This is a genomic window from Streptomyces sp. NPDC097617 (assembly GCF_044761485.1).
GTDB lineage: Bacteria > Actinomycetota > Actinomycetes > Streptomycetales > Streptomycetaceae > Streptomyces.
The window spans coordinates 333,987-390,185 of sequence record NZ_JBIWCL010000003.1 but is presented as its reverse complement, the minus strand read 5'-3'; the positions used below and the strand labels follow the sequence as shown (position 1 = coordinate 390,185).

At 71.7% G+C, this 56,199-nt stretch carries 54 protein-coding genes and 1 pseudogene (2 of these 55 running past the window's edge); 23 read left to right on the top strand and 32 right to left on the bottom strand.

Annotated elements, in window-relative coordinates; genetic code table 11:
• From ACIQZO_RS08195 to ACIQZO_RS08155, 9 genes and pseudogenes are all read right to left on the bottom strand, one after another.
• A protein-coding gene (locus ACIQZO_RS08195; RefSeq protein ID WP_403621844.1) for an ABC transporter permease crosses the window boundary here: on the bottom strand, window positions 1-450 show its 5' portion. The gene continues 813 nt to the left of window position 1, outside the view; only the first 450 of its 1,263 coding nucleotides appear in the window; its start codon is at window positions 448-450; its stop codon lies off the left edge, out of view.
• A complete protein-coding gene (locus ACIQZO_RS08190; RefSeq protein ID WP_403621841.1) occupies window positions 447-1,562 on the bottom strand; it encodes an ABC transporter permease in 1,116 nt (371 codons plus the stop codon). Before ACIQZO_RS08190 ends, ACIQZO_RS08195 begins: the two co-directional genes overlap by 4 nt.
• Window positions 1,559-3,217, bottom strand: coding sequence for an ABC transporter ATP-binding protein (locus ACIQZO_RS08185; protein ID WP_403622140.1), 1,659 nt, complete (start codon window positions 3,215-3,217; stop codon window positions 1,559-1,561). Before ACIQZO_RS08185 ends, ACIQZO_RS08190 begins: the two co-directional genes overlap by 4 nt.
• A 235-nt stretch (window positions 3,218-3,452) precedes the next feature.
• Window positions 3,453-4,511: a BMP family protein gene (locus ACIQZO_RS08180; protein ID WP_403621838.1), complete on the bottom strand. Its 1,059-nt coding sequence runs from the start codon at window positions 4,509-4,511 to the stop codon at window positions 3,453-3,455.
• 251 nt (window positions 4,512-4,762) lie between these two features.
• A complete protein-coding gene (locus ACIQZO_RS08175; protein ID WP_403622137.1) occupies window positions 4,763-6,007 on the bottom strand; it encodes an amidohydrolase in 1,245 nt (414 codons plus the stop codon).
• A 137-nt stretch (window positions 6,008-6,144) separates the two neighbouring features.
• Window positions 6,145-7,317: a hypothetical protein gene (locus tag ACIQZO_RS08170; protein ID WP_403621835.1), complete on the bottom strand. Its 1,173-nt coding sequence runs from the start codon at window positions 7,315-7,317 to the stop codon at window positions 6,145-6,147.
• Window positions 7,318-7,366: 49 nt separating this feature from the next.
• On the bottom strand, window positions 7,367-8,275 hold the full coding sequence (locus ACIQZO_RS08165; RefSeq protein ID WP_403622134.1) for an N-acetylneuraminate synthase family protein: 909 nt from the start codon (window positions 8,273-8,275) through the stop codon (window positions 7,367-7,369).
• A 429-nt stretch (window positions 8,276-8,704) separates the two neighbouring features.
• Window positions 8,705-9,070: pseudogene (locus ACIQZO_RS08160) on the bottom strand (cytidylyltransferase domain-containing protein); the annotation flags it as partial.
• A complete protein-coding gene (locus tag ACIQZO_RS08155) occupies window positions 9,067-10,452 on the bottom strand; it encodes a DUF6716 putative glycosyltransferase (protein ID WP_403621832.1) in 1,386 nt (461 codons plus the stop codon). The pseudogene ACIQZO_RS08160 and the gene ACIQZO_RS08155, both read right to left, overlap by 4 nt.
• 176 nt (window positions 10,453-10,628) lie before the next feature.
• On the opposite strand from ACIQZO_RS08155, the gene ACIQZO_RS08150 reads away from it, so the two are divergent.
• Both ACIQZO_RS08150 and ACIQZO_RS08145 read left to right on the top strand, forming a co-directional pair.
• Window positions 10,629-11,609 carry a glycosyltransferase family 2 protein gene (locus ACIQZO_RS08150; protein ID WP_403621829.1) on the top strand — a complete coding sequence of 327 codons (981 nt, stop codon included), beginning with the start codon at window positions 10,629-10,631 and terminating at the stop codon, window positions 11,607-11,609.
• Window positions 11,609-12,955, top strand: a complete 1,347-nt coding sequence (locus ACIQZO_RS08145) for a polysialyltransferase family glycosyltransferase (RefSeq protein WP_403621826.1) — start codon at window positions 11,609-11,611, stop codon at window positions 12,953-12,955. The genes ACIQZO_RS08150 and ACIQZO_RS08145 overlap by 1 nt, the downstream gene beginning before the upstream one ends.
• Here the strand turns inward: ACIQZO_RS08145 and leuE are convergent.
• Both leuE and ACIQZO_RS08135 read right to left on the bottom strand, forming a co-directional pair.
• Window positions 12,948-13,592 carry a leucine efflux protein LeuE gene (leuE, locus tag ACIQZO_RS08140; RefSeq protein ID WP_403621823.1) on the bottom strand — a complete coding sequence of 215 codons (645 nt, stop codon included), beginning with the start codon at window positions 13,590-13,592 and terminating at the stop codon, window positions 12,948-12,950. The genes ACIQZO_RS08145 and leuE overlap by 8 nt on opposite strands.
• A 43-nt stretch (window positions 13,593-13,635) precedes the next feature.
• Window positions 13,636-15,216, bottom strand: coding sequence for a methylmalonyl-CoA mutase (locus ACIQZO_RS08135; RefSeq protein ID WP_403621820.1), 1,581 nt, complete (start codon window positions 15,214-15,216; stop codon window positions 13,636-13,638).
• 202 nt (window positions 15,217-15,418) lie between these two features.
• Here ACIQZO_RS08135 and ACIQZO_RS08130 point away from each other — a divergent pair, with 202 nt between their 5' ends.
• Complete coding sequence (locus ACIQZO_RS08130) at window positions 15,419-16,288, top strand: peptidoglycan-binding protein (RefSeq protein ID WP_403621817.1); 870 nt, start codon at window positions 15,419-15,421, stop codon at window positions 16,286-16,288.
• A gap of 255 nt (window positions 16,289-16,543) precedes the next feature.
• On the opposite strand, the gene ACIQZO_RS08125 is transcribed toward ACIQZO_RS08130, so the two are convergent.
• Complete coding sequence (locus ACIQZO_RS08125) at window positions 16,544-17,572, bottom strand: hypothetical protein (RefSeq protein WP_403621815.1); 1,029 nt, start codon at window positions 17,570-17,572, stop codon at window positions 16,544-16,546.
• The gene (locus ACIQZO_RS08120; RefSeq protein WP_403622131.1) at window positions 17,572-18,315 is read right to left on the bottom strand and encodes an RNA polymerase sigma factor; all 744 of its coding nucleotides are present in this window, start codon (window positions 18,313-18,315) and stop codon (window positions 17,572-17,574) included. Before ACIQZO_RS08120 ends, ACIQZO_RS08125 begins: the two co-directional genes overlap by 1 nt.
• An 88-nt stretch (window positions 18,316-18,403) precedes the next feature.
• Here ACIQZO_RS08120 and ACIQZO_RS08115 point away from each other — a divergent pair, with 88 nt between their 5' ends.
• The 10 genes from ACIQZO_RS08115 (at window position 18,404) to ACIQZO_RS08070 (ending at window position 26,634) form a co-directional block, all read left to right on the top strand.
• The gene (locus ACIQZO_RS08115) at window positions 18,404-19,288 is read left to right on the top strand and encodes a 2-oxo-4-hydroxy-4-carboxy-5-ureidoimidazoline decarboxylase (protein ID WP_403621812.1); all 885 of its coding nucleotides are present in this window, start codon (window positions 18,404-18,406) and stop codon (window positions 19,286-19,288) included.
• A gap of 152 nt (window positions 19,289-19,440) precedes the next feature.
• Window positions 19,441-19,821, top strand: coding sequence for a succinate dehydrogenase, cytochrome b556 subunit (sdhC, locus tag ACIQZO_RS08110; protein WP_078892868.1), 381 nt, complete (start codon window positions 19,441-19,443; stop codon window positions 19,819-19,821).
• A 5-nt stretch (window positions 19,822-19,826) separates the two neighbouring features.
• Window positions 19,827-20,309 (top strand): succinate dehydrogenase hydrophobic membrane anchor subunit, encoded by a 483-nt coding sequence (locus ACIQZO_RS08105; RefSeq protein WP_403621809.1) that lies wholly within the window; start codon window positions 19,827-19,829, stop codon window positions 20,307-20,309.
• Between the two features lie 23 nt (window positions 20,310-20,332).
• A complete protein-coding gene (sdhA, locus tag ACIQZO_RS08100) occupies window positions 20,333-22,087 on the top strand; it encodes a succinate dehydrogenase flavoprotein subunit (protein WP_403621806.1) in 1,755 nt (584 codons plus the stop codon).
• A complete protein-coding gene (locus ACIQZO_RS08095) occupies window positions 22,087-22,854 on the top strand; it encodes a succinate dehydrogenase iron-sulfur subunit (protein ID WP_403621804.1) in 768 nt (255 codons plus the stop codon). The genes sdhA and ACIQZO_RS08095 overlap by 1 nt, the downstream gene beginning before the upstream one ends.
• Window positions 22,855-23,410: 556 nt before the next feature.
• On the top strand, window positions 23,411-23,971 hold the full coding sequence (locus ACIQZO_RS08090) for a hypothetical protein (protein ID WP_403621801.1): 561 nt from the start codon (window positions 23,411-23,413) through the stop codon (window positions 23,969-23,971).
• Between the two features lie 94 nt (window positions 23,972-24,065).
• Window positions 24,066-24,824: an alpha/beta fold hydrolase gene (locus ACIQZO_RS08085; RefSeq protein WP_403621798.1), complete on the top strand. Its 759-nt coding sequence runs from the start codon at window positions 24,066-24,068 to the stop codon at window positions 24,822-24,824.
• A gap of 188 nt (window positions 24,825-25,012) precedes the next feature.
• A complete protein-coding gene (locus tag ACIQZO_RS08080) occupies window positions 25,013-25,417 on the top strand; it encodes a hypothetical protein (RefSeq protein ID WP_189970421.1) in 405 nt (134 codons plus the stop codon).
• Between the two features lie 3 nt (window positions 25,418-25,420).
• A complete protein-coding gene (locus tag ACIQZO_RS08075) occupies window positions 25,421-25,888 on the top strand; it encodes a thiol-disulfide oxidoreductase DCC family protein (protein WP_403621795.1) in 468 nt (155 codons plus the stop codon).
• An 11-nt stretch (window positions 25,889-25,899) separates the two neighbouring features.
• Window positions 25,900-26,634, top strand: a complete 735-nt coding sequence (locus ACIQZO_RS08070; RefSeq protein ID WP_403621793.1) for a TetR family transcriptional regulator — start codon at window positions 25,900-25,902, stop codon at window positions 26,632-26,634.
• A gap of 6 nt (window positions 26,635-26,640) precedes the next feature.
• Here ACIQZO_RS08070 and ACIQZO_RS08065 read toward each other — a convergent pair whose 3' ends face one another.
• The 3 genes from ACIQZO_RS08065 to ACIQZO_RS08055 all read right to left on the bottom strand — a co-directional run bounded on the left by ACIQZO_RS08065 (window position 26,641) and on the right by ACIQZO_RS08055 (window position 29,902).
• On the bottom strand, window positions 26,641-28,197 hold the full coding sequence (locus ACIQZO_RS08065) for an ABC transporter substrate-binding protein (RefSeq protein WP_403621790.1): 1,557 nt from the start codon (window positions 28,195-28,197) through the stop codon (window positions 26,641-26,643).
• A 122-nt stretch (window positions 28,198-28,319) separates the two neighbouring features.
• On the bottom strand, window positions 28,320-29,630 hold the full coding sequence (locus tag ACIQZO_RS08060) for a metallophosphoesterase (protein WP_403621788.1): 1,311 nt from the start codon (window positions 29,628-29,630) through the stop codon (window positions 28,320-28,322).
• Complete coding sequence (locus ACIQZO_RS08055; protein WP_403621785.1) at window positions 29,627-29,902, bottom strand: SCO4848 family membrane protein; 276 nt, start codon at window positions 29,900-29,902, stop codon at window positions 29,627-29,629. The genes ACIQZO_RS08060 and ACIQZO_RS08055 overlap by 4 nt, the downstream gene beginning before the upstream one ends.
• 121 nt (window positions 29,903-30,023) lie before the next feature.
• Between ACIQZO_RS08055 and ACIQZO_RS08050 the strand changes: the two genes are divergently transcribed.
• The 4 genes from ACIQZO_RS08050 (at window position 30,024) to ACIQZO_RS08035 (ending at window position 33,087) form a co-directional block, all read left to right on the top strand.
• Window positions 30,024-31,262: a D-alanyl-D-alanine carboxypeptidase family protein gene (locus tag ACIQZO_RS08050; RefSeq protein WP_403621782.1), complete on the top strand. Its 1,239-nt coding sequence runs from the start codon at window positions 30,024-30,026 to the stop codon at window positions 31,260-31,262.
• A 218-nt stretch (window positions 31,263-31,480) separates the two neighbouring features.
• A complete protein-coding gene (locus ACIQZO_RS08045) occupies window positions 31,481-31,693 on the top strand; it encodes a hypothetical protein (protein ID WP_403621778.1) in 213 nt (70 codons plus the stop codon).
• Window positions 31,687-32,598 carry a hypothetical protein gene (locus ACIQZO_RS08040; protein WP_403621775.1) on the top strand — a complete coding sequence of 304 codons (912 nt, stop codon included), beginning with the start codon at window positions 31,687-31,689 and terminating at the stop codon, window positions 32,596-32,598. The genes ACIQZO_RS08045 and ACIQZO_RS08040 overlap by 7 nt, the downstream gene beginning before the upstream one ends.
• Window positions 32,599-32,658: 60 nt before the next feature.
• Window positions 32,659-33,087: a hypothetical protein gene (locus tag ACIQZO_RS08035; protein WP_403621772.1), complete on the top strand. Its 429-nt coding sequence runs from the start codon at window positions 32,659-32,661 to the stop codon at window positions 33,085-33,087.
• Between the two features lie 10 nt (window positions 33,088-33,097).
• Here ACIQZO_RS08035 and ACIQZO_RS08030 read toward each other — a convergent pair whose 3' ends face one another.
• From ACIQZO_RS08030 to glyA, 4 genes are all read right to left on the bottom strand, one after another.
• Window positions 33,098-34,063 (bottom strand): YihY/virulence factor BrkB family protein, encoded by a 966-nt coding sequence (locus tag ACIQZO_RS08030; RefSeq protein ID WP_403621769.1) that lies wholly within the window; start codon window positions 34,061-34,063, stop codon window positions 33,098-33,100.
• Between the two features lie 196 nt (window positions 34,064-34,259).
• Entirely contained in the window at window positions 34,260-34,874 is a 615-nt protein-coding gene (locus ACIQZO_RS08025) for a 2'-5' RNA ligase family protein (RefSeq protein ID WP_403621766.1), read from the bottom strand.
• Between the two features lie 97 nt (window positions 34,875-34,971).
• Complete coding sequence (trpS, locus tag ACIQZO_RS08020; protein WP_403621763.1) at window positions 34,972-35,985, bottom strand: tryptophan--tRNA ligase; 1,014 nt, start codon at window positions 35,983-35,985, stop codon at window positions 34,972-34,974.
• Window positions 35,986-36,081: 96 nt separating this feature from the next.
• A complete protein-coding gene (gene glyA, locus ACIQZO_RS08015; RefSeq protein WP_403621760.1) occupies window positions 36,082-37,365 on the bottom strand; it encodes a serine hydroxymethyltransferase in 1,284 nt (427 codons plus the stop codon).
• A gap of 256 nt (window positions 37,366-37,621) precedes the next feature.
• Between glyA and rocD the strand changes: the two genes are divergently transcribed.
• The gene (gene rocD / locus ACIQZO_RS08010; protein WP_403621757.1) at window positions 37,622-38,827 is read left to right on the top strand and encodes an ornithine--oxo-acid transaminase; all 1,206 of its coding nucleotides are present in this window, start codon (window positions 37,622-37,624) and stop codon (window positions 38,825-38,827) included.
• 89 nt (window positions 38,828-38,916) lie between these two features.
• Here rocD and ACIQZO_RS08005 read toward each other — a convergent pair whose 3' ends face one another.
• Both ACIQZO_RS08005 and ACIQZO_RS08000 read right to left on the bottom strand, forming a co-directional pair.
• Window positions 38,917-40,119, bottom strand: coding sequence for a glutathionylspermidine synthase family protein (locus tag ACIQZO_RS08005; protein WP_403621754.1), 1,203 nt, complete (start codon window positions 40,117-40,119; stop codon window positions 38,917-38,919).
• Between the two features lie 8 nt (window positions 40,120-40,127).
• Window positions 40,128-40,430 (bottom strand): hypothetical protein, encoded by a 303-nt coding sequence (locus tag ACIQZO_RS08000; RefSeq protein ID WP_403621751.1) that lies wholly within the window; start codon window positions 40,428-40,430, stop codon window positions 40,128-40,130.
• A 116-nt stretch (window positions 40,431-40,546) separates the two neighbouring features.
• On the opposite strand from ACIQZO_RS08000, the gene ACIQZO_RS07995 reads away from it, so the two are divergent.
• Window positions 40,547-41,383, top strand: a complete 837-nt coding sequence (locus ACIQZO_RS07995) for a hypothetical protein (RefSeq protein ID WP_403622128.1) — start codon at window positions 40,547-40,549, stop codon at window positions 41,381-41,383.
• 86 nt (window positions 41,384-41,469) lie between these two features.
• On the opposite strand, the gene ACIQZO_RS07990 is transcribed toward ACIQZO_RS07995, so the two are convergent.
• Window positions 41,470-42,882, bottom strand: a complete 1,413-nt coding sequence (locus ACIQZO_RS07990; protein WP_403621748.1) for a PLP-dependent aminotransferase family protein — start codon at window positions 42,880-42,882, stop codon at window positions 41,470-41,472.
• Window positions 42,883-42,929: 47 nt separating this feature from the next.
• On the opposite strand from ACIQZO_RS07990, the gene ACIQZO_RS07985 reads away from it, so the two are divergent.
• Window positions 42,930-43,421 (top strand): carboxymuconolactone decarboxylase family protein, encoded by a 492-nt coding sequence (locus tag ACIQZO_RS07985; RefSeq protein ID WP_403621745.1) that lies wholly within the window; start codon window positions 42,930-42,932, stop codon window positions 43,419-43,421.
• A gap of 23 nt (window positions 43,422-43,444) precedes the next feature.
• On the opposite strand, the gene ACIQZO_RS07980 is transcribed toward ACIQZO_RS07985, so the two are convergent.
• The 6 genes from ACIQZO_RS07980 to ACIQZO_RS07955 all read right to left on the bottom strand — a co-directional run bounded on the left by ACIQZO_RS07980 (window position 43,445) and on the right by ACIQZO_RS07955 (window position 49,336).
• Window positions 43,445-44,230, bottom strand: a complete 786-nt coding sequence (locus tag ACIQZO_RS07980; protein WP_403621742.1) for a hypothetical protein — start codon at window positions 44,228-44,230, stop codon at window positions 43,445-43,447.
• A gap of 3 nt (window positions 44,231-44,233) precedes the next feature.
• Entirely contained in the window at window positions 44,234-44,638 is a 405-nt protein-coding gene (locus ACIQZO_RS07975) for a hypothetical protein (RefSeq protein WP_403621739.1), read from the bottom strand.
• Complete coding sequence (locus ACIQZO_RS07970) at window positions 44,635-46,356, bottom strand: hypothetical protein (protein ID WP_403621736.1); 1,722 nt, start codon at window positions 46,354-46,356, stop codon at window positions 44,635-44,637. Before ACIQZO_RS07970 ends, ACIQZO_RS07975 begins: the two co-directional genes overlap by 4 nt.
• Window positions 46,357-46,506: 150 nt before the next feature.
• Entirely contained in the window at window positions 46,507-47,496 is a 990-nt protein-coding gene (locus tag ACIQZO_RS07965; protein ID WP_403621734.1) for a malate dehydrogenase, read from the bottom strand.
• Between the two features lie 423 nt (window positions 47,497-47,919).
• Complete coding sequence (locus tag ACIQZO_RS07960) at window positions 47,920-48,486, bottom strand: DUF3017 domain-containing protein (RefSeq protein ID WP_403621731.1); 567 nt, start codon at window positions 48,484-48,486, stop codon at window positions 47,920-47,922.
• Window positions 48,476-49,336, bottom strand: a complete 861-nt coding sequence (locus ACIQZO_RS07955; protein WP_403621728.1) for a bifunctional methylenetetrahydrofolate dehydrogenase/methenyltetrahydrofolate cyclohydrolase — start codon at window positions 49,334-49,336, stop codon at window positions 48,476-48,478. Before ACIQZO_RS07955 ends, ACIQZO_RS07960 begins: the two co-directional genes overlap by 11 nt.
• Before the next feature lie 245 nt (window positions 49,337-49,581).
• Here ACIQZO_RS07955 and ACIQZO_RS07950 point away from each other — a divergent pair, with 245 nt between their 5' ends.
• Window positions 49,582-50,265: a hypothetical protein gene (locus ACIQZO_RS07950; protein WP_403621725.1), complete on the top strand. Its 684-nt coding sequence runs from the start codon at window positions 49,582-49,584 to the stop codon at window positions 50,263-50,265.
• 85 nt (window positions 50,266-50,350) lie between these two features.
• On the opposite strand, the gene purH is transcribed toward ACIQZO_RS07950, so the two are convergent.
• Window positions 50,351-51,946 carry a bifunctional phosphoribosylaminoimidazolecarboxamide formyltransferase/IMP cyclohydrolase gene (purH, locus tag ACIQZO_RS07945; RefSeq protein ID WP_403621722.1) on the bottom strand — a complete coding sequence of 532 codons (1,596 nt, stop codon included), beginning with the start codon at window positions 51,944-51,946 and terminating at the stop codon, window positions 50,351-50,353.
• A complete protein-coding gene (purN, locus tag ACIQZO_RS07940; RefSeq protein WP_403621720.1) occupies window positions 51,943-52,566 on the bottom strand; it encodes a phosphoribosylglycinamide formyltransferase in 624 nt (207 codons plus the stop codon). The genes purH and purN overlap by 4 nt, the downstream gene beginning before the upstream one ends.
• A 242-nt stretch (window positions 52,567-52,808) precedes the next feature.
• On the opposite strand from purN, the gene ACIQZO_RS07935 reads away from it, so the two are divergent.
• Complete coding sequence (locus ACIQZO_RS07935) at window positions 52,809-53,399, top strand: hypothetical protein (protein WP_403621717.1); 591 nt, start codon at window positions 52,809-52,811, stop codon at window positions 53,397-53,399.
• Between the two features lie 93 nt (window positions 53,400-53,492).
• On the opposite strand, the gene ACIQZO_RS07930 is transcribed toward ACIQZO_RS07935, so the two are convergent.
• On the bottom strand, window positions 53,493-55,076 hold the full coding sequence (locus tag ACIQZO_RS07930; protein WP_403621714.1) for a DUF6350 family protein: 1,584 nt from the start codon (window positions 55,074-55,076) through the stop codon (window positions 53,493-53,495).
• A gap of 173 nt (window positions 55,077-55,249) precedes the next feature.
• Here ACIQZO_RS07930 and ACIQZO_RS07925 point away from each other — a divergent pair, with 173 nt between their 5' ends.
• On the top strand, window positions 55,250-56,199 hold the 5' portion of the coding sequence (locus tag ACIQZO_RS07925) for an RNA polymerase sigma factor (protein WP_403621711.1). It continues 307 nt past the right edge of the window; 950 of the gene's 1,257 nt are visible here — the first part of the coding sequence; it begins with the start codon at window positions 55,250-55,252; the stop codon falls past the right edge of the window.

Genomic DNA, 56,199 nt, shown 5'->3' with positions numbered 1-56,199 from the left:
CTGGGTGAAGCCCAGCGCCAGGATGTTGACGGCCACACCGGAAACGATGTGGTTGACGTTGAAGGTGATCGTGATGATCGCGTGCAGCAGGCCGCCGATGGCGCCGCCGATGATGCCGGCGGCGACGCCGGTCCAGGGGCCCCACTGGTAGCCGGCCCAGGCGCCGAACCAGGTGCCGAGGATCATCATGCCCTCGAGGCCGATGTTGACGACGCCCGCGCGCTCGGCCCACAGACCGCCGAGTCCGGCGAGGCCGATCGGCACGGCGAGCGAGAGGGCACCGGAGACCTGGCCGATGGAGGTCAGGTCGTTGGCCCCGGAGATCAGGCGGACCATCGAGATCAGCGCGAGGCCACCCGCGATGATCAGCATGATCCAAGGCAGGGTGAGCTTCTTGCGGCCGCCGGTGGCGGGTGCCGCTTTCTTCGTGGAAACGGTGCTGGCGCTCACGCCGCGACCTCCTTCTCGGTCTTCATGGCGTGGCCCGCGGCCAGTTCCTCGCCGACCTTCTGCTGCTGGCGCCGGATGCCGTAACGACGGACGAGCTCGTAGGAGACGACGACCGCGATCACGATCAGGCCCTTCATGATCGTGCCGATCTCCTTGGCGTAGCCGGCCGAGTCGAGGCCACCGGACGCCTTGTCGATGAAGGCCATCAGGAGCGCGGCGAAGAGCATGCCGACCGGGTTGTTGCGGCCGAGCAGGGCGATCGTGATGCCGGTGAAGCCGACACCCACGGGGAAGACGAGGGTGTAAGTGTGGCTCTCGCCGAGCAGCACCGGCATGCCGGACAGGCCGGCGACGGCCCCCGAGATGAGCATCGCGGTGATGATCATCTTCTTGGAGTCGACGCCCGAGGCCTGGGCGGCCGACTCGCTGGCACCGGTGGCGCGCAGGTCGAAGCCGAAGCGGGTGCGGTTGAGCGCGAACCAGTAGACGACGCCGAGGGCGAAGGCCACGAAGGTGAAGCCGTAGATCTCGCCCGGCTCGCCGAGGGAGAGGGCCGGGAACCAGCCGGACCGGGCGATCTCGCCCGTGGTCAGGTCGTTGGAGCCCTCCACCTGGACGCCGAGGTTCTTCGGCAGGAGCAGCCAGGCGATGAGGCTCGTCGCGATGGCGTTGAGCATGATCGTCGAGACGACCTCGCTGACGCCGCGCTTGGCCTTCAGGACGCCCGCGATGCCGGCCCAGAAGGCACCGGTCGCCATCGCGACGAGCACGATCAGCAGGATGTGCAGCGGGCCGGGCAGGGCGATGGCGCCGCCGACCACGGCGGAGATCATCGCGGCGAGACGGTACTGGCCGTCGACGCCGATGTTGAAGAGGTTCATCCGGAAGCCGATGGCGACGGCCAGGGCTGCCAGGTAGTACGTGCCCGTCTGGTTGACGATGAGGACCTGGACGTCCTCGTACATACCGTGGTCGACCATGATGCGCAGCGGCTCGATCGGGTCGATGCCCGAGGCCCCCAGCACGATCATGGTCAGCAGGAACGCGCTGACCAGCGCGAGGACGGGCCCGGCGAAGCCGAGGATCAGCCGGTCCTTGTCGAATTTCTTCATCGGGCCTCGTCCTCCGTCGTGTCACCGTCGGCAGCGGCGGAGTGGTTGTCGGTTGATTCCAGGCGCCCGGAAGCGGCGCCCGTCATGGCGGTGCCGAGCTCCTCGGGGGTGATGGTCGCCGGGTCGGCGTCCGCGACCAGCCGGCCGCGGTAGATCACCCGCAGGGTGTCGGACAGGCCGATGAGCTCGTCCAGGTCCGCGGAGATCAGCAGGACGGCCAGGCCGTCGCGGCGGGCCTCGCGGATCGCGTCCCAGATCTGCGCCTGCGCGCCGACGTCCACACCACGCGTGGGGTGGGCGGCGATCAGGAACTTCGGGTTGTGGCTCATCTCGCGGCCGACGATCAGCTTCTGCTGGTTGCCGCCGGAGAGCGAGGCCGCGGTGACCTCGATGCCGGGCGTGCGGACGTCGTACTCGCGCACGATCCGCTCGGTGTCCTTGCGGGCCGCCTTCAGGTCGAGGATGCCCCGCTTGGAGTTGGGCGCCTCGGTGACGTGGCCGAGGATCCGGTTCTCCCACAGCGAGGACTCGAGCAGCAGGCCGTGGCGGTGACGGTCCTCGGGGATGTACCCGATCCCGCCCTCGCGGCGCTTGCGCACCGACATCTTGGTGATGTCCGTGCCGTCCAGGGTGATGACGCCCGCGTCGGGGGCCATCATGCCCATGAGGGCCTCGATCAGCTCCGTCTGGCCGTTGCCCTCGACACCGGCGATACCGAGGATCTCGCCCTTGTGGATGGTCAGGCTGATGTCGTCCAGCAGGAGGCGGCCGGCCGCGACGTGCTCCAGGGTGGCGGATTCCGCGGCGGGCGCGGGTACCAGAACCTCCGGCTCGGCGACGACCGCGTCGCCGGCGGCGACGGTCAGGCCCGTCACCTGGAGCATCGCAACGTCCGTCACGGTCGACTCACGGGTCTCCGGCGAGGGCAGTTCCGCACCGACCATCAGCTCGGCGAGCTGCTTGGGGGTGGCGGTCTTCGGGTCGGCGGTGCCGACCGTGGTGCCGCGCCGGATGACGGTGATGTCGTCCGCGACCTTCAGCACCTCGCCCAGCTTGTGCGAGATGAAGATGACGGTCAGGCCCTCGGCCTTGAGCTCGCGCAGGTTGTCGAAGAGTGCGTCCACCTCCTGCGGCACGAGCACTGCGGTCGGCTCGTCGAGGATGAGGATCTTCGCGCCGCGGTAGAGGACCTTGAGGATCTCCACGCGCTGCCGGTCGGCGACACCGAGGTCCTCGACCAGGGCGTCGGGGCGCACGCCGAGGCCGTACGCGTCCGAGATCTCCTTGATCTTCTTACGGGCCTTGGCACCGATGCCGTACAGCTTCTCGCCGCCGAGAACCACGTTCTCCAGGACGGTGAGGTTGTCGGCGAGCATGAAGTGCTGGTGCACCATGCCGATGCCGCGGACGATGGCCTCGCCGGGACTGCTGAACGAGACCTGCTCCCCGTCGATGGCGATGGTGCCCTCGTCCGGCTTCTGCATGCCGTAGAGGATCTTCATCAGGGTCGACTTGCCGGCGCCGTTCTCGCCGATCAAGGCATGGACCGTGCCCTTGCGGACGGTGATCGCGATGTCCTTGTTGGCGACGACGCCGGGGAAGCGCTTGGTGATGCCGTGCAGTTCTACGGCGGGGGGCGGGCTGGACGCGTTGATGACGCACTCTCCTTGGCGCGGAAGGAGCGGAAGGCAGGGGGGGGGGACAGGGCGGGGAGAGAAAGTATCGCGTCCACGATGCTTCTACGCGCGTAGCACTGTCGGAAGTGAAAACTTGCGGCCAGGCAGGCCGCCTGGTCACAGACTAATGATCACAGAACGTGGCTCGGGGCCCGGGAGCGATGATGACCGCTTCCCGGACCCCGGAGACCAGGACTACATGTCAGGAACGGCCTTACGGCGCGGTCTTGACGGTGATCTTCTTGGCGATGATGTCGGCCTTGGCCTTCTCCACCGCTGCGGTGACCTCGGCCATCTCCTTGTACTTCGGGTTGGAGTCGGCCAGGCCGACGCCGTCCTTGTCCAGGCCGTAGCGGATCTCACCGATGGTGGGCTTGCCGTCCTCGACCGACTTGATCAGGTTGAAGACGGAGTCCGCGACGTCCTTCGTGACCGAGGTCAGGATGGAGTCCTTGTACTTCGCCAGGCCCGCCTGGTTGTACTGGTCGGAGTCGACACCGATGGCCCACTTGCCCTTGGCCGAGGCGGCCTCGATGGCACCGGAACCGGCGAGACCGGCGGCGGCGTAGACCACGTCGGCGCCCGCGTCGATCTGGCCCTGCGCGGCGGCCTTGCCGAGGTCGGGCTTGGCGAAACCGTCGAAGTTCGGCGGCTGCGTCAGGTACTGGGAGAGCACCTTGGCGTTCGCGTTGGTGTCCTTGACGCCCTGGGTGAAGCCCGCCTCGAACTTCTTGATCAGCGGAACCTCGACACCGCCGATGAAGCCGACCGTGCCGGTCTTGGACGCCTTGGCGGCGGCGACGCCGGCCAGGTAGGAGCCCTGCTCCTCGTTGAAGACGAGGTTGGCGATGTTCTCGCCGGTGACCGAGGTGTCGTCGATGATGCCGAACGTGGTGTTCGGGAACTTCGGCGCGACCTTCTTGATGGCCGGGGCGTAGGCGAAGCCGACACCGATGACCGGGTTGTTGCCCTTGCGGGCAAGCTCGGTGAGGCGCTGGACCTTGTCGGCCTCACCCTCACCGTCGGTGGGCTCCGCCTCGGCGCCCTTGATCTTCAGATCGGTTTCGGCCTTCTTCAGGCCGGCGTAGGCGGCATCGTTGAACGACTGGTCGCCGCGGCCACCGATGTCGTACGCGATGGCTGCGGACTTCTGACCCGACTCCGAGGGGGAGGCGGACGCGTCCGACGACTTCTTTCCGCCACAGGCGGTGGCCGAGAGGGCCAGCGCCGCGGACGCGATGCCCACGGTGGCGATCCTGGTGATCCGGCGCAAGGGGAGGCTCCTTCAAAACCTGACCGAAGCGCCACGACCGGCGCTGGTTTCGCGGCGATCGTAACGCGCGTAGATGTCAGTTAAAGGCCCGTTCATGAGTCGTTATCGGATCGTCGCGAACCGGACAGTGACCGATTGGTAACTCCTTACGTGTCCGGCCCTTGTGCACCAAGGGCCGGACACGCCCGCGGGGAGACCCGCGGATGTTGTAAGGAGTTCCGCACGATGGTGGACAGGGGTTCACCCGGCGGCTACCGGCCGGCCACCGCGCGACGCCCGTCGATCAGTGCCGCGGCCGTGAAGAACTCCACGCCGACCGCGATCGCGGACTCGTCCACATCGAAGTCGCCCCGGTGCAGGTCGTGCTTGGCGGTGTCGCCGGGCGTACGGACCCCCAGCCGGGCCATCGCGCCGGGGACGTGCTCCAGGTACCAGGAGAAGTCCTCCCCGCCCAGGCTCTGCTCGGTGTCCTCGACCGACTCCGCGCCGCAGCGGACCCCCATCGCCTCGCGCAGCAGTTCGGTGATCACCGGGTCGTTGACCACCGGGGGCACCCCGCGCACGTGGTTGATCTCGAACTTGGCCCCGTGCATGGTCGCGATCTCGTCGATCGCCGCGTGGATCATGTCGGGCGCCTCGTGCCAGGCGTTCAGGTCCAGGCAGCGCACGGTTCCGGACAGCTCGGCGTGCATCGGGATGACGTTGCAGGCGTGCCCGGCCTCGATCCGGCCCCAGGTGACCGCCATGCCCGAGCGGGCGTCCATCCGGCGGGCCAGCAGGGCCGGGGTGTCGACGGCCACCCGGGCGGCGGCCGTCACCAGGTCGGTGGTCAGGTGCGGGCGCGCGGTGTGCCCGCCGGAGCCGGAGAGGCTGACCTCCAGCCGGTCGCAGGCGGAGGTGATGGGGCCGGGCCGCAGCCCGATGCGCCCCGCGTCGACCCGGGGGTCGCAGTGCACGGCGACGATCCGGCCGACGCCGTCCAGGACCCCGGAGTCGATGGCATCGGTGGCCCCGCCGGGGAGCACCTCCTCGGCGGGCTGGAAGAGCAGCCGAACGGGGCGGGGCAGCAGCCCCTGCCGGTCGAGCTCGGCGAGGACCAGCCCGGCGCCGAGGACCACCGCGGTGTGCACGTCGTGGCCGCAGGCGTGGGCGCGGTCCGGGAAGGTCGACCGGTACGGGACGTGCGTCTTGGCGTCCGGGATGGGCAGGGCGTCGATGTCCGCGCGCAGGGCCAGCATCGGCCGGCCCCCGTCCCAGGTGCCCACGTCACAGATCAGGCCCGTGCCGGACTTCAGCACCCGTGGTCGCAGGCCGGCTTTCTCCAACCGGGCCTTGATCGCCGCGGTGGTACGGAATTCCTGGTGTCCGAGCTCCGGGTGCATGTGCAAGTCCCGGCGGAAGGCGATCAGTTCGGTACGCAGGTGGTCCGGAAGCTTGCCGGGCAGCTCGGGCCGGTCGGACGCGGCGGGCTGGGCGGTCTGGGACTCGCGGGACATCAACTGGTTCACCCGTTGAAGGGTAGGCCCACGGACGGGTCAACTGGCCGGGGATCACGAAAAGTTCATGCCGTTAGGGGAAAGAAACCCGACCTCTGGACGCATGACCGTATGCGCCCGGGGGTAAACTCGCGCGCTCATCCGGCCGTGGGAGCCGCCTGGGCAGGCAGTCTGCGCACATCGCGGGCGGTGTCCGTGACCCCGGCGAGGAAGCTGCGGGCGCGCGGGGAGGCGGCCCCGGTGAGCCACGCCGGGTCCACATCGCATACGGCCACGGTGACCCCGGTACCGGTCAGGGCGTACGGCAGCGTGTGGACGACCGTGGACGGGAAGCTGACGATCGTCCGGCCGACCGGACCGCGCCGGGCGATCAGCTCCAGCGGCAGGTCCGGGCGGACGATCTCCAGCCCCGTCGCCCGGCTCAGCGCGCGCAGCTTCTCCGGGGACTCGCTGCGGTGCGCGAAGTAGCGGGCGGCGCCGTGCTCCAGGGTCAGGGCGCGCACCGCGTCCAGATAGCGGTCCGGGTCCACCACTCCGGTCTCCACCAGCGAGGTGCCGACCAGGTCGGTGCCCTTGGTCAGCCGGGGCGGGCCGAACCGGGCGCGGGTCCAGGCGAAGTCGTTGATCCGCAGCGTCATCCCGCCATGGGCGGTGACGGGCATCGAGGTGAACACCTCGACGCGGTGGCCGGGGCGACCGGCCGGGGTGAAGCGGCGGCGCGCGGTGGCCGAGACGGGTGCGTACACCAGCTCGCGGACCCGGCCGGGCAGTCCGCCGCCGCCGACCCGGTGCCACCGTACGAGGCGTTCGCCGCGGGCGGTCTGGGCCATGAACTCCATGGTCGCGGTGCCGTCGTCGACCACCACCAGTTCCTCTGCGCGCACGAGGGTGAGCAGCAGCTGGACGTAGCGCGAGAAGGGGTCGCCGACGACGACCGTGCGCGCGGCGCGTACGTCGCGCGCCAGCTCGGCCAGTGCCTTCAGCGGCGCGAACCGGCTGCCGCGGGCCTCCTGCCACCGCACCTCGTGCCCCTCGTCCCGGGCCAGCGCCGCCACCCGGCGCAGCTGGCCGCGGGACATCGGGTCGGTGGGCGGCAGGACGACGATCCGCAGGCAGGACGCGGCGCCCGCCGGCCGGGGGGCGGGACCGGTGCCGGCCGCGCCGTCGGCGCGGCGCCCCCGCTGGCGCGGGACGCCGCCGAGCTGCGGCTGCGCTCCGGCGTGCGCGTACGCCCACTCCAGCACGTTCAGGAGTTGGACCGGACTCTCGACGAACGCCAGGGTGGAGGCGGAGGGGGCGGAGGGGGTCACCACGTGCTCCTTGTCGGGGGGCGGAACTCGTACGCGCCGGACCGGGAGGTCAGACGGCTGCCAGCTCGCCCTGCACGCGGCGGAGCTTCTTCATCGGGCCGAGCTCGGACTCGTAGACCCGCTTGATGCCGTCGCCGAGGGCGGTCTCGATGGTGCGGATGTCGCGGACCAGGCGGGTCAGGCCGCCGGGCTCGACGGAGGCGGCCTGGTCGGAGCCCCACATCGCGCGGTCGAGGGTGATGTGGCGCTCGACGAAGGTGGCGCCGAGGGCGACGGCGGCGAGGGTGGTCTGCAGACCCGTCTCGTGGCCCGAGTAGCCGATCGGAACGTTCGGGTACTCCTCGCGGAGGGTGTTGATCACGCGCAGGTTGAGCTCCTCGGCCTTGGCCGGGTACGTCGAAGTGGCGTGACAGAGCAGGATGTTGGCGCTGCCGAGCACCTCCACCGCGTGGCGGATCTGGTGCGGGGTGGACATGCCGGTGGACAGCACGACGGTGCGGCCGGTGGCGCGCAGGGCGCGCAGCAGCTCGTCGTCCGTGAGGGAGGCGGAGGCCACCTTGTGGGCGGGGACGTCGAACTTCTCCAGGAAGGCGACGGCCTCGGTGTCCCACGGGGAGGCGAACCAGTCGATGCCGCGCTTGGCGCAGTGGTCGTCGATGGCGCGGTACTCGTCCTCGCCGAACTCGACCTTGTGGCGGTAGTCGATGTAGGTCATCCGGCCCCAGGGGGTGTCGCGTTCGATGTCCCACTGGTCGCGCGGGGTGCAGATCTCGGGGGTGCGCTTCTGGAACTTCACGGCGTCGCAGCCCGCTTCGGCGGCGGCGTCGATGAGGGCGAAGGCGTTGCCGAGGTCGCCGTTGTGGTTGATGCCGATCTCGCCGACGACGTAGACGGGGCGACCGGGGCCCGCGGTGCGGGAGCCGAGGGTACGCAGGCGGGGGTCGGGCGTGGAGGTCATGGCAGGGGGTGTCCTTCGGTGCGGGGATGTGCGGGGTACGGGCCGTGCGTCGAGGTGCGAGGAGGGCGGGGCGTCGGGGTCCGGGGCGGGTGGTGCGGGGTGTGCCCCGGGACGCGGGTCGAGCAGGGGTGCGAGCAGGCGGGCGCGGGCCAGGTCGTGCGGGTCGTCGATCTCCAGGACCCGCGCGGGATCGGTGGCGACGGGAAGGGTGCGGCCGAAGAACCGGTGCCGGGCGGTGCGGAAGCCCGCGGCGTCCATGGCGTAGGCGGCGCCCGTCTCCAGCAGGTCCTGCGGCCGGTCCTGGCGCCGGGGGCGGTACGCCGCGTCGTGGTTGACCCCGGTCCCGGAGCCGTCGGCCCCGTCCCGCCAGAGGAAGCCGTGGAAGGGGGCCACGGTCAGGGCCGAGTCGGCCGCCCCGGAGGCGACCGCCACGGCGACCGACTCGACGTCGGAGGTGGCGAGGAAGGGGCTGGTGCACTGGACGAGGAGGACCACGTCCACGGCGAGGGAGTGCAGTTCCTCGAAGGCGGCGAGCGCGTGCAGCACGGCCGCCTCGCTGCTCGCGGTGTCCCCGGAGATCGCGGTGGGCCGGGCGATCACGTCGGCTCCGGCGGCGCGGGCCGCGGCGGCGATCGCCGCGGAGTCGGTGGAGACGACCACGTCGGTGACGGTCGGCGCGGAACGGCAGGCCAGGACGGCGCGGGCGACGAGCGGGGTGCCGGCGACCTCGGCGAGGTTCTTGCCGGGGACCCCCTTGGAGCCGCCGCGGGCCGGGATGACGGCGAGGACCCTCACAGCTCCCCCAGCCTGCGGATCACCGGGGCCACGCGCTGCACCCCGTGCCGGTAGGCCCCGCGGGCGGCCTCGCGCAGGTGGGCGCGCAGCCGTCGGCGCAGCCGGGACTCCCCCGCCGCCGGGCGCACCGCGCCGGGCAGCGGGGTGCCGTCGGGCGCGAGGTGGTGCCGGGCGAGGATCCCGGGGAGGTATCCGGGGGCGGTGGTGCGCGTGTAGTACGGGGCGGGCGCGGGCAGTCGGGTCGCGGCGACCAGTGCGGCGACCTTGGCCCGGGCCACGGCATAGGCATAGGCGTCGGCACCGGCTGCCGGGCCGGCGCCCTGCGCGGCCGGTCCACCCTGCGCGGGCAGTCCGTCCTGTACAGCCGGTCCGCCCTGCGCCGGCAGGACGCCCTGCGCCGCCAGCCAGACCGGGTCCCCCTCGGGGAGGAGTCCGGAGTCGATCTGGTCCCAGGAGGCCAGGCAGCCGGAGCCCAGGAAGTGGTGGTTGCCGAGCGCCTCGCGGATGCCGAGGTCGGTGAGGACCGCCGTCGGGATGGAGCGGTGCAGGGACTCCAGGGCGGCCGTGGAGGAGACGGTGACCAGCAGGTCGGTGCCGTCCAGGACCTCGCCCATGTTTCCGTACACCAGCCGGCAGTTGGCGGGCAGTCCGCCCGGGATCCGCTCGGCGAGCCGCTGGTACGGCTGCTCCTCCAGGTGCGTGGTGTGCTCCCCGGGCCGGCTGCGCAGTTTGATCAGCACCTCCCGCCCGGGGTGCAGCCGGGCGTGTCCGGCGGCGCGCTCCAGCAGGTAGGCGCGGTCGGCGCGGCTGTCGGGTACGGAGGGCTGGACGGCGAAGACCACCGTGTGGGCCCGGCTCCCGGCCGGCTCGTACGGCGCCCCGCCCAGGAAGGGCAGCGCGGTCTCGGTGACGGCGGAGGCGTCCGCGCCGACGCCCTCGTACACGGCGCGGAAGCGCTCGGCGTCGTGGCGGGAGTTGGCGAGGACGAGGTCGGCGCCGTGCCGCAGCAGCAGCCCGTCGGCGAGCTTCTCGTATACGACACCGACGTATCCGGTGACGAGTACGGGGCGCCGGGCCGGGTCGGGCCACAGGGCGCGGGCCCCGTGCAGGACGGCCTGGACGGCCCCGCCGACGAGCGCGAGGACGACCACGTCGTAGCGCTCGCGTTCGATCTCGGCGAGGAACTCGGCGCAGGTCACCTCGGACAGCCGGTCGGCCCGTACCCCCACCTCACCGAGCTGGCGCGCGGTGGGCGTGGCACGGCCGCGCAGCAGGAATCCGGTGAGCTGGTGGTCGGGCACGAGACGGCGGGCGGTGAGTGCGCCCCATTTCCATCGCGTATCGGAATCGGCGAGTACGGCGACGCGTTTGCGTTCTGGCACGCGGCAGAAGCTATTCCGCAAATTCGGTGATCGGCCCAACGAGCGCACAACAGCGGGTTAACAACGCGTCGACGAAATGCGAAAGCGCACGGGTTAACTCGACCGCCCCGCGCCGTTCACATGGAATCCTCATCCGGGCCACGGTGAATGACGGGCGGCGCCCTAATGTCTCGCGGGTGCCCAAGCTCTCTGTTGTCGTGCCGTTCTACAACGTCCAGACGTACGCACCGGATGCCCTGAAGAGTCTCGAACTCAACGCCCGGGACGATTTCGAGTTCCTGCTCGTCGACGACTGCTCGACGGACGGGACGCCCGACCTGCTGGAGCGGGCGGCGCGCGAGGTCCCGGGGGCGGTGCACCTCAGACACGAGCGCAACGGCGGCCTGGCCACCGCCCGGAACACCGGTCTGGACGCGGCCCGCGGCGAGTACCTGGCCTTCCTGGACGGGGACGACTGGCTGGCGCCCGGCCACCTGGCCCGGACGCTGGCCGCCATTGAGGCCCTGAACTGCGATTTCGTCCGTACCGACCATGTCCGGTGCGACGGCCGGGTGCGGAGCGTGCAGCGCGTCCCCCACGGCCCGGATGCGGTGGTCGCCGATCCTCGCACCGCGATCCTGCCCGCCGACCGGTCCACCTCGGTGGACTACCCGTACGCATGGGCCGGCATGTACCACCGGCGGCTGCTGGACCGCGGGGTGCTGCACTTCACCGACGGACTGCGCACCGCGGAGGACCGGCCGTGGATCTGGCGGCTGCACCGGGAGGCGGCGTCCTTCGCCGCGGTGGGGCTGCCCGGCGTCTTCTACCGGCGCGGGGTGTCCACCTCGTTGACGCAAGTGGGGGACGAACGGCAGCTCGATTTCATTCGCGCATTCGATCAAGTGCTCGCGGACGTGCTCGGCGACCCGGAATCCGACCGGCTGATTCCGAAAGCCGTCCGAACCTATTGTGCAATTATCGCCCATCATTTCGGATCCATCGAAAGGTTCGAGCCGGACGTGGCCAAGAAACTCCGCCTGATGAGCACGGCCGCACTCGGCCGCATGCCGCAGGGCGTACTGGACCAGGTCCTGGACTCGATGGACGTCGAACGCTCCACCGTGCTGCGCCGCCTGCGCGGCGGCCGCCGCGCCCCGTCGGGAGCGAGCGCCTGATGCCCACCCAGATCTTCCTGGCCTCCACCCTCTACGGCGCGGCCACCCTCGCGGCGGCCATCGACGCGGGCGGCTTCCCGCCCGCCGGCCGGCGCATCCTGCTGACCAGCAACCACGCCGTCACCGCCGAGGTCTCCCCGGGGGTCGCGGACATGCCGGGCTTCGCCGCGCTGCGCTCCCGCTTCGACGAGGTCCTCGACTGGAACCGCGTCATCGAGCCGCAGCACCCGAGCACCTGGGCCCCCCGCGCGGAGGACGTCCCGATCTGGGAACGGCAGCTGCGCACCCTGTGGAACCTCGGCGAGGACCGGGTCGAGCTGATCGTGGAGTCCCTCCAGGTCCCGCCCGCCCAGACCCTGTGCCGGCTCTTCCCGGGCGCGGCCGTCGACGTCTACGCCGACGGCCTCATGAGCTACGGGCCCACCCGCTTCCGCCTCGACCCGCAGCTGGGGATGCGGGTGCGGCGGGTGCTCCACCTGGACCTGGTGCCCGGTCTGGAGCCCCTGCTGCTGACGGAGTTCGGGGCACGGGTGGAGGTGGTGCCGACGGAGCCGTTCCTCAAGGTCATCGCCGAGCTCGCCGAGCTCGCCGAGCTCGCCGAGCTCGCCGAAGCGACCGGCTCGGCCCTCCTCCTCGGCCAGTACCTCTCGGCGCTCGACCTGATGACCCCCGCCGAGGAGGAGGAGCTGCACGTCTCGATGGTCCGCGGCGCCCACGCCCTCGGCCACCGGGAGATGCTCTTCAAGCCGCACCCCGGCGCCCCGGCCGCGTACTGCCGGCGGGCTCGGGAGGAGGCAGAACGGCTCGGCGCCCGGCTGACGGTGATCGCCGCCCCGGTCCTGGCCGAGACCCTCTACCAGCGGCTGCGCCCCACACTGGTCGTCGGCTGCTTCTCCACCGGGCTGCTGACCGCCGCCACCCTGTACGGACTTCCGGTGGCCCGAACCGGCACCGGGGCGGTCCTGGCCGCCCTGACCCCGTATCCGAACAGCAACCGGGTGCCGCTGGCCCTGGTGGACGCCCTGCTCCCGGACCTCGCCGACGCGGCCGCGGTCCGTGCCTGGACGCCGCCGACCCCCGAGCAGGTCCGGGCGGAGCCGGCCGCGCTGCTCACCGCCGTCGGGTTCACCATGCAGCCGCAGATCCTGGCCGCGCGCCGGGCCGCGGCCGAGGCCTACCTGGCCGCGCACCTGACCCCGCACACCTGGCGGTACTTCACCCGCCGCCGGCTGACCTCGCTGGGTCTGCCGGGCGGCATCCCGGCGCAGCTGTCGTTCCTGCCGCGCAGCCGGACGGTGCGCCGGGCCGTACGGCGGATGGCGCGGCTGCGCCGGGCGCTCAGCTGACGGCGAGCTTGGCCGCGAAGCCGAGGAACAGCACGCCCGCCGCCGAGGTGGCCCCGGCCGACAGCCGCTTGCGGCGGCGGAAGGCCGCCGAGAGGCGGGTCCCGCCGAAGATCAGCAGCGTCAGGTACAGGAAGCTGCCCGTCTGCAGCAGTCCGCCCAGGAGCAGGAACGACAGCGCCGGGTAGGCATAGGACGGGTCCACGAACTGCACGAAGAAGGACATCAGGAAGAGGATGGCCTTCGGGTTGAGCAGGCTGATCAGCAGCGCCCGCCGGTAGGGCCGCTCGTTCTCGGCCGGGTCGGCGGGCGCGGCGGCCTCGGCCCGCTCGGCGCGCGTGCGCCACAGCTCCCGGGCGCCCCGCATCATCCCCACGGCCAGCCACGCCAGATAGCCGGCCCCGAGGAACTTCACCACGGTGAACACCAGCGGGCTCGCCCGCAGCAGCGCTCCGGCGCCCACGGCGGTCAGCAGCATGAGCACGGCGTCGCCGGTGAACACCCCGGCGGCGGCCTTGTACCCGGTGCGCACCCCGCGGCGGGCCGCCACGGAGAGCACGTAGAGGGAGTTCGGCCCCGGCAGCAGAATGATCAGCACCAGGCCGGCGAGATAGGTCGGAAGATCGGTCACACCCAGCATGGCAGGAGTGTCCCACAGGGTTGCACCTGTCCAGCCGACCGTTTCACCAGGTGGAACCGGTGGGCTCGTACGTCCCCCAGACCTCCCGCAGCGCGCCGCACACCTCCCCCACCGTGGCCCGGGCCCGCAGTGCCTCCTTCATCGGGTACAGCACGTTCGCCGTTCCCCCCGCCGCCTCCTTCAGGGCCGCGAGCGCCGCCGTCACCGCCGCCCCGCCCCGCTCCGCCCGCAGCCGGGCCAGCGCCGCGCACTGCCGTGCCTCGATCGCCGGGTCCACGCGCAGCGGCTCGTACGCGTCCTCGCGCTCCAGTGCGAAGCGGTTGACCCCGACGACCACCCGCTCCCCGCTCTCGGTCTCCTGCGCGATGCGGTAGGCGTTGTGCTCGATCTCGGCCTTCTGGAAACCGGCCTCGATCGCCGCCACCGCCCCGCCCCGGTCCTCGACCCGGCGCATCAGCTCGAGCGCCGCCGCCTCCAGTTCGTCCGTCATCCGTTCCACCGCGTAGGACCCGGCGAACGGGTCGACGGTGTGCGGCACGTCCGTCTCGTGCGCGAGGACCTGCTGGGTGCGCAGGGCGAGGCGGGCGGACTTCTCCGTCGGCAGCGCGATCGCCTCGTCGAAGGAGTTGGTGTGCAGGGACTGCGTGCCGCCCAGTACGGCGGCCAGGGCCTGGACGGCGACCCGTACGAGATTCAGTTCGGGCTGCTGCGCGGTCAGCTGGACCCCGGCCGTCTGGGTGTGGAAGCGCAGCATGAGCGACTTCGGATCGCGCGCCCCGAACTCCTCCCGCATGACACGGGCCCAGATCCGCCGGGCCGCGCGGAACTTCGCCACCTCCTCCAGCAGGGTGGTGCGGGCGACGAAGAAGAAGGAGAGCCGGGGCGCGAACTCGTCGATCACCATGCCCGCGGCCAGGGCGGTACGGACGTAGGCGATGCCGTCGGCCAGGGTGAAGGCGACCTCCTGCGCGGGCGAGGCGCCGGCTTCGGCCATGTGGTAGCCGGAGATGGAGATGGTGTTCCACCGGGGGATCTCGGCGCGGCAGTAGCGGAAGGTGTCGGCCGTCAGGCGCAGGGAGGGGGCGGGCGGGAAGATGTACGTCCCGCGCGCGATGTACTCCTTCAGCACGTCGTTCTGGACCGTCCCCGTCAGTTGCGTGCCCGAGATGCCCTGTTCCTCCGCCACCAGTTGATAGAGCAGCAGGAGCAGCGCGGCGGGCGCGTTGATCGTCATCGAGGTGGAGACCCGGTCGAGGGGAATCCCGTCGAACAGCGTCCGCATGTCGTCGATCGAGTCGACGGCGACGCCGACCTTGCCCACCTCCCCCTGGGCGAGGGGGGCGTCGGAGTCGTGTCCCATCTGCGTGGGCAGGTCGAAGGCGACGGACAGCCCGGTGCCGCCGCCCTCGATGAGCTGCCGGTAACGGGCGTTGGACTCGGTGGCCGTGCCGAAGCCGGCGTACTGCCGCATGGTCCACGGCCGACCGGTGTACATGTTCGGATAAATCCCCCGAGTGTAGGGGAAGTCGCCCGGCCGGCCGAGCGCGGCGGCCGGGTCCCACCCCGTCAGGTCGCCGGGCCCGTAGACGGGTTCGATGGGCAGTCCGCTCTCGGTGAGTGCCATGTGACGTAGTCCTCCGTAGAGCAACCGGGCCCGGGACTGATAAAGCCTCCCCGAGCCACCGCTGGGATGCCCCGGCGCGAATCGCTTCGTAAGGCTGCGGACGACTACCGGTCACAATGGCGCAACATCCCGGAGCCGTGTGCAACTGTCCGCGCGTGCGGAGCATCACCTAGATACACGACGTAGAAACCGGGGGACTGCAATGCAGCGCCAGAGATTCATAATCCGCACGATCGGGGTGGCAACCGCCGTCGCGCTCGCCGCGACCGCCTGTGGACCGCAGAAGACGGAGTCCGCCGGCTCCGCCTCCTCGGCCCCGTCCTCGCCCACGGCGGGCGCCTCCCCCGAAGCCTCCCCGTCCACCGACGACAAGCCCTCGGGCTCGCCCTCGCCGTCCGCCTCCGCGTCGGCCTCCCCGTCGGCCTCCCCTTCGCCCTCGGTGAAGCAGATCATGGCCAACGGCGACGACAGCGAGCAGGTCCGCGAGCTCCAGGCCCGGCTGAAGCAGCTCAAGCTGATGTCGGTCGCGCCGACCGGCTTCTACGGCTCGAAGACGACCGCCGCGGTCAAGTCCTTCCAGTCGAAGAACGGACTGAACGCCACCGGTTCGGTCGACGAGCCCACCTGGAAGAAGATCCAGAGCTCCAGCAAGAAGCCCACCGCCGCCGAGCTGCGCCCGCCGACCGTCAACGAGGCCGACGCGCCGGACCCGCGCTGCATGCAGGGCCGCGTCATGTGCATCAGCAAGGAGAGCCGCACCCTCGCCTGGATGATCGACGGCAAGGTCGTCTCGACGATGGACGTGCGCTTCGGCTCCGAGAACACCCCGACCCGTGAGGGCGTGTTCAACGTGGGCTGGAAGGCCAAGGAGTGGACGTCGACGATCTACCACACGCCGATGCCGTACGCGATGTTCTTCAGCGGCGGCCAGGCGGTGCACTACTCGGCCGACTTCGCGGCCCGCGGCTACGCCGGCGCCTCGCACGGCTGTGTGAACGTCCGGGACAAGGGCAAGCTGTCGGCCCTGTTCGACCAGGTGCAGGTCGGCGACAAGGTCGTCGTCTACTGGTGATGCCGCAGGGGCCAGGACCGGATCTCCGGTCCCGAGGGGCCCGCGGCAAGCAAGAAGCCCGAGGCGATGCCTCGGGCTCTTTCGGTCTACGTAATGGGCGCGGGCAGGGCCGGGGGAACGTGCCCCGCCCGCGCCGGTTGCGCAGAGCCCAGGGGTACGGGGGGAACCCCGGCTCATGCGCGGCCGATGACCAGTCGGCTCGATAGGTACTGCGCCACCGGTTCGAAAAGTGTTACAGGCAGGTCAGCACATGTATCAGCGGCCGACGTGCAGGTCGATCGAACCCCGCTGGATGGACGGCGACAGGGTCGGTGCCCGGAGCGTTCCGCCCACCGCCGGCACGTCGCTGCGCTTGCCGCCGCCGGAGCCCTCGTCCTCCTGCAGGGACTTGCAGTACGCCGGGATCCGGGTGAGGCCGTTCGCCTGGCGCGAGAGCCACTCACGGCGGTCGTCGTTGATCCGGCCCGACTTGAACTGCTCGCAGAGGTCCGCGGCCTTGAGGAGGAGCTCCCGGTCGCGGTCCTTGCCGTCCTTGCCGGCGTCCCCGCCGCCGAAGGTGTCGCGGGTCCCGTCCTTGCCGCCGATGCCGCTCTGACCGCCCTGGGCGTCCTTGTCGGCGCCACCGGTCGCCGCCGTGCCCGAGGAGGTGCCGCCGACCGCCGTGGTCCCCGGAGGCGTACGCCCGTCCGGATTCGGAGGCTGCGCCGGGTCCGGGAGGACCGTCGCATTCGAGCCGTTCGAGAGCGGGGTGGGCGTCGGCCCGGGGCGCGAGGTCGGCGCCCCGCTGCCGATGCCCGGGACCGGGTCCTCGCCGGCGCTCACCGATATCGCCGGAGCGGGTCCCGCACTGTCGTGGCCGTTCCGGTCGAGCAGCCCGGCGCCGACCGCGGCGGCCAGCCCGCCGACGGCGACACTGGCCAGAGCGGCCGCCAGGCCGAAGCTCACGGTCCGGCCGCGCCGGCCCGCGGGAGCGGGCCCGGGCGCGGGGACGATGCGGCCGAGGTCGAGCACGGGTTCGAGGAAGGCGTCGGACCCGGCGGACACGGAGGAGGGATCCGCGGCGCCGTGCGCCGTACGGAAGGCGGCCACCGCCGCGGCCTCGCCGGGAAGTTCCACGGGCAGCGGCTCGGTCACGGCGCCCAATGCGTCCAGGGCGGCGCGCAGCCGGGCCGCCTCGGTCCGGGCACGCTGATCGGCGGCCGGACCCACAGGTTCGACCGGGTCGCCGCGCAGCAGTTTTTCCGCCGCGGCTCTGTCCAGCCACCTGTTGCGCTCGTCGGCCATCACATGTCCTTCTGCGTCCGCCAACGTGAATCCGTCACACCGGTTTGCTCTACGAAGCCCCCGCCTCGGCCACGCTGTGCGGGTACGGCGTCGAGATCCCTCCCGCCCCCGCCGTCCCAGACCTGGCCACGGGCATTATGGCCGACCGGCGCGCCCGCGCCCGCGCCGGTGTCCGGGTCCGGCTCGAAGCCACCCTCCGCGCCGAGCAGCTCGGCCAGCTTCTTCAGGCCCCGATGGGCGGCGGTCCGTACGGCTCCGGGCCTCTTGCCCAGGGTCTCGGCCGCGCTCTTGGCGTCCAGCCCGACCACGACACGCAGGACGACGGCCTCGGCCTGGTCCTGCGGAAGCTGGGCTATGAGCGCCATGGTGCGGCCGGTGGAGAGGGACTCCATCGCCGCGCCCGCGGTGTCGCACTCGGCGGCCCAGCCGGTGAGCTCCGTGTCGTCGCCGCCGATCGCGGGGCGCCGACCGCGCATGCGGATGTGGTCGAGGGCGCGGTTGCGGGCTATTCGGGCGGCCCAGCCGCGGAAGCGGTCGGCGTCGCCGGTGAAGGAGTCGAGGTCGCGGGCGATCTGCAACCAGGCCTCCGAGGTCACGTCCTCCGCGTCGCCGTCCCCGACGAGCGTGCGTACGTAACCGAGCAGCCGTGGGTGCACGGCGCGGTACACAGCACGGAACGCGTTCTCGTCGCCGTCCTGTGCCGCGAGCACCGCGGCGGTCAGCTCCGCGTCGTCCCCCAGCAAAGTCCCCAACCCGTTCACTGTCCTGTACGTGTGGCGCAAATCAGCACGTTACGGCTTTCAAGTACCTCGCGTCCACGAGTGATACAACGTGCAACCAACCCTGTGCGGAGCGAGGTGTGACACAAAACGCACCCGAGGCGCTGACAGGGATACGGGCTTGTCGCACGAGCCCGTGACGGATGGCGGCCGGGGCCTCTCCTGTGGGGGGTGGCGGCCTCGGTCGCCCTCCCCCTCCCGGGGCCTTCACCATGCCTGCCCGTGGCGCTCACGTCATCCTTTCGGCTCACTTCCGGGTGAAATCCCCGAATCGGTACGACACACCCTGCCCTGCGTCGATAGCGTGGCGGTACACCCCCGCCGCGCCCCGAGGAGCCCCCTGCTGTCCAGCCACCTTCCGGCACAGGCCCCAGGGGGCATTTCCCGGACCGACCGCGCGCGAAGCTGCGACCCTTCTCACGGCTCAGGACTGACGCGGTTCAACACCCTGTCACCCGAAGCCGCCCGGGCCGTCCTCCTGCACTGCTGCGCAAGCCTGCGCTGGGCGCACCGCGTGGCGACACACCGGCCGTACCCGGATGCCGGGGCGCTGATCGCCGCCGCGGACGAAGCCTCGTACGACCTCTCGCAGAGCGACCTGACCGAGGCGCTGGCCTCGGAGTCCTCGGCGGAACTGGAGCACGGGGCCTCCTACGCGGCGCTGCTGGCCCTCGACGCGGCCCATGCGGAGTACGAACGAAAGTTCGGTCATGCCTTCGTGATCTGCCTCGACGGACACCCGCCGGAGGAGCAGGCCGACCAGCTGCTCGGCGCGATCCGCCGCAGGATGGGCCACGAGGTGGACGAGGAGCGCTCGATCTCCGCCGACGAGATGCGTCGTGTCGCCCAGTCCCGGCTCCGGGACCTGACACGCTGGCTGACGTCTCCTGATGGGCCGACTGCCACGGAAATCGGGCTATTCGCCCCTGTGGGATAGTCCGTACGTGCCTGTTTGATCACACCGATGGCCCCCGCGCAAGGGAACCGACAAAGCGTCGCTACGATGTCCGGGGCCGGAGGACCGTACCCGGCCGGGCCCGACCGACAAAGAAGCCGGCTGGCCCCCGCCCCGCTTCCGGAGGGTTTTCCGTGCCGGCTGGAACGTTGTACCGCGGCCGGGAAGGAATGTGGTCCTGGGTGGCTCATCGAGTCACCGGCGTCCTCATTTTCTTCTTCCTGTTCGTACACGTCCTCGACACCGCTCTCGTCCGCGTCTCCCCCGAGGCGTACGACGATGTCGTGGCTACCTACAAGACTCCGATCGTCGCGCTGCTGGAATACGGCCTCGTCGCCGCAATCCTGTTCCACGCGCTCAACGGTCTCCGTGTCATCGCCGTGGACTTCTGGTCCAAGGGCCCGCGCTACCAGAAGCAGATGCTCTGGACCGTCGTGGGCATCTGGATCGTGCTGATGGTCGGGGCCCTGTACCCCGTCCTGGGCCACGCCTACCTTGAACTGTTCGGGAAGTGACACGCATGTCTTCTGACACTTCTTTCGAAAAGGGCGTCGGTGGCGTCGAGGGCGTGTCCCTCTACGACGTCGAGAACCCGGCGCCCTTCATCGAGGCCCCGCGCAAGCGGACCGGCAAGACTCCGCGCTCGACCCGCGGCAACTTCGAGATGGTCGCGTGGCTCTTCATGCGCCTCTCGGGCATCGTGCTCGTCGTCCTGGTCATCGGCCACCTGCTGATCCAGCTGGTGCTCGACGGCGGCGTGTCCAAGATCGGTTTCGCCTTCGTGGCCGGCCGCTGGGCCTCCCCGTTCTGGCAGGTCTGGGACCTGCTGATGCTGTGGCTGGCCATGCTGCACGGCGCCAACGGTCTGCGTACCGTCATCAACGACTACGCGGAGCGCGCCAACACGCGGCTGTGGCTGAAGGGCCTGCTCTACACCGCCACGGTGTTCACCATCCTTCTGGGCACGCTGGTGATCTTCACCTTCGACCCGAACATCCGCTAGGCAACGGGGCTGAGGCGTAACCAATGAAGATCCACAAGTACGACACCGTCATCGTCGGCGCGGGCGGCGCGGGCATGCGCGCCGCCATCGAGTCGACGAAGCGCAGCCGCACCGCCGTGCTGACGAAGCTCTACCCGACCCGCTCCCACACGGGCGCCGCGCAGGGCGGCATGGCCGCCGCGCTGGCCAACGTGGAAGAGGACAACTGGGAGTGGCACACCTTCGACACGGTCAAGGGCGGTGACTACCTGGTCGACCAGGACGCCGCCGAGATCCTGGCGAAGGAGGCCATCGACGCGGTCCTCGACCTGGAGAAGATGGGCCTGCCGTTCAACCGCACCCCGGACGGCACCATCGACCAGCGCCGCTTCGGCGGGCACTCCCGCAACCACGGCGAGGCCCCGGTCCGCCGGTCCTGCTACGCCGCGGACCGCACCGGTCACATGATCCTCCAGACGCTCTACCAGAACTGTGTCAAGGAGGGCGTGGAGTTCTTCAACGAGTTCTACGTCCTGGACCAGCTCCTGGTCGAGGAGGACGGCGTCAAGAAGTCGGCCGGTGTGGTCGCGTACGAGCTCGCCACCGGCGAGATCCACGTGTTCCAGGCCAAGGCCGTCATCTACGCCTCCGGCGGCACCGGCAAGTTCTTCAAGGTGACCTCCAACGCGCACACCCTCACGGGTGACGGCCAGGCGGCCTGCTACCGCCGCGGCCTGCCGCTGGAGGACATGGAGTTCTTCCAGTTCCACCCGACGGGCATCTGGCGCATGGGCATCCTGCTGACGGAGGGCGCCCGCGGTGAGGGCGGCATCCTCCGCAACAAGGACGGCGAGCGCTTCATGGAGAAGTACGCGCCGGTCATGAAGGACCTCGCGTCCCGTGACGTCGTCTCGCGCTCCATCTACACCGAGATCCGTGAGGGCCGCGGCTGCGGTCCGGCCGGTGACCACGTGTACCTGGACCTGACGCACCTGCCGCCGGAGCAGCTCGACGCGAAGCTCCCGGACATCACCGAGTTCGCGCGCACCTACCTGGGCATCGAGCCGTACACGGACCCGATCCCGATCCAGCCCACCGCGCACTACGCCATGGGCGGCATCCCGACCAACGTCGAGGGTGAGGTCCTCTCGGACAACACCACCGTCGTCCCGGGCCTGTACGCGGCCGGCGAGGTCGCGTGCGTGTCGGTGCACGGCGCGAACCGCCTGGGCACCAACTCGCTGCTGGACATCAACGTCTTCGGCAAGCGCTCCGGCATCTCCGCCGCGAAGTACTCCCAGGAGAACGACTACGTCGAGCTCCCGGAGAACCCGGCGCAGCAGGTCGCCGAGCTCGTCGAGCAGCTGCGCAACTCCACGGGCAACGAGCGGGTCGCCGAGCTGCGTCTGGAGCTCCAGGAGACGATGGACGCGTGCGTGATGGTGTTCCGTACGGAGCAGACCATCAAGACCGCGGTCGAGAAGATCGCGGAGCTGCGCGAGCGCTACAAGAACGTGTCCGTCCAGGACAAGGGCAAGCGCTTCAACACGGACCTGCTGGAAGCCATCGAGCTGGGCAACCTGCTCGACCTGGCCGAGGTCATGGCCGTGTCCGCGCTGGCGCGCAAGGAGTCCCGCGGCGGTCACTACCGCGAGGACTACCCGAACCGCGACGACGTCAACTTCATGCGCCACACCATGGCGTACCGCGAGGTCGGCGCCGACGGCAAGGATTCCGTCCGGCTGGACTACAAGCCCGTCGTCGTCACCCGCTACCAGCCGATGGAGCGTAAGTACTGATGGCCACCCCGACCCTGTCCAAGACGGACAAGATGGAAGAGGCGGCCGCCGCCTCCCCCTTCATCACGGTCACGTTCCGGATCCGCCGCTTCAACCCCGAGATCTCGGACGAGTCTCAGTGGCAGGACTTCCAGATCGAGATCGACCCGAAGGAGCGCGTGCTCGACGGTCTCCACAAGATCAAGTGGGACCTCGACGGCACGCTGACGTTCCGTCGCTCGTGCGCGCACGGCATCTGCGGCTCCGACGCGATGCGGATCAACGGCAAGAACAGGCTCGCCTGCAAGACGCTGATCAAGGACATCAACCCGGAGAAGCCGATCACCGTCGAGGCCATCAAGGGCCTCACGGTGATGAAGGACCTTGTCGTCGACATGGAGCCCTTCTTCCAGGCGTACCGCGACGTCATGCCGTTCCTGGTCACCAAGGGCAACGAGCCGACGCGCGAGCGTCTGCAGTCCGCCGAGGACCGCGAGCGCTTCGACGACACCACCAAGTGCATCCTGTGCGCCGCGTGCACGTCCTCGTGCCCGGTGTTCTGGAACGACGGCCAGTACTTCGGCCCGGCGGCGATCGTCAACGCCCACCGCTTCATCTTCGACTCGCGTGACGAGGCCGGCGAGCAGCGGCTGGAGATCCTGAACGACAAGGACGGCGTGTGGCGCTGCCGCACGACCTTCAACTGCACCGACGCGTGCCCGCGTGGCATCGAGGTCACGAAGGCGATCCAGGAAGTCAAGCGCGCGCTGATCACGCGCCGCTTCTGATTTTTCGACGCCGGACTCCGTCCGTCGGCCTCGGAAGAGGCCGGTGACCGTCGAGGCCCCGCCCCCGGATCCTGTCCGTGGGCGGGGCCATCGTCGTATGAGGCGGCTTCGGTCGGCGACCCGGCCGGCAGGGGACCAACCCGGGCTGCTGGTCGTGACGCTTGTCGCGGGATGTCGCCCCCGTCGATCAGGTCAACCTGATCTCGACGGCCAGGGCCCCCAGGGCCTCTTTCCCGGCCCCGTGGACAGCCCGGTCTCCTGCGGCAAGGTCTGCGAGATGCGGATACTTCGCCCTGACCGCGATCGTCTTCTGTCCGGCGGCGACCAGCCCGCCTCTCGGCCCGCGGGTTGAGAGGGAGCTCCGCCGCCGGGCCCTCGCGGGCGGGGTCTTCGCCACCGAGGGCGGACGCCGCACCGTCGTCCACTCCCGCCTTCCGGCGAGCAGGGAACGGGAGTTGATGCGTAGGTACCTCACCGCTCCGGTCGGTGCGGCGCTCTGACCTGGGTTGGGGGACCGGGGGTACAGGGTGGTGGTGCCTGTGGAAGGATCGGCGGTATGAGCGAGCAGCAGCCGAATCCGTACACGAGCGACCCCGCCGGCCAGGGCGGTCAGCCCGGCGCGCCCGGCATGCCCGGCCAGGAGGACTACAAGTGGGGCCCCGGTGAGGCCAGTTACGGCTATCCGCAGCCCTACCCGGCGGCTCCGGCCTACCAGCCGACCATCGGCGGCGCCGGTATGCCGACCCCCGCCCACCCCATGGCCGCCCCGGTCGGTGGAGCCGGCATGTCCCTCGGCGACATCACCATCGCCGGGGACCAGATCATCACGCCTTCGGGGACGATGCCGCTCAAGGGCGCGATGTGGAACGCGACCGACTTCTCGCGCACCGAGGAGAAGATCCCGCCGCACGCGATCGTGCTCGCGATCGTCTTCTTCCTCTTCTGCCTGCTCGGCCTGCTCTTCCTGCTGATGAAGCAGAAGACCACGACGGGCTATATCCAGGTCACGGTCACGAGCGGCGGCCGCCACCACTCCTCGATGATCCCGGCGGTGGACGCGTACACCTACCAGTGGGTGATGGGGCAGCTCAACTACGCGCGGTCGATGAGCATGTGAGGGCCGGGCCGGCGGCCGGCGCGGGGCGGCCCCGGTGGACGGGAGCCGCCGAAACGCACTGGCGCGCGGCCCCCGCCCCCGCGAGGATCAGCGGATGATCATTTCTCATGATGTGGACGGCCCCGCCGACGGTCCCGTCGTTGTCCTGCTGCACTCCTCCGTGTGCGACCGGCGGATGTGGGAGCCCCAGTGGCGGCCCTTGATCGAGGCCGGGTTCCGCGTGGTCCGGCCGGACTTCCGGACCTGCGGCGACTCCCCCGCCGGCACGGCCCCGTACAGCGACGCGGGTGACGTACGGGACCTGCTGGACCACCTCGGCGCACAGCGGGCGGCCCTGGTCGGCAGCTCCTACGGCGGCCGGATCGCCCTGACGGTTGCCGCACTGCACCCGGAGCGCGTGACCTCGCTGCTCCTGCTCTGCCCCGCGCGGCCGGGCCACGAACCGACTGCGGAGCTCCGCACGTTCGGCGCCGCCGAGGACGTCTTCCTCGACGCGGGCGATCTGGCCGGAGCCGCCGAGTTCAACGCCCGCACCTGGCTCGGCCCGGACGCCGGCGCCGACGCGCACGCCCTCGTACGGGCCATGCAGCTGCGGAACCTCGAGGTCGGCCTGACCGTCACCGAGAGCCACGAGCTGCCCGAGCCCGAGGTGGACCTGGCCGCGATCACCGCCCCCACTCTGGTCGTCGGCGGGGCGCACGACCTCCTGGACTTCCGCGACATCGCCGCCGGGCTCCCCGCCCTGATCCCTGGCGCCGAGCGCCTCGAACTGCCCTGGGCGGGCCACTTCCCCTCACTGGAACGCCCCGAGGAGACCACCCGCCTGATGCTGGAGTTCCTGGCGCGCACCTGACGCGACACCGCACGAAGCCCCTGGGGATCCGCGGATTCCCAGGGGCTTCGTGCTGCCGTCGTACTGCCGTCGTACTGCCGTTGTACTGCCGTCGTACTGCCCACGACGGTTCGCTTGAACTTGTTCAAAAAGAGGCCTACAGTCATCCCTGTCAGCAAGTTTGAACACGTTCAAGGGGGCTGAGGGACATGGACCTCACCGTTGTCACGTACGTCATCTACCTGCTCATCAGCATTGCCCTCACCGTCTGGGTGGCCCGCACGCTCAGCCGCAACGGCCGCGTCTTCATCGGCGACGTCCTGCACGGCAACGAGAAGCTCGCGGACGCCGTCAACCAGCTCCTCGTGGTCGGCTTCTACCTCGTGAACATCGGCTTCGTGACCCTCTACCTCCGCTCGAGCCAGGAGATCGAAACCCCCCGGGCCCTCTTCGAGGCCCTCTCGGTCAAGCTCGGCGTGGTCCTGCTGGTGCTCGGGGTCATGCACCTCGGGAACGTGTGGGCGCTGAACAGGATGCGCCGCCGGGGGATCATGGAGCGCCAGCAGACTCCGCCCGTCGCCCCCCAGGGGTGGACCGCACCGGTCGGGGCCTGAGCCGTGCCGACCACCACCGCCGCCCCCGCCACGGCACCCGCACCCGTGCCTGCGGTCGCGCCCGTGCGCCGGCTGACCGTCCTCTACGACGCCGGCTGCCCGCTCTGCGTACACATCCGGCACTGGCTGCTCGCGCAGCGGTGGCTGGTCCCGCTCGCCCTGGTCCCCGCCGCCTCCTGGGAGGCGCACCGGCGCTTCCCCCGCCTCGACCACGCGTCGACGCTCAAGGAGATCACCGTCATCGGGGACTCGGGGCAGGTGTGGACCGGGACCGACGCCTTCATCGTGTGCCTGTGGGCACTGGCCGAACACCGGCCGAAGGCGAACTGGCTCGCCACCGCGGCCGGTCGGCCCTTCGCCCGGGCAGCGATGTACACGGCCTCCGCCTGGCGGCAGGCCGTGCGCACCGAGGGGCACCCCGAGGGGGCCGAGGGACCGGCCTGTGACGACCGGTGCTCCGTCCCCGGATAGGCTCATCCACCGTGACTGATCAGAAGGCTCCCAAGAGCGAGCAGACCCGCACGCTCATTCTCGAGACCGCGCTCCGCCTCTTCCAGGAGCGCGGCTTCGACAAGACGACGATGCGGGGTATCGCGAAGGAGGCCGGCGTCTCGGTCGGCAACGCCTACTACTACTTCGAGTCGAAGGAACACCTGGTCCAGGGGTTCTACGACCGGATCGGCGCCGCCCACCAGGCGGCGGTGCGGCCCATCCTCGACAGCGAGACCGATCTGCAGAAGCGGCTCGCGGGCGTGCTGACGAGCTGGCTGGACATCGCCGCCCCGTACCACGAGTTCGCCTCGCAGTTCTTCAAGAACGCGGCGGACCCCGAGAGCCCGCTCAGTCCGTTCTCGCCGGAATCGGAACCGGCGCGTCAGGCCGCGATCGACATCCACCGCGAGGTGCTGGCCGGTGCGAAGACCAAGGTGCCGGCCGAGCTGGCCGACGTACTGCCGGAGCTGATGTGGCTCTCGCAGATGGGCCTGGTCCTGTACTGGGTCTTCGACCGCTCCCCGAACAGCGAGAAGACGCGCGGGCTCGCCGAGCGGGGCGCGCAGCTGACGACGCGGGGCATCGTCCTGGCCCGGTTCCGGGTGCTGCGGCCGCTGGTGCGGGAAGTGCACGAACTGTTCGCGGACTTCCTGCCGGGCATGGCGCAGACGGCCACCGCGGGGGCCCGGCGCAAGGCCTCGGACCCGGACCCGAAGCCCGCGTAGCGGCTGTTACAGCCAGTCGAGTTCCCACAGGCGCCAGACGCCCGTGCCGTCGGACAGGTACTGGGCTCCGGTGACGTCCTCGCGGGACATCACGTAGTCCTTCTTCTGCCAGATCGGGACCATCGGCGCCTGCTGGGCGACCAGCTTCTGGAGCTCGCGGAAGTCGGAGGCCGCGTCGGCCCGCTCCGAGTGGGACTGGGTGCGGGTGATGAGCTCGTCCACGCGCTTGTCGGCGAAGCCGTTGTTCATGGAGGAGTCGGCGCCGACGAGCGGGGCGAGGAAGTTGTCCGCGTCCGGGAAGTCCGCGATCCAGCCGATGGTGTAGGCGTCGAACTCGCCCGCCGCGTAGGACTTCTGGAAGTCGCTCCACTGCTCGACCGGCTTGATCGTCAGCTGGAAGAGCCCGGTGGACTCCAGCTGCCGCTTGAGCTCCTCGGCCTCGGGCATGTTCGCGCCGCGCACGTTCACGCCGAGGTTGAGGTGGACGGGGGCGGTGATCCCGGCCTCCTTGAAGAGCTTCTTGGCGGTGGCCGTGTTGGGCGTCGGGTAGGCGTCGAAGAACGGCGTGCTGTGGCCGGCGATGCCCGCCGGGACCAGGGAGTACAGCGGGGTGACGGTCCCCGTGTGGACCTCGGCGGCGACCTTGGAGCGGTCGAGCACGGCGGCGACGGCCTGGCGGACGGCGAGCGGGGCCGCGGTGGAGCCGGGGCGGACGTTGAAGACGACCGAACGGATCTCGCTGCCGCCGGAGGCCTGGTAGCGGGTGTCCTTCATGCCGGGGTTGAGGCCGGCGAGCACGGACGGCGGCATGTCCCGGTGGGCGACCTCGATCTGCTGGCCCTTCCAGGCCTGGTCGAGCTGCTGCGAGTCCTTGAAGTACTTGACCGTGACGGGCGTGTGGGCGGGCTTGCCCTGGCCCTTGTAGGTGCTGTTGGGCTTGAGCTCGACGCTCGTACCGGCCTTGTACGCGGCCAGCGTGTACGGGCCCGAGCCGTCGGCCTTGCCGTCCTCGCGCAGCGCCTTCGCCGGGTACTTGTCCTTGTCGACGATCGAGGCGGCGCCCGTCGCGATCTTGAAGGGGAACGTGGCGTCGCCGGCGGAGAGGTTGAAGGTGACCGTGCGCCCCTCGGCCTTGACCGACTCCAGGGTGTTGAAGAGGGGCGCCGGCCCCTGGTCGGAGTTGATCGCCTTGATGCGGTCGAAGGAGTGCTTGACGTCCTCGGCGGTGATGGTGCGGCCGCTCGCGAACTTCACGTCGGAGCGCAGCTCGCACTGGTAGGTGGTGAGCTTCCGGCCGACGAAGGCGCAGGAGGCGGCGGCGTCCGGGACGGGGGCGTCGGAGCCGGGCTTGATGGTCAGCAGCGACTGGTAGATGTTGCTGAACAGGGCCCAGGAGCCCGCGTCGTACGCCCCGGCGGGGTCCAGCGAGGAGACGACGTCACTCGTGCCGACCCGGACGGCCCCCCGGCCGTTGCCGTCCTCGGGCAGCAACTGCCAGGCACCGGCGCCGGCTACGCCGAGGACCAGCCCGGCCGCGATTATCTTCGAGCGGACAGACCGCATCCCCTGAACCCCACCCCATGTCCCGATGACAGCGCTGCGCTGTCCGAATAACGGTCATCCCATCACGGAATATTGGCCTCCGGAAGGTCGGCCGGAGTGGGAGCTTCGGCGTTTGGGGCCGGTCAGGCGTGAAATGAGGCGAGTTCGACGACCGTGATGTCGGACGGGGCGCCCACCCGGACCGGCGGTCCCCAGGCTCCGGCTCCGCGGGACACGTAGAGCTGGGTGTCGCCGTAGCGCTCCAGGCCCGCGACGGTGGGATTGGCAAGCTCGGCCAGGTAGTTGCCGGGCCAGAGCTGGCCGCCGTGGGTGTGACCGGAGAGCTGCAGGTCGACGCCGTGGCGGACGGCGTCGTGGATGACGACGGGCTGGTGCGCGAGGAGTACGGCGGCCCGCGCACGGTCCCGGTCACCGAGGGCGGCACCGAAGTCGGGGCCCTTGCCCTCCTGCTCCCCCTGGATGTCGTTGACCCCGGCGAGGTCGAAGTGGGGCAGCTCCTTGCGGGCGTTCTCCAGCGGGGTCAGCCCCAGTTCACGGACGTGGTCGATCCACTGCTGGGCGCCGGAGAAGTACTCGTGGTTGCCGGTGACGAAGTACGAACCGTGGCGGGCGGCGAGCCGGCGCAGCGGCTCCGCGGCGTGCCCGAGGTCGGGGACGCTGCCGTCGACGAGGTCGCCGACGATGGCGATGAGGTCCGGCTGGGTGCGGTTGACGGTGTCGACGATGCGCTGGGTGTGGGCGCGGCCGAGCACCGGGCCGAGGTGGACGTCGCTGACGACGGCGATCCGGAAGCCGTGCGCCGCGCGGGGCAGTTTGGCGAGGGGGACCTGGACCCGCTTCACGCGCGGCCCGCGCAGGACCCCGTACGTCCCGGCCCCGACCGTACCGACGGCCACGGCGGCGGCCGCCCCGCCGACCGTCCGGGCGACGAACCGGCGGCGGGTCAGGCCCTCGCCGGCGCCGGGCCGCTCGGCGCCGGCGGGCCGTTCGGCCGGTTCGGACGGCCCGCCGGTACCGGGCTCCGCGGCGGTGGCCGCGGCGGCCGCGGGCGCCGCCGCGGCGGGCACCTCCACGGGCCGGAGCGCGTCGGTTACCGCCCCCGAGGGGTCGCGGTGGGCCAGACGGCGGAGCAACAGCGCGCGGATCGGCTCCGCGACCAGCATCGTCAGGGTCAGGTACAGGAGTACCGCGAGCCAGAGGTACCCGGGCCAGGCCACCGTCTGCTGGAGCCAGAAGGGGGCGCCGGCCCTGCCCGCGGTCAGCGCGGCCAGTGAGAGGAGGGGCAGGGCGATGGTCAAGGCCGTGCCGATGCGCCGGGGCGGGCGACCGGGGGCCGTGGTGTCGCGGACCAGCCGGATCCAGAGCCAGCGGTGGACCAGGACGAGCAGGGCGCAGACCGCCAGTGCGACGAGGGCGAAGATCAGGATCGTCATGCGCGGGCATCCGTTCCGGCGCTGTCCGTACGTGATTCATGACGCAGGGCCCGGACCCCGCGCAACCCGATCACTCCGACCGCCGTCCCCAGGAGAAAGGACGACACCGCGAGCGTCAGGTGCACCCAGAAGTAGGAAGTGGGATCGCCGGCCGCATCGAAGGCAAGACCACTGCCGTTCTTCCACAGGTTCCGGACGAAAGACACCCAGATGAACCAGCTCCACACTCCGAAGGCGAGCAGGAACCAGGAGGCGGTACGGCTGAGTCTCATGGCTCCAGTATCGGATTCGTCCCCAGGACGGACGCGACGGGGTGGGCTGTCCCGGGGGTGGTTGCCTCGAATTGGCCGGTCCCGAGCGCCATCCAGCTCATCGGGAGGTACTTTCACCTGCGTGTCTGCCAAGACGACCGCGCTGACGGTCCTATCCGCCGCGTTGCTGCTCCCCGCCGTACTGGTGGCTCCCGCACACGCCGCGCCGAGCCCGCCGGCCGACGGGAAGGGCCGGCCGCCCAAGGCCCCGGCGGCACCCGCACCGCCCGTCACGATGTCCACGGTCGGCGGGTCCCTGCTCGGCCAGCCGGGAACGCAGGTGAACCTGCTGCCCGGTGCGCCGGCGCTGCCGGCGAACCTCACCGGGCGGTCGTGGATCGTGGCGGACGCCGAGTCCGGCGAGGTGCTGGCCGCGCACAACGCGCACTGGCGGCTGCCCCCGGCCTCGACCATGAAGATGCTCTTCGCGGACACCGTGCTGCCGGGCCTGCCCAAGGACCAGGTCCACAAGGTCACCGAGGCGGACATGGAGGGCGTCGGCCAGGGCAGCAGCCTGGTCGGGGTCAAGGAGGACCACGAGTACTCCGTCCACGACCTGTGGCTCGGGGTGTTCCTGCGGTCGGGGAACGACGCCGTGCATGTACTTTCGGCCATGAACGGCGGCGTCGAGAAGACCGTCAAGGACATGCAGGCCCACGCCGAGGAGCTGCAGGCCCTCGACACCCACGTGGTGTCCCCCGACGGGTACGACGCCCCGGAGCAGGTGTCGAGCGCGTACGACCTGACGCTCATCGCCCGCTCGGGACTGCAGAAGCAGGACTTCCGGGAGTACTGCGGCACGGCGAGCGCGAAGTTCCCCGGCCTCCAGGAGCCCGGGAAGCCGCGCGACTCCTTCGAGATCCAGAACACCAACCGGCTGATGACCGGCGCGGGCGGGCTCTCCCCCTACAAGGGCATCGCCGGGGTGAAGAACGGCAACACCACCATGGCCGGCTCCACCTTCACCGGCGCCGCGCAGCAGGGCTCCAAGAAGCTGCTGGTCACGGTGATGAACCCGGACGGGGGCGGCGCGAACGAGGTCTACGAGGAGACCGCCGCGCTCTTCGACTGGGGGTTCTCCGCGGCCGGCAAGGTCAAGCCGGTGGGTGAGCTGGTGCCGCCGAAGAGCGAGGACACCACCTCGCACGGCTCCCCGGCCCAGTCGCACGAGAACAACCCGTCGGCGGGCGGCAAGGGCGGCGGCGCGGGCACCGCGCTGGGTGTCGCGGGCGGCGCGCTGGCCGTGCTGGCGGGCGGCGCCTTCGTGATCAACCGCCGCTGGCCCCGCGGCCGCCGCGGCCGGGGCGAAGAGCTGGTCTGAGCCCCCTCGACACGGGAGCAGCGCCCCTCCACCGCCACCACCGCCCCCCGGCCGCACCACCGGCCGGGGGGCGGTCGTAGGTCGTGGTCCGGGGTGGGCGGTCGGCCTAGCCGGGTTCCCGGGCCGGCGCCACCTATCAACTCAAAGGTTCTGCACAGGACTTCGGCACGGTTTGCTCACTCCCGTCGGCAAGGAGCCTTCGGGAAGGGGGTCCTCCCATGCGGAGGAGAGGGTCGGCCGCCGTCATGGCGTCCTGTGCGGTCCTGGAGGCGAACCCCGTCGAGCAGGGCATCGTCATCCGTACGGGGGTCGGATGGACGGCGGCGGGCGGCGCACCGGCCGGGCAGCGACTCACCGCGCCCGCGGTCGAGCGCCGCACGTACACCTGGCCGGAGGGCGACGCGACCGGCGGCGTGAGGACCCCGTGCTGACCACCGCCCGGCGGGGCTGGATCGCCGCCGCCTCCCTCGCGGCCTGCGGCGCGCTGCTCACCGTGGCGGCCTGGACCGGCCTCCCGCGGGACGACGCCGGCCGGCGGGCCCCGGTGCGCGCGGTGGACACCGCCGAGCTGGAGCTGCTGCACACCGCCGGAGAGCTGCTCGTACAGGACTGCATGCGGGCGCAAGGATTCTCGTACTGGCCGGTCCCGCGTGTGCCGCACCCGGACTACCGGGACTTCCCGTACGGGGTGGACGACGCGGACTGGGCCCGCGGCCACGGCTTCGGGCGGGGGATCGAGCGGCTGCTGGACGAGCAGGCGGCCTCGGGCCCGGCCGGGCAGTACGTACGCGGCCTCTCCGACGGGCAGCGCGACGCCATGGGCGCGGCCCTTCTGGGGCCGGAGTCCAAGGGGCTGGAGGTCCGCAGCCCGCTCGGCGGCACCCTCAGCCACAGCGACCGGGGCTGCGTCACCGAGTCCTGGCGAACGCTCTACGGGGACGCGCGGGCCTGGTACAGCTCCAGCGAGACGGCGAACCAGCTGACCGCGGTGCGCACCGGGAGGGTCAACCAGGACCCCGCCTTCGGGAGGGCGCTGGCCGCGTGGAGCGAGTGCGTCGGCGGGCGCGGCTTCCCGGCGGCGCACCCGGTGCGCCAGCGCGAGGAGCAACTGGCGCGGACCGGTCCCGGGGCCGAGGCGCAGGACGTGCCGATGGCGACCGCCCAGGCCGAGTGCGCCCGCTCGACCGGCCTCGCCGACACCACGCGGGACCTGCACGAACGCCTTTCGGAGCGGATCCGCGCCGAGAACGGGGCCGTCTTCGACGCCATGCGGCGGATGCAGGTGGCGGCCCTGCCCACAGCTCGCGATGTGGTCGCCCGGCATTCCGGGAGCTGACATCGCGTACCGCCGACCGGCGGTGAACCACGCACGGTACAAAAACTGGGAGGGAACCCCATGAACAAGCTCAGGACGCTCCTCGCGGGTCTCGCGATCGCCGGCGGCGCGGTGGTGGCCGTTCCGACCACCGCCCAGGCCGACGGCGGCTGCGGCTCCGGCAACTTCTGCGCCTACTCGGACGACCACAACTACCTCTACCAGGAGGGCGGCAACTCGTCCTCGTGGCCGAGCCAGGTCAAGAACAAGGTCGACTGGGTCCGCAACTCCGGCGTCGCCGTCGGCCGCCACCACGTCAACATCTACTGGGGTGACGACAACTCCGGCGCCTACGCCTGCATCGGCTACGGCACGGAGTGGAACCTGCGCAACAACGCGAACAAGTTCAGCTGGACCCGCAACGGGGACAACCGCGGCCTGGGCGAGAACGTCCACGACAACTCCGCCTCGCACCGCTGGGTGTACGGCTGCGGCAACGGCACCTGGTAGTCGGTCCCGGTCAGGCGGCCGAGGGGGAGCCCGGCGCCGGGGTCGCGGGCGTGGGCGCGGGCGCGGGCGCGGCCGGAGGGTCCTGGGCGGGGTCCGCCTCGGGGGCCTCCGCGCCGTCGCCGTCCGCGTCGTCGCGGGTGGCCGTCCAGGAGGCCACGAACAGCAGCAGTTTCGCCGTGAAGTTGATCCAGAGCAGCAGGGCGATCGGCACGCCGAAGGCCCCGTACATGCTCTTCGCGGCGACCTCCCGCATATAGCCGCTGAGCAGCAGCTTCAGCAGTTCGAAGCCGGCCGCGCCGATCAGGGCCGCCTGGATCAGGCGGCCGCGCGGCGGTTCGACGCCCGGGAGCAGGGTCAGGACGTAGAGCAGCAGCAGGAAGGCGGCCGCGACGCCGACGAGGAAGGCGAAGGTGCGCAGCAGCGCGCCGCCCGCCCCCTCGCGCGAAATGCCCAGCCAGTCGGCGGACTTCCCGACCGCGCTGGATCCGAGGATGGAGGCGGCGGCAGAGGCCAGGCCCACCCCGCCGAGGCCGAGCAGGACGAGGGTGTCCTTGCCCTTGCGGGCGAACGGGTTCCCGTCGTCCTCGTCGTCCTTCTCCCAGACCGCGCGCAGGCAGTCCCGCATGGAGCCGACCCAGCCGATGCCGGTGATCAGCAGGATGGCGCCGGCGACGAGGCCGACCGTGCCGGCGTTGGCGACGAGTCCTTCGATGTTGAGCTGGTCGGAAATGCCGGGGACCTGTTCGGAGAGGTTCTTCTCCAGCCGGTCGAGCTGTTCGGGGCTGAGCAGCGCGGCGCCGACCGCGGCGGCCACGGTGATCAGCGGGAAGAGCGCGAGGAAGCTGATGAAGGTGATCGCGGCGGCGAGGCGGGTCCAGTGCACGCGGTCGAGGCGTTGGTACGAACGCCACGCGTGCGTCCGCATCAGACGGGACACGAGCGGCCCGATCACCGGGAGTTTCGTCAGCCAGTCCATGGGGTCACCGTAATTCAGCTGCCGGAAATAGCCGGGATTGTCGCTCGCGGCGGCTACGGTCGTCGATTGTGACTTTTCCCGAAGCGCGCCCCACGGGTCGCCCGTTCCACACCCTTGTCCTGCGGAGGCTGAGATTCCGCGCCCGGCGCATCGCCCGGCTTCCCCTGCCCTTGTCCCTGCCCCTGCGCCCGCTCCGTCAGGACGGAGGTACGGTCGCCCCGGGGGCGCCGGCCGTTCCGGCCGCCTGGCCGGCGGGTGAGCCCGCCTGCGCCGGGACGCAGGTGGGTCCGCTCCCGAACGGGTACTCGCGCAGCTTGCGCCAGACCCCGTCCGAGCCCTGCTCGTAGAGCGCGAAGCCCTCGCAGATCCACTCGGCGGCGTAGTCGGCGAGGGACGTGAAGGCGAGGTCCATCGCCTCCTCGGAGATCCCGTGGGCGATCGTGACGTGCGGGTGGTACGGGAACGCCAGCTCGCGCCTGAGCGGCCCGTGGGGGTCGCGGACCTCGCTCTGGAGGCGGGTGCAGCCCCCGGCCCCGTCGGCGATCTTGACGAAGACGACCGGCGAGACGGGACGGAAGGTCCCCGTTCCGCCCAGCCGCATCCGGAAGGACCGGAAGGCGGCCGCGACCGCGATCAGGTGGGCCCTGATCGCGGGGAGGCGGTCCGCCTCCACCTCGGTGGGCGGGACGAGGGTGACATGCGTGGGGATACCGTGCGCGGCGGCGTCCCCGAAGCCCGCGCGCAGCTCCTGGAGCCGGCTGCCGTACGGCTCCGGGACCGCGATCGAAACGCCGAGCGTTACGGTCCCCACGTATCTCTCCTCCGCTTGTGATTGTGGACTGCTGCCGTCCCAGTGTGGCGGCAGCACCCCCGATCGTGCCAGGGCTCTCTGTCCGTAGTTGCGTTCGTCAGTGCTTGGCGGGCAGCAGACCGAGGCGGTCGTAGGCCTGCGCGAGCGTCTCGGCGGCGACCGCACGGGCCTTCTCCGCGCCCTTGGCCAGGATGGAATCCAGCGTCTCGGGGTCGTCCAGGTATGCCTGGGTGCGCTGCTTGAAGGGTGTGACGAAATCGACCATCACGCCCGCGAGGTCGGTCTTCAGCGCGCCGTAGCCCTTGCCCTCGTACTTCGCCTCCAGCTCGGTGATCGTCTCGCCCGTGAGGGTGGAGTAGATCGTGAGCAGGTTGCTGACGCCGGGCTTCTTCTCGGAGTCGAAGCGGATCTCCGCCTCGGTGTCGGTGACCGCGCTCTTGATCTTCTTCTCGGTGACCTTGGGCTCGTCGAGGAGGTTGATCAGGCCCTTGGGGGACGACGCGGACTTCGACATCTTGATCGCCGGGTCCTGGAGGTCGTAGATCTTCGCGACCTCCTTGACGATGTGCGCGGCGGGCAGGGTGAAGGTCCGGCCGTAGCGCTGGTTGAAGCGCTCCGCCAGGTCGCGGGTCAGCTCGATGTGCTGGCGCTGGTCCTCGCCGACGGGGACCGCGTTCGCCTGGTACAGCAGGATGTCGGCGACCTGCAGGATCGGGTACGTGAACAGGCCGACGGTGGCGTTGTTGACGCCGCCCTTGGCGGACTTGTCCTTGAACTGGGTCATACGGCTGGCCTCACCGAAGCCGGTGATGCAGTTCATGACCCAGCCCAGCTGCGCGTGCTCCGGCACGTGGCTCTGGACGAAGAGCGTGCAGCGCTCGGGGTCCAGGCCGGCGGCGAGCAGCTGCGCGACGGAGAGGCGGGTGTTCGCGCGCAGGTCCTTCGGATCCTGCGGCATGGTGATCGCGTGCAGGTCGACCACCATGTAGAAGGCGTCGTGCGTCTCCTGCAGGGCGACGTACTGGCGGATGGCTCCGAGGTAGTTCCCGAGGTGGAACGAGCCGGAGGTGGGCTGGATGCCGGAGAGCGCGCGAGGACGATCAGAAGCCATGACTTCATTCTCTCAGGTGCGACAGGGCGCTCGGGCCCGCCCGGGCCCGCCCGGGCCCTGCGGGGCCGGATGTTCCGGCCCCGCAGGGGCCGCAGGTCAGGACAGCGGCAGACCGGGGGCCGGGAAGCCGGCCATCAGGTCCGTGACCTCCGCGCGGATCACGGACAGGGCCTGCTCGTCCCCCTTCGCCGCCGCGTCGACCGCGCGCGAGATCCAGTCGGCGACCACCGGCATGTGCGCGGTGGACAGGCCCCGCGAGGTCAGCGACGGCGTGCCGATCCGGATGCCCGAGGGGTCGAAGGGCTTGCGCGGGTCGAACGGCACCGTGTTGTGGTTCACGACGATGCCGGCCCGGTCCAGGGCCTTGGCCGCGATCTTGCCCGGTACGTCCTTGCCCGTCAGGTCGATCAGGATCAGGTGGTTGTCCGTACCGCCCGAGACCAGGTCGAAGCCCTTCTGGAGCAGCGCAGCGGCCAGCGCCTTGGCATTGGCGACGACCTGGTGCGCGTACGCCGTGAAGGACGGCTGGGCCGCCTCGTGCAGCGCCACCGCGATGGCGGCCGTCGTCTGGTTGTGCGGGCCGCCCTGGAGGCCCGGGAAGACCGCCTTGTCGATGGCCTTCGCGTGCTCCTCCCGGCACATCAGCATCGCGCCGCGCGGACCGCGCAGGGTCTTGTGCGTGGTGGTGGAGATGACGTCGACGTGGTCCGCCGGGGACGGGTGCGCGCCGCCCGCGATCAGGCCCGCGATGTGGGCCACGTCCGCGACCAGGATCGAGCCGGCCTCCTTCGCGATCTCCGCGAAGGCCGCGAAGTCGATGGTCCTCGGCAGCGCCGTACCGCCGCAGAAGATCAGCTTGGGCCGCTCCGCGAGGGCCTGCTCGCGCACCGCGTCGTAGTCGATCAGCCCGGTGTCCGCCCGTACGCCGTACTGCACGCCCCGGAACCACGAGCCGGTCGCCGAGACTCCCCAGCCGTGCGTCAGGTGGCCGCCCATCGGCAGGGCCATGCCCATCACGGTGTCGCCCGGCTTCGCGAAGGCCAGGTACACGGCCAGGTTGGCCGGGGAGCCGGAGTACGGCTGCACGTTGGCGTGGTCCACACCGAACAGGCCCTTGGCCCGCTCGATGGCCAGCGCCTCGACGCGGTCTATGTTCTGCTGGCCCTCGTAGTAGCGGCGGCCGGGGTAGCCCTCGCTGTACTTGTTCTGCAGCACGGTGCCGGAGGCTTCGAGGACGGCCGCGGACACGTAGTTCTCACTGGGGATCAGGCGCAGGGTCTGCGCCTGCAGTACTTCCTCCGCCGCGACGAACGACGCCAGCTCGGGGTCGGTGGCCCAGAGGGAAGGGTGGTTGTGGGCGGAATGGCGGCTCGCGGACATGGCGGGCTCCTCCGGGGTCGATGTGATCGGTACCCCGCGAGGCCCAGGCGAGCGGCCCTGTATGCGGTCGAGCGCGCACGACCCCCCCGGAGTTGGTTCTCCGTACGCCAGTCGCCGTGCGTACCGGACACCTTAGCGGGCGCGCCACGAACGATGTTTCTGCGTCCGGGATACGAGCGACGATAAGAAGGTGACGCCACCCTCGTCACCGCTTCACCCGGCGCTTCACCGCGCCGGACGGACGATCGGAGACCCCGTGTCGACAACTGCTGATGCCATCCGCTCCGCAGACGCGCACAGCGCGCACAACTACCATCCGCTGCCCCTGGTCGTCGCGTCCGCGGAAGGCGCGTGGATGACCGACGTCGAGGGCCGCAGATACCTCGACATGCTCGCCGGGTACTCGGCCCTCAACTTCGGGCACGGCAACCGCCGTCTGATCGACGCCGCCCGTGCCCAGCTGGAACGGGTCACGCTCACCTCGCGCGCCTTCCACCACGACCGCTTCGCCGACTTCTGTACCGAGCTCGCCGCCCTGTGCGGCAAGGACATGGTGCTCCCCATGAACACGGGAGCGGAGGCCGTGGAGACGGCGGTCAAGACCGCCCGCAAGTGGGGCTACGAGGTCAAGGGCGTCCCGGACGGGCACGCCAAGATCGTGGTCGCCGCCGACAACTTCCACGGGCGCACCACGACCATCGTCTCCTTCTCCACGGACCACGACGCCCGCGACCACTTCGGGCCGTACACGCCGGGCTTCGAGATCGTCCCGTACGGGGACCTCACCGCGCTGGCGCACGCCGTCACCGAGAACACGGTGGCCGTGCTGCTGGAGCCGATCCAGGGCGAGGCGGGGGTGCTGGTGCCGCCCGCCGGGTACCTGAGCGGCGTACGGGAGCTGACCCGCGAGCGGAACGTCCTCTTCATGGCGGACGAGATCCAGTCGGGGCTGGGGCGGACCGGCCGGACCTTCGCGTGCGAGCACGAGGGGGTCGTCCCGGACGTCTACATCCTCGGCAAGGCGCTCGGCGGCGGCGTGGTGCCGGTCTCCGCCGTCGTCGCCGACCGGGACGTGCTCGGGGTGTTCCGGCCCGGCGAGCACGGGTCCACCTTCGGCGGGAACCCGCTCGCGTGCGCCGTCGCCCTGGAGGTCGTCGCGATGCTCCGGACCGGCGAGTTCCAGGAACGCGCCGCCGAGCTGGGCGAGCACCTGCACCGTGAGCTGAACCTGCTGGTCGGCGGGGGCGCGGTGACCGCCGTACGCGGCCGCGGACTGTGGGCGGGCGTCGACATCGACCCGTCGCGCGGCACGGGCCGGGAGATCTCCGAGAAGCTGATGGAGCTCGGGGTGCTCGTGAAGGACACCCACGGGTCGACGATCCGGATCGCCCCGCCGCTGGTGATCAGCAAGGAGGACCTGGACTGGGGGCTGGACCAGCTCCGCTCGGTGCTCGGCGCGTAGGGGCGGCCGGTGTCCGGGGCCGTACCCGGGGGCCGAATCCGGAGCCGGAGCCGGAGCCGGACCCGGACCCGGACCCGGACGAATGTCGGCTAGAGGATGACGTGGGGCAGGAAGCGGGCGTACTCGTCCGTGACCGGCCCCGCCGATTCGCGGATGCCGAGCCCCGCCGCCTCGTCCTCGACGACCCACGCGCCGAGCACCACCCGGTTGCCGTCGAAGTCGGGCAGCGGGGCCAGGCCCTGGAAGCAGTACCGCTCCCCCTCCTCCGGGACGAACGGCTCGCCGTCCTCGCCCGCCTCGTGCAGGGTGACCCCCGCGCCCTCACGGCCGAGGAGGGGCTTGGTCACGTAGCCGGCGGACCCGGGCCCGGCCAGCTCGCGCGGGCCGTCGAGGTAGGCCGGCAGCAGGTTCGGGTGCTCCGGGAAGAGCTCCCACAGGATCGCGAGCAGCGCCTTGTTGGACAGCAGCATCTTCCACAGGGGCTCGATCCAGCAGGTGGTGCCGGAGCCGCCGCCGTGGTCGTACGTGCCGAGCACCTGCGGGCCGAACTCGTCCGTCGCCAGCCACTCCCACGGGTAGAGCTTGAAGCAGGAGCGGATGAAGCGGAGCTTCTCGTCCACGAACCGGCCGGACAGGCTGTCCCAGCCGATCTGCTCGACGGAGAGCGCCTGGGTGTCCAGGCCGGCCTGCTCGGCGGTCTCCTGGAGGTAGGCGACCGTCATCAGGTCCTCGCCGAGCTCGTCGGTCTCGGAGTGCGCGAAGTGCAGCAGGCCGGGCGGGAGCAGCTCGGCCTGGCGCCGCCAGGCGTCGACGAGGCGCTCGTGGAGGGAGTTCCACTGGTCGGCGCCGGGGAAGCACTCCTCCATCCAGAACCACTGCGGGCCGGCCGCCTCCACGAGGGAGGTGGGGGTGTCGGCGTTGTACTCCAGCATCTTGGCCGGGCTGCCGGTGCCGTCGTAGCGCAGGTCGAAACGGCCGTAGAGGGAGGGCTGTTCGGCGCGGCGCCGCCAGGACTCCGCGATCAGCGCGGCCAGCTTCGGGTCGGTGATGCCGAGGTCGGCGAAGCGGTCGTGCTCGACGATGTGCGCGGCCGCGGCCAGGCACATGGCGTGCAGCTCCTCGACGACGTTCTCCAGGGCCTCGACCTCGGGGAGCGTGAAGGAGTAGTACGCGCTCTCGTCCCAGTAAGGGCGCAGGGAGTCGTCGGGGTAGCGGGTGAGGGGATAGATCAGGCCCTGCTCCTCGACGGTCTTCTGCCAGCCGGGACGGGGCTCGATGGTGTGCCGCTGCATGGTCTCGGTCAGCCGCCGCTGGAGCCGGAGCTCTTGTGGCCGCCGATGCCGCCGCGGGTGACGGCGGACTTGTCGAAGCTGCCGCCGGAGACCTTGCCGGCGGCGACGTGGCCGCCGTAGTAGTACGTGCCGGTGCCGCCGCTCTTGCACTCCTTGTTGTTCAGGTGCTGCAACGTGGAGCGGGAGGCGCAGCGCTTGTCCGGTTCGTCGCTGCTTCCGCAGGCCACGAGGGTGGCCGCGAGCAGGCCCATGCCGCCGAGGGCGACCGCGCCGGAGCGCATTCGGCGCTGGTTGGTGCTGCTGCTGTCCATGTCTGCTGCTCCCCCTGTGGCCTCGCGTGCTCCCGACAGACTAGAGCGGAGGCCCCGGCCGATGGAATCCGGCCGTTGTGAGATCCGTGACCTAGAGTCAGTTCGTGCTCATTGGGATGATTTGCGCGCTCGGTGCGGCGGTCTGCTTCGGTACGGCGTCGGTTCTGCAGGCGGTCGCGGCGCGGTCGACGGAGCCCGGTACGGGGTCCGGCGTGGACACGGCGCTGTTCCTGCGGGCCGTGCGGCAGTGGCGGTACCTGGCGGGTCTCGGCCTGGACGGAGTCGGTTTCGTGCTCCAGATCATCGCGCTGCGGCACATCCCGATCTACGCGGTGGGGGCGGCGCTGGCGGCCAGCCTGGCGGTGACGGCGGTGGTGGCGGCGCGGCTGCTGCGGGTGCGGCTGTCGCGGACCGAGTGGGGCGCGGTGGCGGTGGTGTGCGCGGGCCTGCTGATGCTGGCGCTGGCCGCCGGTGAGGAGGGCACGGGGACCGGAACGCTCGCGCTGAAGCTGGGGCTGCTCGCGGTGGCGGGGCTGGTGCTGCTGGTCGGCGTGGTCGCGGGGCGACTGCCGGACGGACCGCGGGCACTGGTCCTCGGCCTCGCGGCGGGGACGGGCTTCGCGGTGGTGGAGGTCTCGGTACGGCTCATCGACTCCCCCTGGGACCTGCGCAACCCCGCCCTGTACGCCCTCCTGCTGGGCGGCGGCGCGGCCTTCCTCCTCCTCACCTCGGCGCTGGCGCGCGGCTCGGTGACGGTGGCGACGGCGGGCCTGGTCCTCGGCGAGACGATCGGCCCGGCGGTGGTGGGCGTGGCCTGGCTCGGCGACACCACCCGCGAGGGCCTGGCCTGGCTGGCAATGACGGGCTTCGCGGTAGCGGTGGCCGGCTCCCTCGCCCTGGCCCGCTTCGGCGAACCCCCGACCCCGGACGAACCCCACCCCGCCGACACCTGAGGCACGATTCCAGCGCGGCCTTTCGGCCCCGCCGGCGTTTGGGGCGCGGGGGCTCGGGGGCAGCGCCCCCGCAACGGCGCCGCAGGTCACGGCAGGGCCGCCGCCAGGGCAGCCAGCGTCGGCGACCACGCGCTGTCCGACGGCGTCCCGTAGCCCACGACCACCGCGTCCCGCCCGGGGAGCGCCACTGCCTCCGGGTGGCGAAACCGCTCCAGCCCGTGCAGGGCCAGGTCCTGCCACGCCGCCGACTGCAGGACCGACCGCTCCGTCCCCCCGGGCAGGTCCAGCACCGCGTGGAGCCCCGCCGCGATCCCCGACACCCCCACCCGGTCCCCCACCGCCGCCACCAGCTCGTCCCGCCGCCTCCGGTACCGCAGCCGCATCCCGCGCACGTGCCGGTCGTACGCCCCGGAGGTGATGAACGCCGCCAGCGTCAGCTGGTCCAGCACCCCGCACGCCCAGTCCGTGGGCCGTTTGGCGGCGAGCACCTCCTCCAGCAGCCCCGGCGGGACCACCATCCAGCCCATCCGCAGCCCGGGGGCCAGGGACTTGCCGGCTGTGCCCAGGTACACCACCCGGTCCGGGTCGAGGCCCTGCAGCGCCCCGACCGGCTGGCGGTCGTAGCGGAACTCCCCGTCGTAGTCGTCCTCCAGGATCAGCCCGCCCGTGGTCCGGGCCCAGTCGACCGCGGCCGCCCGCCGGGCCGGGGTCAGGGCCACGCCCGTCGGGAACTGGTGGGCCGGGGTGAGCAGCACCGCGCCCGCCGCCGACGTCAGCTCACCCGTCCGGGCTCCCTCCCCGTCCAGGCCCAGCGGGCGCGTCCGCAGCCCCGCCCGCACCAGCAGGTCCCGGTGGACGTCCAGGCCGTACCCCTCCACCGCCACCTCCCGCACCCGCCGCGCCCGCAGCACGCCCGCCAGCACGGTCAGCCCGTGCAGGAAGCCCGCGCACAGCACGATGCGTTCGGGATCGGCGTGGACCCCGCGCGCCCGCGCCAGGTAGCCGGCCAGCGCCCGCCGCAGCTCGATGCGGCCGCGCGGGTCGGCCGCGTAGCCGAAGGCCTCGTTCGGCGCGTCGGTCAGGGCCCGCCGGGCCGCCGAGAGCCAGGCCGCGCGCGGGAAGCCGCCCAGGTCCGGGGAGCCGGGCACCAGGCTGTACGCGGGCCCCGTGCGCGCGGGCCCCGTGCGCACGGGGCGCCGTGCGCGGGCGGCCGCCGCGGGCCGACGCGGCCTGGCCCGTTCGGCGACGCGGGTGCCGGAGCCCTGGCGGGCGGTCAGCCAGCCTTCGGCGACGAGCTCCGCGTACGCCTCGGCGACCGTGTTCCGGGCGATGCCGAGGTCGGCGGCGAGGGTGCGCGAGGACGGCAGCCGGGTTCCGGCGGCCAGCCGCCCGCTGCGCGCGGCCTCGCGCAGGGCCTCGGTGAGACCGGCCCGCAGACCGCGTCCGGCGGTGAGGTCCAGGTGCAGGTCGGCGCCGAAAGTGGCCCACGATTCCGTCATGGATATGGACCATATCCGTGGGCCGCTCTGCTTCTAGGGTGGATCACATGACGACCGCACACGAACACGCCCCCGAGCACACCCCGCGCATGCACATGGCGAAGCTCGCCCCCGAGGTCTACAAGGCCGTGCTGGCCCTGGAGATCGCGTCCAAGAAGGGCCTGGACCCCTCCCTGGTCGAGCTCGTCAAGATCCGCGCCTCCCAGCTCAACCACTGCGCCTTCTGCCTCGACATGCACACCAAGGATGCGATCGCCGCAGGTGAGAGCGTTGAGCGCATCATTCAGCTGGGTGCGTGGGAGGAGTCGCGGCACTTCTACACCGAGAAGGAACTCGCCGCGATCGAGTTCACCGAGGCCGTCACTGTCCTTAACGACGGCTTCGTGCCCGACGAGGTCTACGAGAAGGCAGCGAAGCAGTTCGAGGAGCGCGAGCTGGCCCAGCTGATCGCCGTCATCGCGACGATCAACGTCTGGAACCGCATCGGTGTCACCACGCGCATGGTCCCGGGCCACTACACCCCGGGCATGTACAAGTAGGCCCGATCGGGCACTCCGGCCGGTCACTCCGGACGGAACGACTCCACGGCCGCCGTCAGGTTCGCGCGTACCGCCGTGCCGTCGGCGGCCGGACCCGCCGCCAGCAGCGCCCACCGCCGGCCGTCCGGGGCGACGGCGATCCGTTCGATCCCGCGGCGCCGGCCCTGCGACTCCTGGCTGTCGTACTCGTAGACCAGCTCGCAGGACTCCCCGGGCGCCGGGTCGACGGACACCTCCCGGTACCCCGGATTGGCACCGAGGGTCTGCGAGGAGATCCGCAGCAGCTCGCAGGCGCCGACGCTGTCCGGCTCGGTGACGCGGAAGATCTGGACCAGCGCACTGCGGTCCCCGGGCCGCCGGTAGAAGGAGCCGCTGCCGTTCTCGTCGCGGCTGCGCTCCCAGCCCGTCGGGACGGCGACCGAGAAACCGCCGTCGTCACGGACCACCGTGTACGGCGGCGCGGCCGTGGGCGACGCGGAGGCGGACGCCGAGGACGGGGCACCGGGCGCCGCGTCGGCAGGACCGGTACTGGGCGAAGGACCCGGGGTACCCGAGGCCGACGGGGCCGCTACGGGCGCCTTCGGCTCCCCGTCGCCCAGCAGGAGCCACCCCGCCATGGCACAACCGCCCACCACCGCGGCCCCGAGGGCCACCAGCAGCGGGACCCTCCAGTTCCGCACCGGGTCCGGATCCGGTCCGGGGCCGCGTCCGCCCCCGCCCGGTGGCATCGGTGGCGGCGGTGGCGGCTGGTCCGCCCACTCCCAGCGCTGCGACTGCGGGTTCCAGTGCGCGCCGCCGCCCGTGGCCACCGGTCAGCTCCCCAGTGTGGCGAGCAGCCCGCCGAGGGCGGCGGCCGCGTTCACCGACTCCACCAGCGGGGCCCACCGCCGGAGCGCGCCCCGCAGCCGGGCGGGCAGGCCGGGCCGGATCTCCCCGGTCTCCTCCAGTTCGCCCGCGGCCTCGTCCAGTTCGGCGTCCAGCGCCGCCCGGTCGGCGCCGCGCGGCATGCGGGCGAGGGCGGCGCGCAGCTCCCGTACGGCCTCCAGCAGTTCCTCCGCGCCCGGGGCGCCCGCCCCCGTACCGTCGTGGTGGACGCTGGTGTTGGTGATGTGCGTGCCGCCGATGCTGAAGGCGGTGTTGTTGACGCTGTTGATCCGCACCTCACCGGTGCCGGCTCCCGACCCGGCTGCGGCTTCGGCTCCCCCGTCATGCGTCACTGCTGCTCCCCCTGCGGGTCGTGGTGGCTGGTGTGGTGGCTCGTCCGGTTGCTGTGCCCGCTTCCGCCCACGCTGAACGCGCTGTGGCTCACGGACTGGATGAAGACCCCACCCTCCGCGACCGTGACCGCGCGCTGCGCGAACTCCTCCGTGTGCCAGCCCGCTTCGTGCAGGGCGAGGGTCACGCCGCCGACGATCCGGTCCTGGATGGTCTTCAGGTACCGGTCCAGGTCCATCAGCTGGAACAGGGAGGCGTCCTCCTGCGCCGCGAGCTCGCGTACGGACGCGGCCGGGCCGGCCGGGAGCGCGCCGGCGTGGCCCTCCGTGGCGATCTGCCACGGGCCGCGGCTGCCCCCCGACAGGGTGGTGAGCGCCTTGGTGAGCGAGCGCGGGGCGTGCTGGAGCGCCCAGACCGCCTTGGCGAAGGGGTTGTTCCGCAGGTGGCGCCGGGCCACGTCGTCGGCCTCCTGGAACTCGGGCCGGACGGGCAGCAGTACGTGCGGTGCCACCTCCAGCATCAGCATCCCGCCCTGCGTGTGGACGCGTACGAAGACGGTGATGACGAGGTTCTCGTCCCAGCCTCCGACCCGTACCCGCAGGAAGTGACGGCGGCGCTCCCCGCCCTCCTCCACGGCTCCGGCCCGGTGCGCGTCGAACGCGCCGTCCGAGAGGTCCGGCTCGAACGCCGCCGGCAGCCCGGAGGCCGGCAGGAACACGCACTCGTCGACGACCAGTTCCCGCAGCCGGTCCAGTACGGCCCGCTCCGCCTCGGGCGAGCCGTGCGGCGACGGCACGCGCAGGGCCTCCAGCCGCGGCCGGATCCGGCCCACGATCCGCTCGTTGTCCAGCGGTTCGGGCGGGACGCCCTCGGTGCGGGGGCGCAGTTCGACGGAAAGGTGCCAGGGGCGGTACGCGGCGCCCGCGCCGCAGAACGGGTCGTCGACGTTGTAGATGACCAGCCGGCTGTGCTGGGTCCGCCGGATCCGGTCGCGGGCCCTGACGAAGCGCCGGCCGGAGGCGGGGTCGGCGTTCGGGTCGGCGTACTGCGTCCGGCTGAGCGAGGTGCTGATGACGCGGGCGAAGTGGCCCCGCTGGAGGCCGACGACGAGGGTCAGCAGGGCGAAGACGATCACGGCCGGCCAGGCGTACCCGCCCGCGATCACGTAGCCGAGTCGGGGCAGCTCGAAGACGACGGCGAACGGCTCCCGCTCGATCCCCCGCAGCAGGTACTCGTAGACCGTGAGCGAGTCGCCGGCCCCTCCGACGTCCGTCCCTCCGTCCAGCGCCCCGTGCAGCACGCCCAGCCCGACGCCGATGAGCAGCACGTAGCCGCATCCGCGCAGGAGGAGTTCGAGGAAGCGGCTGCCGCGCTCCGTCTTCGCCCGGCGGCGCCGGATCCGTCCGGCGCCGCTCAGGAAGGCGGCCGGGATGAGCAGGAAGAGCAGGAGCGGCTGGACCAGCAGGAGTCCGAGGCCCCACGTGGCCAGGACGGCGCAGGCCCAGGCCACTTCGGCGCGGCGGGCCTGGAGTGCGTGGGCGAGGACGCGGGCGGCATCGAAGCCGTAGGAGGGCGCCACGAAGCGCTCCTCGTGGACATGGAGCTCCTGGATCACCCGGTCGCGGTACGTGGCGTCGAGATAGCTGCCGGCGCACAGCAGCCGGCCGGCTTCGCTGAGCGAAGGGTGCACAGGAGTTCTGTCGTCCGCGGTGCCTGTCACCGAATCCCCCTTTCGGTGTGCGGAGGGAAACCATAAGGCGATGATCAGGAACATGACAGGGGTGATCGCGCCAAAAAGGCCCCGGCGCAATGCGCCGGGGCCTTCAGGAAGAGCGGACCGGGTCGGTTCGACCCGATCGGTTCGACCGGATCAGATCAGGCCGAGCTCGCGGACCGCGTCGCGCTCCTCCGCCAGCTCCTGGACGGAGGCGTCGATGCGGGTGCGGGAAAACTCGTTGATGTCCAGGCCCTGGACGATCTCGTACTTGCCGTCCTTGCAGGTGACGGGGAAGGAGGAGATCAGACCGGCCGGGACGCCGTAGGAGCCGTCCGAGGGGATACCCATCGAGGTCCAGTCGCCCTCGGCGGTGCCGTTGACCCACGTGTGGACGTGGTCGATGGCGGCGTTGGCGGCCGAGGCGGCCGAGGACGCGCCACGGGCCTCGATGATCGCGGCGCCGCGCTTGGCGACGGTCGGGATGAAGGTGTCGCCCAGCCACAGCTCGTCGGCCACGACCTCGGCGGCGTTCTTGCCGGCGATCTCCGCGTGGAAGATGTCCGGGTACTGGGTCGCCGAGTGGTTGCCCCAGATGGTCAGGCGCTTGATGTCGGAGACGGCGGCACCGGTCTTGGCGGCCAGCTGCGAGATCGCGCGGTTGTGGTCCAGGCGGGTCATCGCGGTGAAGCGCTCGGCCGGTACGTCCGGGGCGGCGGCCTGCGCGATGAGCGCGTTGGTGTTGGCCGGGTTGCCCACGACCAGGACCTTGATGTCGTCCGCGGCGTGCGCGTTGATGGCCTGGCCCTGCGGCTTGAAGATGCCGCCGTTGGCGGCGAGCAGGTCGCCGCGCTCCATGCCCTTGGTACGCGGGCGGGCGCCCACGAGCAGCGCGACGTTCGCACCGTCGAAGCCCTGGTTCGGGTCGTCGAAGATGTCGATGCCGGCGAGCAGCGGGAAGGCGCAGTCGTCGAGCTCCATGGCGGTGCCCTCAGCGGCCTTCATGCCCTGGGGGATCTCCAGAAGTCGGAGCTTGACCGGCACGTCCGCGCCGAGCAGGTGACCGGAAGCGATGCGGAAGAGCAGCGCGTAGCCGATCTGGCCGGCGGCGCCGGTGACGGTGACATTCACGGGAGTGCGGGTCATGGCCTTCTCCGTTAGACAGCTGGCGGTGGGGCGTCCCTGCCCCATGTGCTGGAGGACGCCGCTCCCCAGTAAATCTTGACGTGAAGAGACATCCGCCGTCAGGCTATCCGACCCGGGAGCGGGCTAATCCCCGGGTCCCTGTGGTGCACGGCACACGGACCCCGGCGTTCGAAGGCGCGGACGGCCCCCGGACAGCCATTCGATCAGGAAGATCCGCCCCGTGCGGTGCCCCTCGATCGACTTGGCGCAGGCGTTCGCCGCGCGGGTGAGCAGCGACTCGCGGGCCAGGATGCCGGTGACCAGCGTGTACGAGGCGTGCGCGGGCGAACGCCGGACGCCCTGGTGCGGGCGGGCACCGACGCCCGGCCGGCCGTCGCGGCCGCCCCGGCGGCGCTCACCGCAGTCACGCCCTTCGCCGGGCGGCTAGCGCACGGTGAAGCGGACCGCGGTCTCCAGGAACGGGATCTCCAGCCACGCCTTGGGCGCCGCCATCACCAGCGCGAGCAGGGTGATCGCCACGCCCAGCAGCCCGTACGTGACCATGTCCGTGAAGCGGGAGCGGACGGCGAGCATCCCCACCGAGGGCAGCAGGCGCCGCATCACCGCGGCCGCGATCAGGGCCACGCCGATGATCAGGCAGCCGACCCTCGGGTGCCCGAGCGCCGTGGCCAGCAGCCCGACCGCGGTGGCCGCGAGCACGCTGAGCATCGGCCACTGACGGGCCGGCGTGGACACCGCGCCGGGAACGGCCCGGCCGCTGCCCTCGGGACGGGCCGTGCTCTGGGTGATGGAGGGGAAGCGGCGGGACCTGGCCGCCTCGGCCCCGGAGGCGGCGGGACCGGCCTGGGCTCCGGGCCCGGCCTGCGCGGCGGGACCGGCCTGCGCGGCGGGTACGACCGGCGTGCCGGCGGCGACCGGAGCGACGGGGGTGCCGTTCGCCCGGGCCGCGCCGCCGCCCGCAGGGTTCTCCGCGTCCGATTCAGCCTGCACTGGTGTTCCGTTCCGCCGCCTCGACGACATTGACGAGCAGCTGGGCCCGGGTCATCGGGCCGACCCCGCCGGGGTTCGGCGAGATCCACGCGGCCACCTCGGCGACGCCGGGGTGCACATCGCCGACGATCTTCCCGTCCCCGTCGCGGCTGACGCCCACGTCGAGCACGGCCGCGCCGGGCCGTACGTCCTCCGGCTTGACCAGGTGCGGCACACCGGCCGCCGCGACGATGATGTCCGCCTGGCGCAGCAGCCCGGAGAGGTCGCGGGTACCGGTGTGGCAGAGCGTCACGGTGGCGTTCTCGGACTTGCGGGTCAGCAGCAGGCCGATGGAGCGCCCGACGGTGATCCCGCGGCCGAGGACGACGACGTGCGCGCCGTTGATCCCGACGCCGTGGTGGCGCAGCAGTTCGACGATCCCGTACGGGGTGCAGGGCAGCGGGCCCGGCTCGCCCAGGACCAGTCGGCCCAGCGACATGGGGTGCAGGCCGTCGGCGTCCTTCAGCGGATCCATCAGCTCCAGGACCCGGTTGGTGTCGATGCCCTTGGGAAGTGGGAGTTGGACGATGTAGCCGGTGCACTCCGGGTTGGCGTTGAGCTCCCGCACGACTGCCTCGATGTCCTCCTGGGAGGCTGTCTCGGGCAGTTCGCGCTGGATGGAGGCGATGCCGACCTCGGCACAGTCCTTGTGCTTGCCGTTGACGTACCAGCGGCTGCCCGGATCGTCACCGACCAGCAGGGTGCCGAGGCCGGGGGTGATGCCCCGGGCCTTCAGGGCCGCCACACGGGCGGTCAGTTCGGACTTGATCGCGGCGGCGGTGGCCTTGCCATCGAGAATCTGGGCGGTCATGACCCCATCCTCCCGGATGAGGCGGCCCCGGTTCCAGTCAAGGCGCTCGCAGCGGCACAGCGTTCATTGCACTTGCACAACAAGTCACCGCCTGTAGCGCAACCGGCTGGACAAGTAACGGCCGGGCGGACGACGATGAAACGACTGAGTGCCGCGGGCAGTGCCGGGGGGCGGGACCGCACCGTGCAGGATTCCTCCGCGCTCGTGCCGTGCGTCCCTGCACTTCCACGGAGGAACACCCCACCATGAGCTTCGGCGAACCGCACAATCCGTACGGACAGCAGCCGCCCCAGGCCCCGCAGGGCCAGCCCGGCTACGGCTACCCCCAGCAGGCCCCCCAGAGCATCCCGCCGCAGGGCGGCTACGCCTACCCGCAGCAGGCCCCGCAGGCGTACCCGGGCGGTCCCGGCGGTTACCCGGGCGGATACCCCGGCGGTCCGGGCGGTTACCCCGGAGCGCACATGGAGATGCCGGGCGGCGCCAAGGCGGCCCGCGTCATCCTCTTCATCCTCGGCAGCCTGCAGGCGCTGTTCGGTGTGCTCATCATCATCGGCGGCGCCGTCTTCGCCTCCGCCTTCTCGGGGTCCTCCAGCTCCTCGGCGCAGGACGTGGGGACCGCCGTCAGCGTCGGCTTCGTCATCGGCGGCCTCTTCCTGATCGGCCTGGCTCTGTGGCCGTTCCTGACGGCCGTCAAGATGGGCAAGGGCCGCAACGGGGTCCGCGTCTCCGGCATCGTCTACGGCTCGATCCAGACCTTCTTCGCCGGCATGAGCGTGCTCGTCAACCTGGCGGCGGCGGGTTCCTCCGAGAGCTCGGCCGCGCCGGTCGCCGTCACGGTGCTGCCCGCCCTGGTCTCCCTCGCCCTCGGCCTCACGATCGTCATCGGCCTCGCCAAGGCCGGCGACTACTTCAAGCGCCCGGGCTACTGACCCCGCTCGTCCGCAGAACCGGCGAAGGCCGCGACCCGCAGTGCGGGTCGCGGCCTTCGCCGTAGGTCGGGGCCTGCCGGCCGGCTCAGTGGAAGAAGTGCCGGGTCCCGGTGAAGTACATGGTCACACCGGCCTTCTCCGCGGCCTCGACGACCTGCTCGTCACGGACCGAACCGCCCGGCTGGACCACGGCCTTGATGCCCGCGGCGGTCAGGATCTCCAGCCCGTCCGGGAAGGGGAAGAAAGCGTCGGACGCGGCGTACGAGCCCTGCGCGCGCTCGGCGCCGGCCCGCTCAACGGCGAGCTTCGCCGAGTCCACTCGGTTGACCTGGCCCATGCCGACGCCGACCGAGGCGCCGTCCTTGGCGAGCAGGATCGCGTTGGACTTGACGGCCCGGCAGGCCTTCCACGCGAAGGCCAGCTCGGCGAGCTCCGCCGGCGACAGGGCGTCGCCGGTGGCCAGGGTCCAGTTGGCGGGGTCGTCGCCCTCGGCCTGGAACAGGTCGCTCTGCTGGAGCAGCGCACCGCCGCTGATGGGCTTGAGGTCGCCCGGCTGGTGCGGGGTGCCGTCCACCTTCAGGACGCGGATGTTCTTCTTCCTGGCCAGGACCTCGACCGCGCCGTCCTCGTAGGCGGGGGCGGCGATCACCTCGGTGAAGATCTCCGCGACCTGCTCGGCGAGCTCGACGGTCACCGGTCGGTTGACGGCGATGACGCCGCCGAAGGCCGACAGCGGGTCGCAGGCGTGCGCCTTGCGGTGGGCGGCGGCGACGTCCGCGTCGACCGCGATGCCGCACGGGTTGGCGTGCTTGATGATCGCGACGCAGGGCTCTTCGTGGTCGTAGGCGGCGCGGCGCGCGGCCTCGGTGTCCACGTAGTTGTTGAAGGACATCTCCTTGCCGTGCAGCTGCTCGGCGTTGGCGAGTCCGCCCGGCTGTCCGTCCGTGTAGAGGGCGGCGGCCTGGTGCGGGTTCTCGCCGTAGCGCAGGGTCGACTTGCGCTCCCAGGCGCCGGCCAGGAACTCGGGCAGCGCCGCGGCGTCGTCCTCGGGTGCTTCCGGGGCGTACGCGTTCGTGAACCAGGAGGCCACGGCCACGTCGTAGGCGGCGGTGTGCTGGAAGGCCTCGGCCGCGAGCCGCTTGCGGGCGGTCAGGTCGAAGCCGCCGCCCTGGGCCGCCGCGATGACGTCGGCATAGCGGGCCGGGCTGGTGACCACCGCCACGGAGGGGTGGTTCTTGGCGGCGGCGCGGACCATCGACGGGCCGCCGATGTCGATCTGCTCCACGCACTCGTCGGGGGTGGCACCCGACTGGACGGTCGCCAGGAAGGGGTAGAGGTTGACGATCACCAGGTCGAAGGGCTCGACGCCCAGCTCGGCGAGCTGGTTGCGGTGGTCCTCCAGGCGCAGGTCGGCGAGGATGCCGGCGTGCACGCGCGGGTGCAGGGTCTTGACCCGGCCGTCCAGGCACTCGGGGAAGCCGGTCAGCTCCTCCACCTTGGTGACGGGCACCCCGGCGGCGGCGATCCTCGAAGCGGTGGAGCCGGTGGAGACGAGCGAGACGCCCGCCTCGTGCAGCCCGCGGGCCAGCTCTTCCAGTCCGGTTTTGTCGTAGACACTGACGAGCGCACGCCTGATCGGCCGCTGGGTCGTGGTCGGGTCGTTGCTCTCTACGGCGGTCACTGGATTGTTACCTTTCGTCCCTCAATGCGGTAGCCGTGCCGGGCCAGACGCCCCACGACATCGACGAGCAGCTGGCGCTCGACTTCCTTGATGCGCTCATGGAGAGCGGCTTCGTCGTCCTCGTCCCGGATCTCGACCACACCCTGGGCGATGATCGGACCGGTGTCCACGCCGGAGTCCACGAAGTGGACCGTGCAGCCGGCGACCTTCGCCCCGTAGGCGAGGGCGTCCCGTACGCCGTGCGCGCCCGGGAAGGCCGGGAGGAGGGCGGGGTGGGTGTTGATGAACCGGCCGCCGAAGCGGTCGATGAACACCTTGCCCACGATCTTCATGAATCCCGCGGACACGACGAGGTCCGGCGCGTACGCGTCGGTCGCCTCGGTGAGGGCGACATCCCACTCCGCACGGCTCCCGTAGCCCTTGACCGGGCAGACGAAGGTCGCAATCCCGGCCTTCTCCGCCCGCTCCAGGCCGGCGATGTTCTCTCGGTCGGCCCCCACGGCGACGACTTCGGCGCCGAAGCCCTCGGATCCGCCGGGGTGGGCGTCGATGGCATCGAGGAGAGCCTGGAGGTTGGTGCCGGAACCGGAAACCAGCACGACCAGGCGGGAGGCGGCCATGGGAGGCCCTTTCTCACGGGATTGCGGTGTTCGTCTTGTGTGGTCATACAAAACTTCGGGGTACCGCTATATGGGCAACCGTACGAAGCCACCGACCGCCTGCAACGATACCGGTACACCGGGCAGCCCCCGAGGGACGGGGGGACGGCCGGGCGGTAGCGTCTGGCGTACAAGCCGCAAACTGGGCCCACCTCGCCACGACGTCCGCGGACGTCCATGACACAGGGGAAGAAACACACCCGATGCCGGACCGCCGTCAGCCCGACTCCCCCACCGACGACAACCCCTTCGCGGCTCCGCCGGAAGGCCGGCCCGACCAGCCGTGGCAGCCGCGCGCCGGTGGCGACGGCGGCGGGAACGGCGAGAGCCCGAAGGACTCGGACGGTCAACGGGGTCCGGCGCGCTGGGACCCGACGGACCCGATCCAGCGCCGCGCCCGCTACGCGCTGCTGGCCGGCATGTGGGGCTTCTTCTTCGGGATCTTCGGCATCCCGTCGGTCGGACTGCTGCTCGGGGCGCTCGCCCTCTACTGGGGCATCAGCGCGCTGCGCGGCAAGCCCGCCGCGGCGGCCGCGGACGGCGCCCCCGCCGCCGCACCGGCCGGCCTGGACGCCCTGGGAGCGGCGGCCCGCCCCCAGCGCACGGCGGCGGTGAGCGGCCTGGTCACGGCCTCACTGGCGATCCTGCTGGCGATGAGCTCGTACGCCCTGCAGCTCACGTACAAGGACTTCTACGTCTGCCGCGACGACGCCCTCACCAAGTCGGCGGAACTCCAGTGCAACACCCTCCTCCCGGACAACCTGGTGGGCGACGTCCTGAAGGTCCGCCAGTAGACCCACACCCAGAGCCACCCTCTCCAGCCCCGCCGGCGTTTGAGGCGCGGGGCCCGGGGCGGCGCCCCAGCAGCGGCGCCGCACCCTAACGGCCTACTCCGGCGGCGTCGGCTTCCGCCGCGCCAGCACCCGCGCACCAACCACCGGCGGAGCCAACGGTGCTGACACCGCCTCTGCCACCACCACCGGCTCCGCCGCCTTCCCCGCGAGCAGCCCCGGATCCAGATCCAGCCCGGCCACCACCGTCACGGCCCGCCGCGCCCGCACCCGCACCTCGCGCACGACCACAGGACCGGCAGGAACCTCAGGAACCTCAGGAACCGCCGGAGGCGCCGGCGCCGCCACCGACGCCGACACCCCGATCTCGGGAATCAGCGCCCCCGCCGCCTTCTTCATCGCCGCCCACCGAACCTCGCGCACCCCGCTGTCGTGCCACCGGTCATCCACCGCGTCATCGCCGTCCAGTGCTCCGAACCCCATCGCCGGGCGGTTCCGCCACGCATGCACCGCCACCGCGACCGGCACGGCCAGCGCCGCCGTCCAGGCGAAGGCCGCCACCCCGGTGGCCCACCAGACCGGCCCGAACTCGGCCAGCCTCCGTGAGCCCAGCGGCCCCGCCGAGGCCGCCGCGAGCCCGGCCATCGCCAGGCCGCACACCACCGAGCCCAGGGCGGCCGTCAGCGCGGTCTCCCCGTACGAGACCTCGCGCGCCCGGCGTACCGCGAACCAGCCCACCGCCAGCCCGGCGACCACCGGCACCGCGGCGACCGTCCAGGTCAGCGGGGTCCCGGGCCCCGCGGACGGGAGCGCGGCCAGCAGCGGGAAGCGGGGCAGCCCGGGCGCGCCCGGGAAGCCGAGCGGGCCGGCCGTCACGTCGGCGCCGAGGGAGAAGCCGGGCCCGAGGGCGTAGGCCGCGCCCCAGACCATGGCGTTCGGGATCAGCGTGAGCGCGAGCAGCAGGACCGCGAAGCGGCCCGACCACACGCCGGTCAGCGACAGGAAGGAGGCCTGGACCTCCGCACCGTGCCACGCGAGCGAGGCGCCGACGATGAGCGCGCCACCGCCCAGGAGCACCAGGGCCCCGCCCGCGCCCGCCCGGAGCGCCAGCGCGTATCGGGGGCGCACGACAGCCCTCCGTACGCCCCCTGACAGCCAGGACGGCAGCGGCCCGAGCGGACGCCCGCGGGCGCCCCACACCCCGCCGGCGGCGGCGAGCACGGCGACCAGCGGAATGTGCCAGGCCGCGCTGATGGGGTCGGCGGGCATGGGGCCGCCCGCGGCGTACACCGTGGCGACGGCCCCGACGGCGAGATATCCGCAGAGCACGGCCGAGAACACGGCTCCGGCGGGCAGCACCTCCTCGTCCTCCTCCTCGGCGGCGCTCCCCAGCCGCGCGGCCCGCCGGATGAGCAGCACGGGCAGCGCGACGAGGAGCAGGGGCGTGATGCCGACGGGCGCGGGAATGCCGGACAGGGTGTCGTACCGCACCAGCTCCGTCCCGTGGGCGAGCAGCCAGAGCCCGGCGGCGAGGTGCAGGGCCCCGCCCGGGCCACTGTCGGGGTAGGGGGAGCTGATCCACAGCACGATCACGAGCACGGCGAGGAAGCCGAGCCCGAGTCCGGCCGCCACGGCGCCGCCCACGACGCATGCGGCGGCGGCCGGGGAACGGCGTCGCACGCCGGCTCGCGGGGCCGCTGACAACGGGGTCCCGCGTTCGGTCACTTGGGTCACCCCGCCATGGTGCCAACGACACGCGCTATGGGCGGGTAACAGGCGAATGCCCGTGGTGTCGCTCAATATACGTTTATGTACTTTATTGCCCAGGGCTGCCGGTTCGCGGGGAGTGTGGCATGACAGGAAGCGTCGAGACGACCTCCCCAGAGGACTCGGAGCTGCGCCTGCCCGCGCCCAAGGAGCGCCGCAGACTGCGCGAGGCGGCGGAACTGACGCACGATGAGGTCGCCGCGGCGGTGGGCGTCGCCGCGGCGACCGTCCGCTCCTGGGAGTCGGGCCGAACGGCCCCGCGCGGGCGCAAGCGCGAGGCGTACACACGGTTCCTGGCCGGCCTCGCGGCCCCGCCGGAGGCCGTCGTACCCACCGGGGAGCCCGCGGAGGCGAAGTCCGCCCGGGCGGCGGAGGACCCCGCCGCGGACCCACCCGCCCCGAACGCGCCGGGCGGGCCCGTGGCGACGGGCGTCGAGCCGCCCGCCGTCGAACCCCTCGTCGAACCCCTCGCCCAGCCCGTCGCCGAGCCCGTCGCCGAGCCCGTCGAGCTTCCCGCGGTGGTCCCGGTGCGGGGCCCGGCCGAGGCCTTCGACGCCCTCTACGCCTGTGCTGCACGCGACCTCGCCCGGCAGGCCTACCTGCTCACCGGCCGCGGGGCCCTGGCCCTGGAAGCGGTGGAGAAAGCTTTCACCCAGGCCTGGGCCCAGTGGCCCGAGGTGGCCACCGATCCGGACCCGGTGGGCTGGGTGCGGGCGATCGTGTACGAGTACGCGCTCTCCCCCTGGCACCGGTTCCGGCGCGCCCACCGCCACCCCGACAAGCCCCCCGCCGAGCCCGCGGACCGGATCCTGCTCGACGCGCTGCTCTCGCTGCCGCCCGTCCACCGCCGTACCGTCCTGCTCTACGACGGCGTCGGCCTCGACCTGCCCGACACCGCCGCCGAGACCGAGGCCACCACCCCCACCGCCGGGAACCGTCTCGTGCACGCGCACGCCGACCTCACCGAGCTGATCCCCGAACTGGCCGAGGTACCGTCCGAGAAGCAGTCCGCGCTGCTGCGCGACCGGTTCACCGC

Coding starts and splice junctions, on each gene's coding strand:
- ACIQZO_RS08190 (WP_403621841.1), bottom strand. CDS start 1,562: ATGAAGAAATTCGACAAGGACCGGCTGATCCTCGGCTTCGCCGGGCCC.
- ACIQZO_RS08175 (WP_403622137.1), bottom strand. CDS start 6,007: ATGTCCCGCGAGTCCCAGACCGCCCAGCCCGCCGCGTCCGACCGGCCC.
- ACIQZO_RS08165 (WP_403622134.1), bottom strand. CDS start 8,275: ATGACCTCCACGCCCGACCCCCGCCTGCGTACCCTCGGCTCCCGCACC.
- ACIQZO_RS08145 (WP_403621826.1), top strand. CDS start 11,609: ATGCCCACCCAGATCTTCCTGGCCTCCACCCTCTACGGCGCGGCCACC.
- leuE (WP_403621823.1), bottom strand. CDS start 13,592: ATGCTGGGTGTGACCGATCTTCCGACCTATCTCGCCGGCCTGGTGCTG.
- ACIQZO_RS08135 (WP_403621820.1), bottom strand. CDS start 15,216: ATGGCACTCACCGAGAGCGGACTGCCCATCGAACCCGTCTACGGGCCC.
- ACIQZO_RS08130 (WP_403621817.1), top strand. CDS start 15,419: ATGCAGCGCCAGAGATTCATAATCCGCACGATCGGGGTGGCAACCGCC.
- ACIQZO_RS08125 (WP_403621815.1), bottom strand. CDS start 17,572: ATGGCCGACGAGCGCAACAGGTGGCTGGACAGAGCCGCGGCGGAAAAA.
- ACIQZO_RS08105 (WP_403621809.1), top strand. CDS start 19,827: ATGTCTTCTGACACTTCTTTCGAAAAGGGCGTCGGTGGCGTCGAGGGC.
- sdhA (WP_403621806.1), top strand. CDS start 20,333: ATGAAGATCCACAAGTACGACACCGTCATCGTCGGCGCGGGCGGCGCG.
- ACIQZO_RS08095 (WP_403621804.1), top strand. CDS start 22,087: ATGGCCACCCCGACCCTGTCCAAGACGGACAAGATGGAAGAGGCGGCC.
- ACIQZO_RS08090 (WP_403621801.1), top strand. CDS start 23,411: ATGAGCGAGCAGCAGCCGAATCCGTACACGAGCGACCCCGCCGGCCAG.
- ACIQZO_RS08085 (WP_403621798.1), top strand. CDS start 24,066: ATGATCATTTCTCATGATGTGGACGGCCCCGCCGACGGTCCCGTCGTT.
- ACIQZO_RS08080 (WP_189970421.1), top strand. CDS start 25,013: ATGGACCTCACCGTTGTCACGTACGTCATCTACCTGCTCATCAGCATT.
- ACIQZO_RS08065 (WP_403621790.1), bottom strand. CDS start 28,197: ATGCGGTCTGTCCGCTCGAAGATAATCGCGGCCGGGCTGGTCCTCGGC.
- ACIQZO_RS08060 (WP_403621788.1), bottom strand. CDS start 29,630: ATGACGATCCTGATCTTCGCCCTCGTCGCACTGGCGGTCTGCGCCCTG.
- ACIQZO_RS08055 (WP_403621785.1), bottom strand. CDS start 29,902: ATGAGACTCAGCCGTACCGCCTCCTGGTTCCTGCTCGCCTTCGGAGTG.
- ACIQZO_RS08045 (WP_403621778.1), top strand. CDS start 31,481: ATGCGGAGGAGAGGGTCGGCCGCCGTCATGGCGTCCTGTGCGGTCCTG.
- ACIQZO_RS08035 (WP_403621772.1), top strand. CDS start 32,659: ATGAACAAGCTCAGGACGCTCCTCGCGGGTCTCGCGATCGCCGGCGGC.
- ACIQZO_RS08030 (WP_403621769.1), bottom strand. CDS start 34,063: ATGGACTGGCTGACGAAACTCCCGGTGATCGGGCCGCTCGTGTCCCGT.
- trpS (WP_403621763.1), bottom strand. CDS start 35,985: ATGGCTTCTGATCGTCCTCGCGCGCTCTCCGGCATCCAGCCCACCTCC.
- glyA (WP_403621760.1), bottom strand. CDS start 37,365: ATGTCCGCGAGCCGCCATTCCGCCCACAACCACCCTTCCCTCTGGGCC.
- ACIQZO_RS08005 (WP_403621754.1), bottom strand. CDS start 40,119: ATGCAGCGGCACACCATCGAGCCCCGTCCCGGCTGGCAGAAGACCGTC.
- ACIQZO_RS08000 (WP_403621751.1), bottom strand. CDS start 40,430: ATGGACAGCAGCAGCACCAACCAGCGCCGAATGCGCTCCGGCGCGGTC.
- ACIQZO_RS07995 (WP_403622128.1), top strand. CDS start 40,547: ATGATTTGCGCGCTCGGTGCGGCGGTCTGCTTCGGTACGGCGTCGGTT.
- ACIQZO_RS07990 (WP_403621748.1), bottom strand. CDS start 42,882: ATGACGGAATCGTGGGCCACTTTCGGCGCCGACCTGCACCTGGACCTC.
- ACIQZO_RS07985 (WP_403621745.1), top strand. CDS start 42,930: ATGACGACCGCACACGAACACGCCCCCGAGCACACCCCGCGCATGCAC.
- ACIQZO_RS07965 (WP_403621734.1), bottom strand. CDS start 47,496: ATGACCCGCACTCCCGTGAATGTCACCGTCACCGGCGCCGCCGGCCAG.
- ACIQZO_RS07955 (WP_403621728.1), bottom strand. CDS start 49,336: ATGACCGCCCAGATTCTCGATGGCAAGGCCACCGCCGCCGCGATCAAG.
- ACIQZO_RS07950 (WP_403621725.1), top strand. CDS start 49,582: ATGAGCTTCGGCGAACCGCACAATCCGTACGGACAGCAGCCGCCCCAG.
- purN (WP_403621720.1), bottom strand. CDS start 52,566: ATGGCCGCCTCCCGCCTGGTCGTGCTGGTTTCCGGTTCCGGCACCAAC.
- ACIQZO_RS07935 (WP_403621717.1), top strand. CDS start 52,809: ATGCCGGACCGCCGTCAGCCCGACTCCCCCACCGACGACAACCCCTTC.